This is a genomic window from Acinetobacter lwoffii, assembly GCF_024129435.1.
Taxonomy (GTDB): Bacteria; Pseudomonadota; Gammaproteobacteria; order Pseudomonadales; family Moraxellaceae; genus Acinetobacter; species Acinetobacter lwoffii_F.
The window spans coordinates 115,344-170,501 of sequence record NZ_JAMXXN010000006.1 but is presented as its reverse complement, the minus strand read 5'-3'; the positions used below and the strand labels follow the sequence as shown (position 1 = coordinate 170,501).

Here is a 55,158-nt window from a genome sequence, read left to right as displayed (position 1 = left end):
AGTTGTGGTGAATGGATAAATTACGCAGAATAACTTTCAACTTTTGCCAGTGTTGATCTGTCAGCATGGTACGAGGCATAGCGAATAGTAAAATTGGGTTTGGCGATTTGATTTTACTACTTCGCTATTTTTTTAAGCTAAAAGTGTCAACACACCCTAGTAAAGTTAAAAAAAATATATAATACAGCACAGATTTGTACCGATGCTTTAGCTGATCCATATCCAATTAAGCTCTATTTTGGTATTAAATTATTATAATGAAATCAGCACAAATCCCCTACAAAATCCTACATAAATATATACTTGTACTTAACAATAGAAAATTTATTAAAATTAATCATTTATTTAAGTTTACTTTAACTTAAAAGTACATCCAAATGATCAGCCCATTTCTGCAACCATTCCGCCCATTCTTTTTCATACGCATGTAAATTGTAAGTACCTTGTATTCCTTTTTTTGAATGCCCTAATACAGCTTCTGCAATTTCTGCAGGACAACTCAATCTAGATAAACCAGTACGTACAGTCCGTCTCAAGTCATGGGGACTCCAATCTTGAATTTCGGACAACCACAATTGTTCAGGCTGTAAGGCATATGAAAGTTTTTCAGGATGTCGCATTTGCCATTTATACACTGTAAGAACTTTTTGGGTAATTGCCTTACCTTTAATTCTTGATTCAAAAAGAAAGTCTGACTCGCGAGATAATGCTTTTATGTATTCTAGGCATTGTTTGGAAAGTTGGACATACCTATCCGTACCATTCTTGCTTCCTTTTAAATGCCAAGTACTTTTTTCAAAATCAATGTCCGCCCACTTTAACTCACAAACTTCTCCAGTACGGCATCCAGTCCATAACGTAATTCGAATAATATGCCTAAGTTTCTCTGAGAAACCTGATGTTGGAAGCCATTCCAATACTTTTTTAATTTCTTTATCTGATAGCACCCGGCTACCCTTTTTGTGTGTTAATTTCACCCTGCTTTGCTTTAAACTAGATTTAGCCAAAAGTGCCGGATTTGCAAAATCATCCTTAAATTTTTCTAATCCTATACAGTAGTCATAAGCCAGTGTTAATTCTGCCAATACCCGCCCAGCTTGAACATTTGCACCACGCTCAATAATCTCAGAAATCATATTTACGACATCTTTTCGCGTCACTTGATCAGCTGCTATATGCCCTAATACTCTAACCGCATCGCCGTATAGTGTTCTTCTAGCTTCATCTTGTCCTTTACGTTTTCTCGCTCCTGGAATCAACTTCTTACTGCCTGTTTTACTATCTAAAACATAACGGTCTTCAATGACATTTATTAAATATAAATCAATCAGTTCTTTGACTGTAAATTGGGTATTTATTTCATCTCGTTTTTCTTGCTCAATCTTTTTTTGTTCCTTCTGATCTTTTAGCTCCTGACTTGGGCAAATACCTGCTCTGCGTTTAATCTTCATCTTTTGAAGCTCTACTCTAGCTTCAGCCAATGACATATCTGGATAAGTACCAATTTTTACTTTCTTTAACGAGTTATCAATAGGACTTCTGAAGCGATAAGAAAATGAAGTCAGACCTGTTTTCCCCTTATTAACTCTTAACCCTTCATTTTCACCAATATCTACTAAGAAAGTTTCAGGTTTCATTTTTTCAATAGCTCGAGCAGTTAACGCTACTTTTTTTGTATAAGTAGGATCTTTTACAGTCATATAGTTTTTCTAACCTTTTCGCACTCGGTAATTTTGCTAAAATCACCCTCAGATTTTTCAGCATGCATATACTGATAGGATTTTAAATAAGATACACCAATAAAAGGCATACTAAAAGGTATACTTATTCACTGGATTCCTTAGGACTTGCTTGTTACCCCTAAGCAGCAACAGGAATGTAAGCAGATGATTATCATTGAAGAACTTATTATTTTTAAAGGTATTTTTATTAGATGAACATAGAAAATTCAAGTATTGATCTATCATCACTTACACCTATGATGCAGCAATACATGTCGGTGAAAATGCAACATCCGCATTCATTGATGTTCTATCGTATGGGTGATTTTTATGAACTGTTCTTTGAAGATGCACACAAGGCAGCCAAGATTTTAGGCATTACCCTGACCCATCGCGGTAAAGCCAATGGTCAGCCGATTCCTATGGCGGGCGTGCCTTATCATGCAGCCGAAGGTTATCTGGCACGTCTGGTCAAAAAAGGCGAAACCGTAGTGATCTGCGAGCAGATTGGTGAAGTCACTGGCAAAGGACCGGTTGAGCGTGGTGTAGTTCGAATTATTACGCCAGGTACCCTGACCGATGATGCCATGCTCGGTGCACATCAAAGCTCGAATCTGGTGGCTTTGTGTATTCAGCAGAATCAGATCGGCATTGCACTTCTTGATCTCAGCGCTGGCCTATTTAAAGTCCAGCAGCAGGATTATGATCTTAACCAGCTCATGATTGAACTGGCGCGTTTGATGCCAAGCGAAATTCTGCTGGATGAAAATATCACTGATCCGACATTGACCGAACAACTCAAACAACAGCTGGATATCTCGGTCACCAAACGTCCCGATGTCGATTTTAACCTGAACAATGCGCAAAAAACCTTATGCGACCAGTTTGCTGTCAGCACGCTTTCAGGTTTCGGCATTGATCATTTACCTTTGGCTAAAGCAGCGGCTGCGGCACTGATTCACTATGCAAAAGAAACCCAGAAAACTGCGTTACCGCATATCCGCACGATTCAGCTAGAACAAAGTTCAGATTTTATTGCTTTGGATCCGGTGACACGCCGTAATCTTGAACTGATTGAGCCTTTATTTGAACATGGGACATCCTTATTTCAACTGATCAATGACTGTCAGACTGCTATGGGTGGACGCTTGCTGAGTCGCACCCTGATGCAGCCTTTGCGTGACACTGCCTTGCTGGACGAACGTTTAGATGCCATCCAGGCCCTGCTACAAGGTTTCCACGAAGTGCCTGTACGTCTGGTTCTAAAAGAGATTAGCGATATTGAACGTGTGCTGAGCCGTATTGCGCTTGGCAGTGCCCGTCCACGTGATCTGGTACAACTGCGTCAGGCCTGTGCGCAAATTCCATTTTTACGCCATGCCCTGCAACCGATTGTCAGTCAGCAACAGTCCAAACTTTTAGTACAACTCAATGAAGAGCTAGGCGACTTCCATGGTCTGCATCAACGTCTGATGTCCGCCATTGTGGAAAACCCGCCCGTCCTGCTTCGTGATGGTAATGTCATTGCCGAAGGTTTTGACAGTGAACTCGATGAACTACGTCAGATTCGTGATCATGCCAGCCAGTTCCTGATTGATCTGGAAATTAAAGAGCGTGAACAAAGCGGAATTCCGGGACTGAAAATTGGCTACAACCGCGTCAGTGGCTATTATATTGAACTGACCCGCGCACAGGCCGAACAAGCACCCGAGCATTATATTCGCCGGCAAACCCTGAAAAATGCCGAACGCTACATCACCCCTGAACTGAAAGCATTTGAAGACAAAGTCTTATCTAGCGAATCGCGTGCTTTGGCCCGTGAGAAAATGCTGTTTGAAATGCTGCTGGATGAACTGCGTCAGGATATCGGCAATTTACAGATGATGAGCAGCGCCATAGCCCAGATTGATCTGATTGCGAATTTTGCCCATCAGGCGCGTTTACGCAACTGGTCGCGTCCAAAATTCAGTCCTGAAGTTGGTGTAAGTATCACTGCTGGTCGGCATCCGGTGGTAGAAGCCCTCAGTAAATCGGCCTTTACTCCGAACGATACGCGACTGGATTTTTCCCATCGCATGGCCATCATTACCGGCCCCAACATGGGTGGTAAATCCACCTTTATGCGCCAGACTGCATTGATCGTGTTGCTGGCTTATTGTGGTGCCTATGTTCCAGCGCAAGCTGCAACTTTAGGTCCGGTTGACCGTGTCTTTACCCGGATTGGTTCTGCCGATGATTTATCGACCGGCAAATCAACCTTTATGGTGGAAATGACCGAAACCTCGCAAATCCTGCATCATGCCACCAGCCAGTCTTTGGTACTCATGGATGAAGTTGGCCGTGGAACCAGTACCTATGATGGCTTGTCTTTGGCTTGGGCCTGTGTGCTGGATCTGACCAAACGCATTCAATGTTTATGTCTATTTGCTACCCATTATTTCGAACTGACTGAACTGGATAAGGAAAGTGGCATTAATAACTACCATGTCACGGCCAAAGAGCTGAATGGTAATCTGATTTTATTGCATAAGGTGCAACATGGCCCGGCCAGTCAAAGTCATGGCTTGCAAGTCGCGAAATTGGCAGGCATTCCGGCTGCGGTGATTAAAGAAGCGCAAAACCGCTTAAAGATTCTGGAAAAACAGCATCAGGCCAAGCCACTGAGCCCGCAGCATGATCTGTTTGCAATGCCTGAAGTTATGCAGCCTATAGAACGTATCATCGAAATTGAAAAAGAATCGCCTGCACTGGACTTACTCGAAGATATTGATGTAGATAGTTTAACTCCGCGTGAAGCCTTGCAGCAGTTATATGCGCTCAAAGACCTGATCAAACAGCCAAGTTAATTCTCGGTCCTAGACCTCATCTGGCATAGGGTCGATGTCCTGAACATACCGATGAATGCTGTAATTCATCGGTATGCGACCTTTTTTCAAATCTAACAGCCCTATATATAACAAATATCAATAAAAGGAATTGTTAGTTCCCCCTGTTTTTGCCTAAAATACAGCATTCGTAATTAGAACCATATTTTTTAGGTAGCTGTCGCCATGACCTTCGTTGTCACTGAAAATTGTATTAAATGTAAATATCAAGACTGTGTTGAAGTTTGCCCTGTAGACTGTTTCTATGAAGGTCCTAACTTCCTTGTGATTAACCCGGACGAATGTATCGACTGTGCGTTATGCGAACCTGAATGCCCGGCAAATGCAATTTTCTCTGAAGACGAATTACCAGAAGGTCAGGAAGTCTTTATTGAACTGAATGCTGACCTGTCACAAAAATGGCCAAATATCACACAAATTGGTGACCAGCCAGCAGACCGTGAAGAATGGAATGGCAAAGCAGACAAATTACAATACCTTGAAAAGTAATTAGTTTAAACTTTAAAAGATCAGCAAATGCTGATCTTTTTTATACTCAACGCACACATTTCATTGCAATATTCTCCAAATTTCTCCCTATATTTAGTCTAAAATAGCGCTATTTTGTAAATATCTGATTTCTATAAATGAAGAACTTGTTAAAGGGATTATTGAGTCTTTGTATAATTCCTCTTGTTTTTGTGGGCTGTACCACGACCACAAAACAACCTGGACAGGCCACCACACCTGCTGGAAAACGGATTTACATTCCACAAGAACGTGTTCAATACGATCGTAAAGCCCACCCGAAAACTGTGCCTTATGTGTATACTCACTGGGTATCGGCACTGGATAATTTGTCACGCGTGCGTGAATATGAGGTTTTTCTGGAACGTCATGGGGTTGGCAATATCATTCCGAGTTTCGAGTTAATGCGTACTGCACGTGATTGGGCCAAGTGTGGTCGTTCCCAATACATGATTCCAAGCCGTGAATTATGGGCCAATCAGATCCCAACTTTAAAAGTCTTTAAATATCTGGTTGCAGCCAATGTACTGACTGATTTTGAAGTCACATCAGTCTATCGTGACCTGCCTTTGAACCAGTGTGCCGGTGGTGCCAATTCTTCACGCCATCTTTACAACTCTGCGATCGATTTCCGGATTGGGCCTGAATATCCTCAGGCACAAGATTATAGCTATATTGAAAATACCAAGTTCAAATTGTGTCAGTTCTGGGTCCAGCATGGTCAAAGCCTAAATATGGGACTCGGCATGTATGCTTCTGGCCAAATCCACATCGATACCCAAGGTTATCGTACTTGGGGACCGAGTTTAGGCCGTAATTCTTCGATGTGTAATTACTAAGTCATGACAACCGCTCTACAAAGTTCATCCAGGACTTTTTAGAGCCTAAAAAATCAGCACCTATAGAACAATAAATTGCGCTCTGCCGCGAAAAGTTTAAAATGCACGCATCGCAATCGAGGTGCTAAGACTATGCAACAAATGTGGACAGACATTGATCACTACATTGATTCACATTTAATTCCTGAAGACCCCATTCTGAATCAAACTCTTGAGAATACCGCAGCGCACGGTTTTCCTGATCATCTGGCTGTAGCACCAAATCAAGGCATGTTGTTGCAGATGCTAATCCAGATGAACCAGTGTAAACGTGTACTGGAACTCGGCACATTTGCAGCATATAGCACCATGTGGCTGGCACGTGCCTTGCCTGATGATGGCTATATCCTGACGATTGAAGGACGTGATACCCATGCGGCAATGGGTCAGGAAAATATTGATCGCGCGCAGCTTAAACAGACCGTCGAACTGAAATGCGGCCGTGCAGCAGATGTGCTTAAAGCCCTGCCTGCAGATACGGAAGCTTTCGATTTCATCTTTATTGATGCAGATAAACAGAGTTACCCTGAATATCTGGAGCTCAGTTTAAACCTGTCGCACTCAGGTACACTTATTTTTCTGGACAATGTCATTCGTGCTGGCGAAATCATTAATCCGGACAATAATAAACCAAGTATTGAAGGCATTCGTGACATGTTTAAAGCGCTTCAAAATCATCCACGTATCTTGTCATGCACTGCTTTACAAACGGTTGGCAGCAAAGGACATGATGGTTTTGCACTCGCGATTGTGAAATAAAACAAGAAGAACAAAAATCACCCAATGACATATTTATTATAAATAACATTAACTTATAAATATTAACCACAGAGTTATCCACAATATATGAGGATAACTCTGGTCATTTTTAAATCAAGCTGTAACAATTTACGATTAGACTTCGCGCTTGGCTATTTTATGCAATCCTTACTTCGCAACCAGTAAAGGTACTTTGGAATTCCGGAAAATCGTGGTCGCAATACTGCCCAAAAAGAACTGGTGAATTTTACTGTGACTAAATGCACCCAACACGATCAGTTGAATCCCGAGTTCCTGTTGATAGGTCAAAATATTTTCTGCGACATCGCCATAGCGGTATTGTGGCACCACATCTAAACCGGCCTGATTTAAATATTGCAAAGGTTCATTTAGAATTTCAGCATGATCACCGATATATAACAGATGACATTGCAATAAGCGCAGCAGATCACTTTCCGCAATCCGTTTCATCATCTTGATACAGGTCGGTGAATATTCATAGGCGAAAATAAATCGTGTCGGCGGCTTAAACTGTTCTCCGACCGTCATCACGGTACAGTTTGCCCCACGAATAAAATTTTCCACATTGGTACCAATCGGTTTGTTTTTTTCAGCGGAGCGTTCACCGAGTAATCCAATCACTGCGATATCATCAGGCTGCAGGATCTGAAAGCTTTGTTCCAGAAAATCACCCTTTTCCTGAATATGGGTGGTTTGAATGCCGTGTTCTGCCAGAATCCGCTCCGAAATGTGTTGCAGCAGGTTATTGCTATAATCCAGCGCGATTTCACTTTGTTTTTGTTCAAGCTCAGCCAGTTCTTTCAGTAACATGGCATTACTTTCAAAGCCAATCACTCCGCTGATTTCCCCCAGATGATAACTGGCCGGGTAATAATCCAAAACCTGTAACAGGACCAGTTCACGGCCAGTCTGTTTGGCAATCCATGCCGCCGCGTCTGCCAGCGCGTTTATACATGGCGATGAGTCGATGCAGGCGATGACACGTTTCATGTTTAGCCTCTCTTCTATTTATGATAAAAATTTCTTAGTTATTTTTAACTTAGCATAAGCATTCAAAAATGTGCAGCGAAATCTGTAAGGCTTGACTTGAAATATGTTAACTTTTATGTGAACAAATATAGATCAATATATCGAACCATCTGCTGAGTCAGGCTGTTGCATCAAGCACTTGACTTCCAAAAGCTTATTCACGATAGCGAATGAATTGGGCCGGATTACCGGCGACAATCGCACGCTTCTCGACATCCTTGGTCACCATACTGTTCATTCCCACCACGGCCTGATCTGCGATTTTAATTCCGTCCTTGATACCGACATGCGCACCGAGCCACACATCCCGACCAATCTCGATGCCTTGCGAACGTACTGGCTGCTGATAAATCGGCTGCTCCAAATCCATGCCATGATCAAAGGCATAAAGATGACAATAAGCGGCGATGCGCACCTGATCATGCAGTTTAATCCCCACCCGGCCACCATCCAGAATACAGTGATGATTGATCGCCACTTCATTACCGATCTCTAGGGGGCCATGTAAGGTGCAATCTGCAGCAATAAAGCTATTATCACCAATAATGATTTTGCGTCCCGGCTCCGCGAAAATATGCGCAAGAGGTGAAATAAAACAGTTTTCACCAATCTCGATGGTTTCCATTTCCATCAAGTAAGCCTGATAGTCCTTTTGCCACGCTTCTGCCCAGCTACGATTTTTAGGCTTTAAAGACCAGTACAGCCAAGGCATATAATTCAGGCGATGTTTGTGCTGTTCACGATATTTCAGTAATGGATCTACGTCAGTCATCTGTCGCTTCTTCTATGATTTTGAGCTGTTCGCGGCCGCGGGTCACATCTTGAATTTTTAAGGCAAAAGATTGAATTTGATGTAACTGAAATAAGACACTGACCTGCACCCCTTCGGCTGTATATTCTTCCTGATAATCGATTTGTTGCTGATTCAATTCATATTGAAAGATGGCCCATTCATTGAATTGACAGGAAAATTGCACCTTTTTCTTTTCAATCAGTTCAATTTTTTCTGCCAACAACAAACATTGCCCAGCACAACCGCCATAGGCCCGTACCAAGCCCCCTGTTCCCAGCTTGATCCCGCCATACCAGCGATTGACCAATACCAGCACATTGGTCAGCTCATTGCCTTCAATGGTCGCCAGAATCGGACGTCCTGCAGTACCTGAAGGTTCACCATCATCATTAAAGCGTACCTGATGGCCAATTTTCCAGGCCCAGCATTGATGCGTGGTGCTTGGATCACGATAAGTTTCCAGAAAATCTTTGACGTCCTGCTCATTCTCAACAGGGGTGGCAAAGGCCTGAAAGCGGCTTTTTTTGATGTCTTCCTCAAAACTGACCAGGCTGGCAATGGTAAATGGCATAACTTCAGGCTTTAAACTCTCACTGCTGCAGTATACCCGCTTTGCACAGACAAATAAAAAGCCTCTCCACGGAGAGGCCTGATTTTGATCGATTGTTTTACTCAATTGCTTGGCAAATATTACCGTTCACGCAAGGCTTCTTTGGCTTTATTAAATGGCTTGATCAGATAATCCATCACGGTTTTTGAACCAGTACGAATATCCACGGTGGCCACCATCCCTGGAGTAATATTGAACTCCTGCCCGGCATTATTGCTGAGCTTGTCGCTATCGGTACGGATATACACCCGATAATAAAATTGATCCTGCTTGACTTCATCACGCAAGGTATCCGGTGAAATCATCGCAACTTTACCATTCAACCCACCATAGATCGAATAATCATAAGCTGTAATTTTAACCAATGCTTCCTGATCAGGGCGAATAAAGGCAATATCACGCGGCGAGATTCGTGCTTCAACCAGTAATTTTTCATCCAGTGGCACGATGGTCATCAACTTGCCATTTTGTGGAATCACGCCGCCCAGCGTCATCACATCAATCTCTTTGACGACACCGCGAACCGGTGATTTAAAAACAGTTCGGCTCAAAGTATCCGACTTGCCACGTACCACCTGTTGCTGGGTTTCTACATCAGTATTGGCTTTGGACAATTCTTCCCGCGCATTCACATAATATTGATTACGGATATCATTCATCTGATTACGCAGGTCATTGGCTTCACGTTTTAGACGCAACACTTCAACTTCACTGGCTGCCCCTTTGGCGACCAAGGGAGCGGTCATTTCCAGTTCTTGCTGCACCAGTAACAAAGCCTGTTCCAGGCCTGCAACGGATTCTTGTAAATTGGCTCGACGCGACTGATACAGGGCCGTTTCTTCTTTAACCAATTTGGGATATTTCAACACTTCTTCGGGGAAAACTAACGGTGCACCAGTGACTTCCGCACGTAAACGGGCTGAAGTGGCACGTGACGACACTAGCAAGGATTCTGATTCACCGACATTGGATTCAAAGCGGGTCGGATCAAGCTGGGCCAATACTTGCCCACGCTCGACAATTTCACCTTCTTTGACATTAAGTTTAGTCAAAATACCGCCATCCAGAGACTGAATCACCTGCTCTTTGGATGATGGAATTATTTTTCCAGTACCGGTAGATACTTCTTCCAATTTGAATAACCAGGCCCAGGTCAGTAATACCAGTAGGCCAATGCCGATAATCCAGATGATGACACTTGATTTGGGTAATGGCGGTTCCTGAAAGCTGACCTTGCTGGAACGTTTTAGTTGCTGTAGTTCACTCATGCACTTGCTCCCACAACCCGCTTATTACCACCCTGCGACTGATTCAGGATCTGATCCCGTGGTCCATCCATCACAATCTTGCCATCATTGACCACCAGAATACGGTCCACCAGTTCCAATACCGCACGGCGATGAGTCGCAACGATCATCGTACGATGGGTTAAATACCCTTTAAGATGATCAATCAACTGTTTTTCTGACACATCATCAATGGCAGCGGTCGGTTCATCCAGTAGCAAAATCTTTGGTTGACGAATCAACAACCGCGCCAATAACAAGGCTTGGCGCTGTCCACCAGAAAAGCCGACACCACCCTCTAAAATGATATGATCCAGCCCTTCTTTTTTCTCCTGTACAAATCCCAGTGCACCGGTAATTTGTAAGGCTTCCAGAATTTGCTGATCGGTGGCCAAAGGTGCACCCAAAGTCAGGTTTTCACGAATTGAACCATAAAATAACTGCGAGTTCTGATTTAGCAAACTCATATCACGCCGCACATCTGACGGATCAATCAGGGTCAGATCAATCCCATCCAGCTTGACCTTGCCCTGTAACGGTGTCTGCATCCCAGACAAGAGCTGCAACAAGGTCGATTTTCCTGCACCATTACGGCCCAGAATTGCAATTTTCTCCCCGGGCTTGATCTCTAGCTTGGGAATCATCAAACTCGGTTTCGGATCATCATCGCCATATTTGAACACCACACCGTTGAGCTCATAATGCCCATCCAGTGCCGGACGATGAATCAGGTGCGAATAATCCGGCTGGTCCACCGGTTTTTTCATGAGTTCATCCAAACTAGCCTTGGCGACTTTAGCCTGTTGCAAGCGACCCAGTACACCCGTAATTTGTGAAATTGGTGCCAGCATGCGTGAAGATAGAATCGAACAGGCCACCAGTGCGCCTGTGGTCATGTCACCCTCCATCACCGCAAAAGCCCCGACCAAGACTACAATTGCAAAGGTCAGTCCCTGAATTTTTTGGGTCCAGGCGGTCATCAAGCCGACAATTTTACGTTGCTGCATGCTGACATCGGCTGACACTTCATTCATATGATTCCACTGGTTCTGGAAACGCGTTTCAGCTCTTAACAGCTTGATGTCTTCAATTCCTTGTACAGCTTCTACCAGCAAGGCATTGCGGATGGCAGATTCGCGCATGCCCAACTGAGCCAGCTGTGCCAATTTTTTCTGCGCCAGAATTCCCGGAAGAATCATTAAGGGTACAACGAGTAGCATGACCCAGAACAGATTGCCACCGATCACCCAGAAGATCCCTAAGAACAGGAAGAAGAATGGCAGATCGGCAATTGCTGTGACTGTGGTTGAAGTCACCAGTTCGCGGACGCCTTCCAGCTCACGAATTTGTGAAATAAAGGTTCCTGTTGATTTGGAACGTTCGCTGTTTTTAATCCGTAATGAATGACCAAAAACCCGGTCAGAAATTTTTAAATCCGCACGTTTACCAATAATGTCTGACAGATAGATCCGCGAGACACGTAATACAAATTCAAAAATCGCAGCGATCAGCACGCCACCGGCCAACACCCATAACGTCGGAATAGATTGCGATGGAATGACACGGTCATAGACATTCATCGAGAAAACTATCGTGGCCAGTGCCAGAATATTGGCAATTAAAGACGCAAACATCACATCGATATAGCGCTTCCAGTCATTCAGGACAATCGACCAGAACCAGTTTTTCTCAAAGGGTTTGATATATTCATCCACCCGCGCATCTGGAACTGAAGATTCAGGACGCAGCACATAAAGATGCTTTATGCCAACCTCTAACTGTTCAATCGTGAAACTTTGAGATAAACCTTCATCACCACTGAGCTGTATGCTAACATTCCCTTGTGTGTCGATGCGTTCGATCACGCCTACATCACCACTATCGAATTCAACCAGTAAAGGTAAACGCCATGGATTCAGCAGGCTGCGGTCAAATTTATTTTTACGAACATTTAAACCCATCTGACGACTGACAATTTTGAGCATGTCATCGATATCATGATGCTGGTTCCAGTCCAGTTGCAGGCGTATCCGCTCCTCAGAAGGCTCGATCCGGTAATGCCGGGCAATATTTAAAACTGCCTGAAGCCAAGGTTGATAATTTATTATTGTAGTACTCATGGCTGAACTTCAAACCCCTGAATAGAAATACTGTTAAGCGCGTAAATATCCCGTGTACGGCCCGTGACCTAAATGTACTGTACGATCGCCGAGTAAATGTCATAGCGTGCCGATTCAATTTCCTGCGCGGCACTATGAATGGCTTGCTCTGCATTCAGCAAATCCACTACGGTTCGGGTACCCAATTTATATTGTTCTTGATACAGCTCTTTGGTGCGTACCGTGGTTGCGCGGCGCTGGGATAAAACCCCCATTTGCTTTTGTTTATTTTCAATCTGTTCTCGGATCAAGCGTACCTGATCCAGCACATCCAGATAGACCGTATTGACCTGTGCACGTGCAGCTTCTTCGGCATAACTGGCGGCACGAGTCTGTGAACGTGTTGCACCACCCTGATACAAATTACTGCTGGCTTCAATCATGATTGAATTATAAAAGCCGTCATCTTCATTATTATTCGGATTCCGCCCATTAACAGCCTGACTTAAACTGCCTTTGAGACTGATGGTCGGATAAGGAATATCCCATTCAATCGCAGATACATCAAATCCTAGCAAGGTACGCAAGCGTTGTTGATATTGTCTTAATTGGGTCTGCTGTACAATCAGATTCGATTGCGCTGCTTCCAGATTGGACTGGGCCTGAATTGGGTCGGCCTGACTGCTGATTCCGGCGCGGGCACGCAAATTGGCAATTTCTGCAATCCGTCCAATGCCCTGAATCTGCTGTTGGGCAATCTGGGTGATTTGCTGATAACGTTTGATATTCACTATTGCATCTGCTACTTCAAATGCAATCTGATCCAGACTAACCAGCACTCTTGCCTGTTCTTCTGCTAAACGGGCTTCTTCCACACTGACATTGGTTTTAATTTTGCCAAAGTCATACAGCATCTGGGTGGCATTCAAAGAAACCATTTGTCGTCCACGTTCACCGGAAGTGAGGTCATCTGTCCCGATACCCCCGAATAACTGCGGATAATAACCTGATCTCGCTACATCAATATTCGCAGCCTGCGCAGATAATGTCGAAATACTCTGAGTGATTTCAGGACGTCGTTGCACTGCCCGGTGTACGGCTTCCACCAGATTCATTGTCTTTGGAATGCCGGCTGTGCTTGTAGAACTTAAAGCTGGCTGTCCTGACTGTGGCCGGGTAATTTGCGGCAGCTCAGCTACTTTTGATGTATCTAATGAATAATGATCGAGCGAGGTAATATCAATGGTATGCGCTGACCGTGTCGGCTTGGGTGCAATCAGCTGACCCAAGCCATTTTTGAGATTGGCAAAATAATGGGGTGAGCTTTCTGCATGCACCAAAGATACAGATAAAGGCAAAAGAAGAAGTATCAATCTCTTTCTTTTTTGATCTGTTTTCCCCTGATTTTTTTTTAAAGTGTTCTACCCTAAATCGCATAATAATTAATGTGTCGTGTTTTAGCCTAACCATATATCAAATTCCTTTAAAAGAAATCTTTTTCACTTTGATTTGATCAAAAAAAACCCTGCATCCGACAACTGGCGTCTGATGCAGGGTTTTTATATAAAGCAGGATTATTTAAACAGTGAAATCATCACCCAGATAAACTTTTCTCACGGTCTCATTCGCCAGAATTTCTTCTGGTGTGCCTTCAGCAAGCAATGCGCCTTCACTGACAATATAAGCATGCTCACAAATCGCCAGCGTTTCACGCACGTTATGATCGGTAATCAGCACCCCAATTCCGCGATCTTTCAAGGTCGTAATAATATCCTTAATATCTCCAACCGAAATTGGATCGACACCAGCAAAAGGCTCATCGAGTAGCATAAATTTTGGGTCCGCCGCAAGTGCACGCGCAATCTCGGCACGACGTCGCTCCCCACCGGATACACTCATGCCCAAAGAATCTTTAATATGAGTGATTTTAAAGTCTGCCAATAGCTCCGCCAGACGTTGCTGACGTTGTGCCTTGGTCATATCTTTACGGGTTTCCAGAATCGCCATAATATTTTCTGAAATCGTCAGTTTTCGGAAAATCGAAGCTTCCTGCGGCAAATAACCAATTCCCTTACGTGCCCGTTCATGCATTGCAAGGTCGGAAAGATCCAGATCATCCAGATAAATTTCCCCCTTATCCATCCGCACCAGACCGACTACCATATAGAAACTGGTGGTTTTTCCGGCACCATTTGGTCCGAGCAACCCAACAATCTGGCCACTTTCCATGCTGAACGAAACATCTTTCACTACCCAGCGTTTATTATAGTTTTTCGCCAGATGTTTAATGGTGAGGGTTTGAACCTGCTGCGATTGCTCCATTAATCACGCGCTCCCGGGAAGGATGTTGAACTAGAGGGTGGAATCACGATTTGTACGCGGCCAGACGATGAACCGGTTTTGTTTGGTGTTCCGGTAGCTTCGATATCGCCTTTGTTCATGCTGTATTTTAAAGTCGCACCACGAATACTGGCACCGTCCTGTTGCAGGAAGGCATTACCTGACAAGGTAATAATCCCAGTTTCAGCATTATAGACAATTTTCTGCGCCTGACCTTTGGCAAGACCTTTGGCCGGATCCACTTTTTGCTGGAACTGTGCCGGGCTGCCTGTCGCCGTAATCAGGCTGATCTGGCGCTTATTGTTCAGATTAGCCACAATCGAATTGGCTTGCAGCTTCATGGTGCCCTGTTCAATGATGACGTTGCCCGAATACGTCGTCACACCCGTCCGCTCATTGAAAGTTGCCCGGTCAGCCAGCAAAGTGATTGGCTGGTTACGGTCAGATGGCAGTGCAAAAGCAGCGATTGAACCGAGTCCAACCACAGTCGCAAGCATCATACGCTTCAGGAAAGTGTGCATCATTTTGGCTTTAGGAGTTTGGTTCATACTTTCCTCGAACATTAAAGAATTCGTATTGACCATCATTAAGATTGGCTTTAAGACCCTTGCTGACAAATTCAGCCTGTGGAGATTCCACAATCACTGTCTTGTCTGTTTCAATTTCACGTGTTTTTGGAAAAGCGGTTAGTTCTTCAGTACGAAACTGCATTTTCCCATTTTGCATGATTTTGGTGGCGAGCACTTGTTGAGAGAGTACAACTTTTGTATTGTCATCATAACCATGCGCCATTTTGGCAAAGAAAGTTGCATCGACTTTGCCCTTGTCATAGGTCGATGCTCGCAGATTTTCCAGCTTTGAGGTTTCTAGCTGCAGGTTCTGCTCAAGTCGGTCCACTTGGGCACGAACCGACACCTGGCCTGCTTCATCCGTCTGGGTTAAGTTAATATTTTGAGCGGAATAGGTCATGCTGCGCGCAGAGTCTGCCTGTAGCTTGTTGCCCTTGCCACTGTAATAGTAATAACCACCACTTATTGCGGCAATAATCACAGCCGTAATATATAAAACTTTAGTATCCATAAGCGGTGTACTTAATCCAAAAGATATGACTTATTAATAAGGCGCACGAGTATATTTTTCAAGTAACTCTTGGTACATACCTTTGGACATTAACAGCATATCGCAGATTTCACGCACCGCACCACGTCCACCCTGCGCCTGAGTCACCAGATCGGCACGGCGGCGAACTTCGACATGGCCATTCGGCACGGTCACTTTCATGCCGGCAATGGCAAAAGCAGACAGATCAGGCCAGTCATCGCCCATGTACAGGCAATCTTCAGGATCAATGTTGAGCTGCGCACAGGCTTCACGAAGTGCTGTACCTTTGTCTTCACGGCCCTGATAGACCAGATCAACACCCAGATCCGACATCCGTTTTTGTACAATATTACTTTGACGTCCAGTAATAATAATTACCTTGATCCCTGCTTGCTGAACCAGTTTCATGCCCAGACCATCCCGAATATCAAAGGATTTGATCTCATCACCAGTATTGGTCAGCGTTACAAAGCCATCACTTAAAATACCATCTACATCAAGCACCAGTGCTGCAATATGACGTGCCTGCTCTAATAATACATAAGATGCCATTTATTAATTTACCCCAGCCTGAATCAGGTCATGCATACTAATCACGCCAATGACTTTATTGGCATCATCAACAACTACAAATTGATTAATTTTATGTTCATTCATACGTTCCAGTGCGACCACTGCACGTGCTTCCTGAGAAATGGTCAACGGATTTTTGGTCATCACGTCCTGAATAACCAGATTGACGTCAAAACCTTGCTGCTTGTCAATCAAGCGACGCAAGTCACCATCGGTAAAAATCCCCAGCAACATATCATTTTCATCGACGACTGTAGTTAAGCCCAGGCGCTTGTTGGAAATTTCGTACAATACTTTATTCATGGCAGTATCAGGCGAGACTTTAGGTAAATCGGCTCCAGTACGCATCAGATGTTTCACGTGCAATAACAGACGCTTACCTAGCGCACCTGCAGGATGTGAACGTGCAAAGTCATCCGAAGTAAAGCCGCGAGCATCCAGTAAAGCCACTGCTAAAGCATCACCTAAAGCCAATGTTGCCGTCGTTGACGATGTCGGCGCTAAACCGAGTGGACAAGCCTCCTGAATATTACCCAGCGTCAAAGCCACATCAGCATTTTGTGGCATTGGACCACGATCATCGCCACTGATGGTAATCAAAGGAATTTCCAGATGTTTGATGAGTGGCATCAGCATCATGATTTCATCACTCTTGCCCGAGTTTGAAATTGCAATCAGCACATCACCAGCCACCAGCATCCCTAAGTCACCATGACCGGCTTCACCTGGATGCATAAAAAATGAGGGAGTTCCGGTCGAAGCAAAGGTCGCCGCCATTTTACGGCCAATATGACCTGACTTGCCCATTCCGGTAATCACCAGACGGCCAGTACACTGTAAAATAATTTCACATGCCCGGCTAAAACGGTCATCAATCTGTGTTGCTAAAATCTGTAGTGCATTTTCTTCGATGCGCAGTGTTTCAAGTGCGACTTTCTGGAAATCTAGTTGATTCGCTGTTTTTTGTGAATTCAAAGCCTGTTTACCTACGCTAAGGACAGAGAAAAACTCTGGTTTGATGGGCATAATTTTCGCAATTTTAGCATAGCTATGCAATTGTAAGCTTTCTAAATGTAGAAGATTCGACGGATTTTTAATATATTCAGATTGTATTCAACTTGCACAATCTGGTATCTCCATCTCTACATTCGCTCCATTTTTAAAACTATAGAATGTGCTTATTTTTATTTTTTAGGGGAACACGCTTACGCTATCCAAAATAGGTTTGGTTCAAATCAGACCAGACTCATTCAAATATAATTCAATCATACTGGCAAACACTGCCTCTGAAAATGTAAGCTCAATATCGCCATTTCACTTCCTAAACCTCTTCTTCCTAAATCACTCTTGTCGCCTAACTCCCCTAAATAACTGAGGCTTTTTACGCTTTTATCTTTATGAATAATTATGCTTAGGTTAAGATGATTCATCCTTTTATTTGAAGTCTTTTGAACAGCTATGCAACCATTTGTTCTATATAACTCAGAGCAACGCAAAAAAGTAGAATTCGTACCTCGTGTTGAAGGTCAGATTGACCTGTATGTCTGTGGAATGACGGTTTATGACTACTGTCATATTGGACATGCACGTACAGTGGTTGCATTTGACTATATTATCCGCTTCCTGCGTAGCCAAGGCTGGAAAGTCAAATATGTGCGTAATATTACGGATATTGACGACAAAATTATTAAACGTGCCAATGAAAATGGCGAAAGTATCTCAGAATTAACAGGTCGCTTTATTGATGCGATGAATGAAGACTTTTCCAAACTGGGCTGTCTTGCGCCTGATGCAGCACCTAAAGCGACAGATTACATTGATCAAATGCAAGCAATGATCGGCAATCTGGTCGACAAAGGTACGGCTTATCCTTCCAATAATGGCGATGTCTACTTTGAGGTCGAGAAGTTTGCCAAATATGGTCGTCTGTCTGGCCGTAAACTAGAAGATATGCAGGCCGGCGCGTCTGAACGTGTCGATGTTGAAGTCGAAAAGAAACACCCGTTTGACTTTGTACTGTGGAAACATGCCAAAGAAAATGAGCCATCATGGGCTTCCCCTTGGGGTAATGGCCGTCCAGGCTGGCATATTGAATGTTCAGCAATGTCGACCTGCTGCCTAGGCAATCATTTCGATATTCATGGCGGTGGTGCTGATTTAACCTTCCCGCACCATGAAAATGAAATTGCACAATCTGAAGCATCTACTGGCGAACAGTATGTCAATTACTGGATGCATGCCGGATTCATCAATGTCGACGGCGAGAAAATGTCGAAGTCTTTAGGCAATTTCTTCACCATTCGCGACGTGATTGAAAAATTCCATCCGGAAGTGGTGCGTTACTTTATTATCTCTTCCCATTATCGTAGCCCGGTGAACTATTCGGATGTTGCCTTAAAAGAAGCGAAAAATACTTTGTCTCGTTTCTACCACTCATTTAAAACCTATCAGGCGGTTTATGGTGATCATCTGGTTGAAACTCTGGATGAGGCTTTGGTTGAACGTTTTAATGCCGCTATGCGTGACGATTTCAATACGCCTGAAGCGATTGCGGTATTGTTCGAAATCAATAAAGAACTGAACCGTGCTGTGAAAGAAGAACATACGGAACAGGCAGCGATCTACTACGCAACTTTACGTCACCTGACCAATATTCTCGGTCTGGTACAGCAAGATGTAGATGAGTTCCTCAAATCTGACATTGGTCAGGAAGCATTGGGACTATCGCCTGAACAAATTGAAGATTTGATTCAACAGCGTCAGGATGCCAAGAAAGCCAAAGAGTTCGCACGTGCAGACGAAATCCGTCAATCTTTACTGGATCAAGGAGTTGTTCTTGAGGATACCCGTCAAGGTACAGTTTGGCGTCGTGCTGATTAATTAATCAAATAGATTTATAGAGAGTTGACACTGCTGTGGAATTCTCTATAATTCACCTCATTGCGGGAATAGCTCAGTTGGTAGAGCATAACCTTGCCAAGGTTGGGGTCGGGAGTTCGAGTCTCCTTTCCCGCTCCAGAATACAAAAAACCCTTATCTTTCGATAAGGGTTTTTTTATTGTATTTAAAAAAATTTCATTGATAAAAAGCATACCTCAAATCACTTATTCATCCTCTTTTACCCTGACAATTTTTTTGGGTTATTCATGACAAAGTGCTATTGTGGATAAACTTTAAAACTTTCAATCCCTTTCATAACGATATCGTTTCATGACTTACAAATTGAATGCTCGTCATCTAATTCTAGATCTTTTATATGCCTCTAAAAACTCTACCCTGTCTATTAAGCGGATATTAACGGCTGCTGAATTATTAGGTATATCTGACAATGGTATCCGTGTCGCTGTGGCCCGATTAAATCAGGAAAATGTCATTCAAGCTGTGGAACGCGGCGTATATCAATTGCTAGAGAAAAAGTTCGATACTTCTTTTATCAGCTTAAACAAACATCCTGATATGCAAACGGCGACCACATGGAATGAAAAATATGTGCTGGTTTATACTGGTGCTTTGGGACGTGTAGACCGTACGGCATTATCCAAAAGAGAAAAAGCGCTACGTTATTATGGTTTTCAGGAACTAGAGCAAAATGTTTTTATTCGTCCAGATAATTTAACGCTAAGCCTAAGTCCATTAAAAACAGCTGTAATCCGATTTGGATTAGATTCTGACGCACGTTTTTTCCAAGTCAGTCAACTTGAAAGTGAAATCGAAGTACGTGATTTATGGGATATCGAAGAGCTACATCAGACCTATCATGCAGTACAGCATGATATCAATGACTGGTTTGAAAATTACCAAAATCTGACTTTAGCAGAGGCTGCAAAAAGTGCCTTTTATCTAGGTAAATCTGCCCTGTTTAGTTTACGTGCTGATCCTTTGCTTCCTGCAGAATGGATAGACACCGATGCCCGACAACAATTTGAGCTCGCAGTCCGCAAAATAGAAAAACAGGGTCAACTTTTATGGCAACATTATTTTAAAGACCAAGGGGTCTAATTTATTTCTATTTTATACACAAAAATAAATTGACTGTAATATTTCATCCAAATATATTGAATACAGCAATAAGAACTAAATATAGGCAGAAGAATGAACAGCAAGGTCAGTGTCACAGAACTTTTTAGTCGTGATGAAATTAAAGAACTCACCACGACCTCAGACTTGCACGGTGCCTGGGCAGTAGGTTCGACATGGACCGTAATTGTCATGACCTTTGGCACGGTAGCCTATAGCTGGGAATATTTACCTACGTGGGGGAAAGTCCTGATGTGCGCGCTGGCATTGGCCATTCTTGCTGGACGCCAGCTTGCCATGGCTATTTTGATGCATGATGCCTCGCACCATAGTCTTTTTAAAACCAAATGGTTGAACACTCATTTGACTGACTGGCTCTGTGCACGCCCGATCTGGAATGATGTCGGCAAGTATCGTCCCTATCATCTGAAACATCATGCTAAAACCTCGCAGCCAGATGATCCTGACTTGGGGTTGGTAAAAAATTTTCCCATTACTCAAAGCTCACTATTCAGGAAATTCTTTCGTGATCTGAATGGGCAATCTGGACTTAAGTTCCTTGCAGGTCGAGTATTAATGGATCTTGAATTACTGGAATGGAGTGTTTCCAACGACCCCAAGCCAATTCCGCGTGGTGATCGCAGCAATCTAGAGTTAGCGAAAAACTTGCTGAAAAATAGTTCCGGTATGCTCATCTCAAATGCAGCAATTTTTTCTGCACTGTGGGCCAGCGGACATCCTAAACTATATTTATTATGGCCTCTTGCCTATATCACTCCATTCCCCTTGTTCATCCGCATCCGCGCCATGGCTGAGCATGCGGGCCTAGAAACCAGTCATTCTGCCCTGAGCAATACCCGAACTACTCGTGCAGGCTGGCTGGCACGTGCTTTGGTTGCCCCGATTCATGTGAACTATCATATTGAACATCATTTGATGGCCTCTGTTCCGCATCAAAAGCTGGGGAGAATGCACCAGATGTTAAGGGAGCGTGAGTATGTCGATGCTCCGCCAAGTTATCTGGATGTGATTCGTTCACTTTTAAAAAAATAATCAACTTTCCCCACGCTTAGATTATTCCACTTCAATGCTGATGGGTTTCAGCATGTGAATGCGGATGTGAGGATTGTCCCCGATGTTCCGGCGGGCAATCTTCCGCTTCAATCTGCAAGGTCATCTCGGTAATATGATGCTCATGGTGAAGCATCTCAAAGGTCTGATGCCGCAGTTTCTGATAATCCACATTCGGTGCAACCAGATGCACGGTCAGCATGACTTTTTTGGAAGTAATCGCCCAGACTTTGAGCTGATGAATATCCTGGACCCCATCAAGCGCCAAAAGATCGTGACGTAATTTTTCAATATCAATTTCCTCCGGCACACCTTCAAGCAGAATATTGATGCTCTGTTTCAGCAAAATCCAGGTCCTTGGCAATACCCAAAATCCGATTAATACTGCAATGAGTGTATCTATCCACATCCAGCCGGTGAAATAAATCACTAGTGCTCCAATAATCACGCCTACAGATCCCAGTGCATCACTGAGCACTTCCAGATAAGCACCTTTGACATTGAGACTTTCCTGACTACTAGACACCAGAATTTTCATGGAAATCAGATTAATGATCAGCCCCAAAACAGCAACAATCATCATGCCAAGGCTTTGAATTTCTGGTGGATGACTCAAACGCTGATAAGCTTCAAACAAGATATAAATCGCAACCACAAACAGCATTAAGGCGTTAAACAAAGCAGCCAAAATCTCAAAGCGCTGATAACCAAATGTCCGTTTATTGTCTGCCGGTTTTTGTCCAATTTTGATAGCGACTAAAGCGATAGCCAGTGCAGCAGCATCGGTAAACATATGCGCAGCATCAGAAAGTAAGGCCAAACTTTGAGTTAGAAAACCAGCAATCACTTCCACAATTAAAAAAGTGGTGGTTAATCCCAGCGCTATTGATAATTTTCTGGCATTTTTTGCAGTCACGGTGACATGACTATGCTCATGATGATGTGAATTTCCCACCGGCCACTCCTTCCTTCTTATTCAACGAGGACTGTATCCTCAGCATCTTTCAAGTCTTGTTCTGATTCATATTACGCTTGAATTTTATCTATTTAAGTAGGTTTTTTATGAACTGTTTTATCAGTCGACATTAGATTAAAGTTTTAGCTTTTTCATGCTCTGCCAGCCAAGCCTGTACCGAAGCCCGCTTAAAATTACGCTCGACATATTCTATTATTTTCACAGGAAGTTTCACCTGATGACTCAGCAGACGATGCAACATAAAGGCCAGATCAAAGTCTGCAATTGACCAGTGTTCAGTTAACCATATATCCTCCAGCATATGTTCTGCCACATTTAACAATCGCTGAATTTCTTCAGTTATCGGAGCTGTAAGAGGTGTAGATATTTTTGGTGGATGAAATACCGAATCGGAAGGCATTTGCTGGCGGATTTGCATAAAATCGGTTTTGACCAAGGCTTGTATAGCGCGGCATTTGGCTCTGGCCTGAATTTCCTTAGGATATAAGGCCGGATAACTTGGAGCCGGAAAGGTATCTTCCAAGTATTCAGTGATTGCCCATGATTCAAACAGGCTAAAGTTATCTACTATTAAACACGGAACTTTAGCACTTGGACAAATAGCCTGATAAGCCGCAGATTTCTGTTGCTGCTGATCTAAATCAATCACGATTTCCTGAAAATCTAAACCCTTTTCTTTTAAGGCAACATAAACCGACATGGCATAGGGGCTGATTCTGTTTTTATCGACATATAAACGTATATTTTGCATATCCTTGATCCTGATGGTCTTGTTGTTTTTATTCAGTACGGCAGTCTTACTCTACTCTCTTTCCTACACAAAAGAAAAAATGAACTGCTTAATGTAGTGATCACACGGAAATTTTTAGAAACTTTCTGATAGCGCAGCGATGCTCATTATTTTCTATTTTGCACAGGATCGGTAGATAAAGCCTTTTATTTTGCTTTTGATTCACGTTAAATTAAATCATTCTCTTGATATCAAAAAACTATGCTGAACTTAGCCCACCTCCCCGATACCGTTTATGCCATTCAACATCTCGCTTTTGAAGACTTAGGCGCTTGGGAAGATATTTTTTATCAGCTCGGCTTACGTGTGCGTTATTTCGAAGCCGGTATCGATGATCTCACTAAGGCTTTTGAACATCCCGGATTAACAGTCATTCTCGGTGGCCCGATTGCAGTCTATGAAACTGAGGATTATCCTTTTTTACAACAGGAAATAGACTTACTTAAAGTTCGCCTGCAAAAGAATTTACCGACATTAGGCATCTGTTTAGGTGCGCAATTAATTGCTGCTGCATTGGATGCTGAAGTCTATCCAGGAGATGTAAAGGAAATTGACTGGTCTAAACTCAGTCTTGCTTCTATTGAAAATAATCCACTAAAAGCTCTGGATGATATTGACGTCCTGCATTGGCATGGTGATACCTTTGACCTACCTGAACAGGCTGAATTGCTGGCCAGCTCTGATCTTTATCCAAATCAGGCCTTTCGGGTAGGACAGAACATTCTGGCACTACAATTCCATGCTGAAGTGGCCAGTGAAAGTTTAGAGAAATGGCTGATTGGACATACCTGTGAGTTACGCAAAGCCCAGATCAATATTCCCGCCTTACGGGCGGATCATCAAAGCTATGCGCCCGCGCTTGAACAGGCAGCCAGTTCGGTATTGATGCATTATTTAGAAAACCTGCAACTTAAATAACCGTAATAAAAAAGCACCCTGCTGGGTGCTTTTTTAATTTGTCATTCTTACTTTTTCGGAGCAGGTACAGAAGCCTCAGTAGTAATGTTCACTGTAATTTTATCGCCCACATTTGGAACATAACCGCCTACCCCAAAGGCTGAACGGTTAAATGAAGTGGTTGCATTAAAACCAATCGTTTGTAATTTGGTCATTGGGTGCACACCTTGTTTGTTTAAAACCGCATCCAGTACCACAGGTTTAGTGACATCTTTCACGGTTAAGTTACCGGTGATTTTGTATTTGTTTTTGCCTAGAGCCTGAACTTTAGTACTTTTAAAAGTGATATTCGGATATTTGGCAGCATCAAAAAATTCTGCTGTCTTAATATGGTCATCCAGTGCTTTCACATTCGTATTAATGCTTGCAACCGGGATATTCACATTGACCGAGGAATTCACAGGTTTTGCATTATCAACATTAATGGTACCCTGGATGTCACTGAAGTTTGCAGATGGTGTAGAGAAACCAAAGTGGCTCCAAGAGAAAACAGTTGCTGAATGAGTCGGGTCAATCGTATAGGCCACTGGTTTTGCCATAGAAACTGTTGCTACAGATGCGACCGCCAAGCCTAATGCTAATGTTTTGAAATTCATGTTTTTATCTCACGTTTTGGATGTTATTAAGTGTATAGAATCTGGAACCGTTTACAGCCCTAAAGATAAAACGTTTTGTTGCAGTGATGAAACGATAAAATTGTAAGTTATTTTTTTTAATTTTTTAGCTTTAATCCATACGGTACTGGATGAATCCAGTTTTCTTGGCGACTTTGTTATACAACGCTTGTGCCTGATGATTTGATTCCTGAGTCAGCCAGTAAACCCGGTCGCAATTACGCTGCTGTGCAATCTGATAGACATGTTGAATCAACTTACGCGCCACACCCTTTCCCCGATAGCCAGGATGGGTAAATAGATCCTGCAAATAGGCATAAGGTCTTACTGTCCAGCTACTATTATGTTCGATAACATGCACAATCCCCACGACCTTTCCATCCATCAGCGCTGCAAAACCGTACATTGAATCTAATTCATAATTGGTTAATTTATCCCAGGTATTTTCACTTACCTCTTCAGAAATTTGCGTCTGATAAAAGCGTTGATAGTCTTGCCATAAAAATAGCCATTCTGCCTGTGATATTTGCTCTAAAGATTTGATCTGGATCTGGGGCTGTATATTCATGTTTAACCGCTTCTTTGGCTTATTTCTTTAATTTAAGTCATTTCGATAGTAGTCGCTGAATTTTTATAGCGGCCTAAACTTAGCTTTATCTCATCTGGTGCTCATAAGCAACCTGTCAGATGAAAATCATCCGGCATAAAAAAAGCCCCAATCAGGGACTTTTCATGCTTTATGTTTAAAGTTTTTCAACCAGAATACGATCAACCTGTTTTAGGCCAGTCGTCTTTTCATGATTTTTACGACGCACTTTAATGACCTTTTCTTCGGCTAATTCTTGCAGCATTAAATCAACTGCAACCATCGCTTCAAGAGCTAACTCCTGTCCGATCCACTTGAGTTCGCCTGCATCCATTAAAATAATTTCATCGTTAATTTGTTCATACAAGCTCATGTTCATCTCACTCTTTCATTTCGACTATGGGAGAACTTTCTAACGATTGCCACATGAAAACAACGCTAAAAAGCGAAAAAATAAAAGACGCCCCAAAAATGGAGCGTCTTTTAAAAAACTGCTTAATCAGTTGATTATGCAGTAATCTCTTTTATAGCTGCTACAACTGCTTCAGTAGTAATACCGAAGAACTGGAACAGATCTTTTGCAGGTGCAGATTCGCCATACGTTGTCATACCGATTACGCGACCATCAAGACCCACAAATTTCCACCAGTAATCAACATGTGCAGCCTCAACAGCAACACGTGCACGAATATTTGATGGAAGAACCGCTTCACGATAAGCTGCATCTTGCTTCATGAATTCTTCAGCACATGGCATAGACACGACACGCACGCCTTCAAGCTGTGCATAAGCTTCCATTGCCAGAGATACTTCAGAACCAGTTGCAATGATGATGGCTTTCAATTCGCCTTTTTCTTCAGCCAATACATAGCCACCTTTCGCAGCGTTCTCAATTTGAGCTTGAGTACGGGTTTGGAATGGCAAGTTCTGACGAGAGAAGATCAATGCGGTTGGACCTTCAGCACGCGTTAATGCAGATTTCCAAGAAATTGCTGCTTCAACGGTGTCACATGGGCGCCATGTATTTAGGTTTGGTGTACCACGAAGGGATGCGATCTGCTCAACAGGTTGATGCGTTGGGCCATCTTCACCCAGACCAATTGAGTCATGCGTATACACATGGATCACGCGCTGTTTCATTAATGCAGACATACGTACCGCATTACGTGCATATTCCATAAACATCAGGAATGTTGCTACATAAGGGATGAACCCGCCATGCAGTGCAACACCATTCGCGATTGCAGTCATACCGAATTCACGTACGCCATAGTGTACGTAGTTACCTGCCGGATTGTCCTGTACGCCTTGCGCGCCTTTCCAAAGGGTCAGGTTAGAACCTGCAAGATCCGCAGAACCACCTAGAACTTCTGGCAATAATGGAACAAGTGCTTGCAATGCATTTTGGCTGGCTTTACGCGTTGCAATTGTTTCAGCTTTGGCATTCACTTCTGCAATATAGGCATCCGCTTTTGCAACGAAGTCAGCCGGTAATTCACCAGATAAACGACGTTTAAATTCAGCGGCTTCAGTTGGATATTTTGCAGCATAAGCAGCAAATGTTTCGTTCCAAGCTGCTTCTGATTCAGCACCTTTAGCTTTCGCATCCCAAGCTGCGTAAACATCTTCAGGAATTACAAATGCTTCATCAGTCCAGCCTAGTGCTTCACGAGTCAAGACGATTTCGTCATGACCGAGTGGTGCACCATGACTGTCTTCTTTACCTTGCTTGTTTGGTGAACCTAGACCAATCACAGTTTTACAAATAATGATGGTTGGTTTAGCAGTTTCAGCTTTAGCTTCTAAAGTTGCCTGACGGATTGCATCTGCATCGTGGCCATCAACTTTAATCACTTGCCAGCCGTACGCCAGGAAGCGTTGTTCTGTATTGTCAGAGAACCAGCCTTCCACTTCGCCATCAATCGAGATGCCATTGTCGTCATAGTAAGCAATCAATTTGCCCAGACCCAATGTTCCTGCCAAAGAACATGCTTCGTGAGAAACACCTTCCATCAAACAGCCATCGCCAAGGAAGCAGTAAGTGAAGTGATCTACAACTTGGATATCGTCTTTGTTAAATTGTGCAGCTAGGGTTTTTTCAGCCAGTGCAAAACCAACAGCATTCGCGATGCCTTGACCTAAAGGACCAGTCGTCGTTTCAATTCCTGGCGCATAGCCCAATTCCGGGTGACCAGGTGTTTTAGAATGAAGTTGACGGAATGCTTTTAGATCTTCAATCGAAAGATCGTAGCCCGTTAAATGAAGAAGCGCATATTGAAGCATAGAGCCATGGCCATTTGACAATACAAAACGGTCACGGTTTGCCCAATTCGGGTTGGTCGGGTTGTGGTTCATGAATTCACGCCAAACCACATCAGCGATATCTGCCATCCCCATTGGAGCACCTGGATGTCCTGAGTTTGCTTTTTGCACAGCATCCATTGCCAATACACGAATTGCGTTTGCAATACGACGTTCATTAAGCGGGGTTGTCATAAATCAGAGTCCAAAATATTCAGAAATAGGAAATGATGAAAAGACTTTCAAAACTGCTGTCTATTGTCTTAAAAAAACAGCGAGGGGTAAAGACTAACCAACAATATTTATCAGTTTATTGAGTGTCTCTTGCCTTATCGTACAATTATTCCACATTTCTTCTTCGGCTTTGATTCGCTCTACTGGTTTACAGATTGAATTATCCTGCATTTCAAAAGCGACTGATTTCCCGCGAATGGCCATATCGACTCCCTGCTCTCGTATCTTGAACTCTATCCGGCAAGCGGCATTAATAATGACTTTTTCGATATATTGACCATGCCCACCAATCTGGCGTCCGGCATCACAGTGCTGATCCGAAGCAATAAACTGGGTTCGATATGCTCCAGCCTGTTCAAACACTTCGGCCAATTGATTACGCACGACATAAGCTTGATAACTCATAAAAGCCATCGTCACTAAAATCGCGATAATGATGAGCACGATCAGCACTTCAATCAGGGTAAATGCCTTTTGATACATGATTTCTGATCTCCTTACAGTCTTGCTCCAAGAAGTCCATAGCAAAAGATGTCGCCATTCCTAACCAGCTAATGTGGAAGACTTAGCGCTAATATGAACCGAACATCAACAAGACATTTGGTCGCAAGGCGCACAGCCTGAATCTGCTTTATTGATGTAATGATCACTTGCTTAAGTAAATTTTGAATTTTGAGCTTTGTATTTTTTCTATCGTCTATTTTTTTAAGATTTAATCGGAAATCTAAGCATTTAATTTTCTGACAGTCTGACGGATTAAAATATTGTTGCTTCATATTCCCCAATCAATAATGCTGTCTAAATAGACATATCAATTTTTTTAATTCTATTAATCAATTAAAAACACAATAATTTGAAACAATTTCGACCAATTTTGTCGTGTTAAGCTAGTCCTAGAGCGCAACTCGATGTAACATATCGGGTCTTTAAAATTAACTGTGATAGGACTATGCGCGAGTACGCTGTATTTACTTCGGAATCTGTAAGCGAAGGCCATCCAGATAAAATGGCTGACCAAATCAGTGACGCTATTTTGGATGCAATCTTAAAAGAAGACCCATATGCACGGGTTGCTTGTGAAACGCTTGTAAAAACAGGTGCGGTTGTACTTGCCGGTGAAATCACAACGACAGCAAATGTTGATTTTGAGGCAATTGTACGTCATACCGTAAACGGAATTGGTTATCACCATTCTGATCTTGGTTTTGATGGTTCAACCTGTGCCGTGATCAACATGATTGGTAAACAGTCACCTGAAATTGCTCAAGGTGTCGACCGCCAGAAACCTGAAGATCAGGGTGCCGGCGACCAAGGTTTAATGTTCGGTTACGCCAGCCGCGAGACTGATGTATTAATGCCTGCGCCGATTTCATATGCGCATCGCTTGATGGAAAAGCAGGCTGAATTACGCCGTAATGGCACCTTGCCATGGTTACGCCCAGATGCAAAAAGCCAGGTAACGTTTGCTTATGAAAATGGCGTACCAGTTCGTTTAGATGCAGTCGTTCTTTCGACTCAACATGATTCTGAAATCACTCAAGCGAACCTGAAAGAAGCTGTGATTGAAGAGATTGTGAAGAAAATCATTCCTGCTGACATGTTCCATGCGGACACCAAATTCCACATCAACCCAACGGGTATGTTTGTGATCGGTGGTCCTGTGGGTGACTGTGGTTTGACTGGCCGTAAAATTATCGTAGATACCTACGGCGGTATGGCACGTCACGGCGGTGGTGCTTTCTCTGGTAAAGATCCATCTAAAGTTGACCGCTCTGCTGCGTATGCAGGTCGTTATGTGGCGAAAAACATCGTTGCTGCTGGCTTGGCTGACAAGTGTGAGATTCAGGTGTCTTACGCGATTGGTGTTGCTGAGCCAACTTCAATTTCAATCAATACCTTCAATACTGCAAAAGTCTCTGAAGAATTGATTATTGCACTGGTTCGTGAACATTTCGACTTACGTCCATATGGCATTACCCGTATGCTTGACCTGATCCAGCCGATGTATAAGCAAACTGCTGCTTATGGTCACTTCGGTCGTGAAGGTTCAGATACTGCATTTACCTGGGAAAAAACTGACAAAGTGGAAGCGCTTAAAGCGTCTGCTGGTCTATAAGTTTTTCTTAAAAAAAGCCTGCATCATGCGGGCTTTTTTTATGTCTTTCATTTCTTCATCTTTAGAATTATCTCTAGGTCGTGATGACAAATATTTAAATGCCAAGCTTCATACTATAACCTGCCTATCGAATGATACTATTAAGACTTCCCTCTCTGTGAATATCACTATTCCATGAAACTTAAAACAACTTCCGACTGAGCCATTACAGTATAAGTATCGAAAAAAGTTACAGTTAATCAACAAATGTTGATCTATTTGCTAGCATAAATCTAAATAAATGGCTGCTAAATTAGATTGCAGCTCTACAACAACAAAAGGATATTACTCGATGAATAAATTACTAATTGCTTTAGGTTTGGCGACCACTGTTGCCTTAGTCGGCTGTAGTAAAGAAGAAGCGCCTGAAACCGGCGCAACCACAGGTGAGCATTTAAAAAATGCAGCCAATCAAGCCGGTCATGATATGGAAGATGCCAGCCGTGAGGCTGCGGTAGAAACCGAACGAGCAATGGATAATGCCGCAGAAAATACTGCTCAGGCAGCGGACGAAGCAGCTGCTGCAACGTCTAGAGCAGCAGATGCCACTGCGGAAGCAGCACGTAAAGCAACTGCAGCAACTGCAGCGGCAGTTGAAGAAGGTGCCGGAGAAGTTCGGGAAAAAGCTGAAAACTGATTTTAGCATTCAGTTTGATGTTTAAAAGCCTGCGATTGCAGGCTTTTTTATCAGAGATGATTTTAAATATCGAATGATCTAAATTGAAATTGCATTATTTGTTGATGGGATCAATTTTTTATCTAAGTGAGTGGATAAAATCAGATAAACTGATAAAACTTATCAAGTATTAGAATGACTTAATTGTGATTCAATCGGCAAAACGGGCTGCATTTAAACTGAAATTCAGTAGAATACCAGCCTTTATTTTTAAAATTTAATCTCCCATGTCAGTCATTGTTGCTGCTTCCCAACGGTCGAATATTTCGGTCTGGGCAGCTTTTATTTTGCTTATCATAGGTACAATCGGTGCCTATCAAATCGTAGGCTTAAATCAGGCCCTATTATTTTTGGTTGGTGGTGCACTGGGCATGACCCTGTACCATGCTTCATTTGGTTTTACTTCGAGCTGGCGTGTCTTTATCAAGGAACGTCGCGGCCGTGGTTTACGTGCGCAGATGATTATGCTGGCGCTGGCAGTTTTACTGTTCTTCCCCGCTTTAGGTGCAGGTGAATTGTTCGGCAACCCAGTCAAAGGCAATGTTAACCCTGTTTCCATGTCAGTCATGATTGGTGCCTTTATTTTCGGTATCGGTATGCAGCTCGGTGGCGGTTGTGCATCAGGTACCCTGTATACCGTAGGTGGCGGTAGTGCACGTATGCTGGTGACGCTCTTGTTCTTCTGTATCGGGTCTGTGATTGCGACCTCCCACCTTGACTGGTGGTTTGCCCTGCCACATCTTGAGCCTATTTCACTGGTAGAAAGTTTAGGCGTTCTCCCTGGATTGCTGTTGAGCTTTATCGTTTTTGCCATCATTGCTGCAGCAACAGTTTATTTCGAAAAGAAACGTCACGGTAGTCTCGAAATTGAGCCACGCAGTGAATATCAGGGCTGGAAGCGCTTTGTTCGTGGTCCATGGCCTCTGATTTGGGGCGGCATTATTCTGACCTTACTCAACTTTGCCACTTTGGCACTGGCAGGTCGTCCTTGGGGCGTGACTTCTGCACTGGCAGTTTGGGGTGCCAAAGGTGCTACGCTTGTGGGTGTTGATGTAGCTTCTTGGGATTATTGGCAAAAAGCAGGCAATGCTAAAGCACTGGCAGAATCATTATGGTTTGATATTACCTCAATGATGAACTTCGGTATCATGCTGGGTGCTTTGTTGGCAGCAAGTTTGGCAGGTAAATTTGCGCCGAATTTCAATATTCCAAAACGTTCACTGATTGCTGCTGTTGTAGGTGGCATAATGCTGGGCTACGGCGCACGCTTAGCTTATGGGTGTAATATCGGCGCATATTTCAGTGGGATTGCCTCTGGTAGTCTGCATGGCTGGTTGTGGCTGGTGTTTGCCTTTATCGGCAATGGCATTGGGGTAAAACTTCGTCCAATCTTCTTCCCGGATGAGAAACCGCAGCCTGAAAAACTAACCGGTTGCTAATGCTTAAAATCAAAAAAGCCCATCTGTGATGGGCTTTTTTCTGGCTTTAGGATTTACAGCGCAGCTTTTAAATTACAGCCATAACCCATGGTCTGCTGAACCTGACGATAAGTCGTATAACGATCCAGAATAAAGGTATAAAAATGATCAGCATCAGAGAAATTAGCTTTTAAATTTTCATTCTTGGCATTGGGCAATTTAATGTCATCGACCAGTTTCAGATTGTAATGTCCCAAACGGTACATATCGGAAAAATAACTATTCATCATATTGCAATAGGCGATTTTACTGGGTTTTAATGCAGTACTGCTGACAAGATGCTGGTTCAAGCTTTGCAGATTATTGACATCTAAAGGAAACTGGTGCGCGAAAGCAATGCTTTCGACTTTCTTAAATTTCTGAAAGTCTTGGGCTAACTGGACATTGAGTGCATCAAAACGTTGCTGCAGTTCCTCTGCAGTCTGAACCTGATATTTGACTGGATCTACGACCGGTTTTTGTGGTTGTTCCGAACATGCAGTTAATCCAGTGAGCAGCGCTAATGACGTTAGCCATACCTTCATGTTTATACACTCAATTTAAATATACCAACACTTATTATGCCTGAAAGCAGTTTGATGTACTGTTTAAAGTATTTTCTCATTCATATAACGCCAGTAGCGCTTTGGCACATATTGAATATGCAATTTCATGTTCTTGCGCGCCTGAATATTCACACTGTTGAAATAATCTTTCCAGAGCTGATCATATAGCAGCTCTTGATCATCCAGTTCAATACTGAATGACTGACTATGACCAATCCGGATTTGTGGATCAATTATTTCAGCGTTCATCTCGACCTGATGCATCTGCCTTAAATCATAATAAATACCGTAATTACGCTGCTCGTCATAAATCAGCCAGCTTTGATCCTGATAACGCTCCTGAAAATGTCGGGAAATAATCGGCAAGACATTAAAATCCGGTCTGACCAGACTCAGAAACAAACCATCTTTGGCTTTTTTAAAGCGTACAAAAGCCTCCATACGATGCTTTTCCCGCCCCACTTGCTTGGCACATTGCGACATGCCGATCACCGCAGTATGACCATAATCTTTATCGACTGGACGCTGGTTTTGAAAGACATAGACTGCAAAATCAAAAAGAGTCTGGAACGCTGCTTCCTGCTCTGACAAAAACGTATAGTAAAAAGCACGCAAACTGCTGGAAGATACTTTCTGCTTTAATCCCTGCCACACCCGCTGCCCATGCTGATCATTAGAGGCCACATGGATAAATTCATCAAATAAACCTGTTTGTGCTTGAGGATTGGCCGTCACTATCACGTTAAATTCTTTAAACTCGAAAGCACGAAATACACAACTGAGCAGACCAGTCATGCTGCCATCAAAACAGTAACTTGCCACTAGAAACCCAATCCTAATTGAGGTGAAAGTTGCTGCTGATATTTGGATTGTCCTGACATCAAAATTTGCTGGCGAATCTGATGGGACTGCTGATCTTTCTTAAATTTCGGTGTATCTGCACAGCGGATAAAATGCTGCGCCCGGTTATAAGCCACGCCCATGCGTTTTAGCTGGTCAATATGAATCTGTCCAAAACGGCGGGCCTGTACAATTTTCTGGGCAGAACGTACACCTATACCGGGTACCCGTAGAATCATTTTATAGTCGGCACGGTTAATATCGACTGGAAAGGCTTCAGGATGACGCAAGGCCCAACTGAGTTTGGGATCAATATCCAGCTCCAGATTCGGATGCTGCTCATCGACAATTTCATCAGCAGCAAAGCCATAAAAACGCATTAGCCAGTCGGATTGATACAGACGATTTTCTCTTAATAATGGTGGTGCTGAGCCGATGGCGGGTAAGGCTTTCTCTTCAGGGTTAATCGGAATATAACCAGAGAAATACACCCGTTTCAGCTTGAATTCCTTATAATGCCGATCAGCCATCAAAATAATGTCCTGATCGGTTTCACTATGCGCGCCCACCACCATCTGTGTGGTTTGTCCGGCAGGTACAAATTTTGGAACGGACTTGATCAGCTTGCGTTCATCTTTGAGCTGGATCAACCGGTCACGCACAATGCCTAAGTCTTTTTGTACTTCAGCATGGGTTTTCTCAGGCGCAAATTTTTGCAGTCCCGCTTCCGTCGGCATTTCCAGATTAATACTCATACGATCGACATACAGTCCAGCTTCGGTAATGATCTCCTGTGATGCACCCGGAATAGTTTTCAGATGGATATAGCCATTAAAGTTTTCTTCGAGTCTAAGTTTTTTGACCACCTGCAGCATCCGTTCCATGGTGTGATCGGCCGATTTAAAAATCCCCGAACTGAGAAACAAACCCTCAATATAATTACGCCGATAAAAGTTCATGGTCAGATCGACGACTTCCTGCACGGTAAATGCTGCACGCTGGACATCATTGGAACGGCGCGAAACACAATAGGAACAGTCAAAAATACAGACATTAGAGAACAGAATTTTCAGCAAGGAAACACAGCGGCCATCTTCGGTATAACTATGACAGATGCCATTCCCGGTATTGCCCACACCCTTGTCTTTATTTTTACGGTTGCTACCGCTGGATGAGCACGACACATCATACTTGGCAGCATCGGCTAAAATTTGCAGTTTTTCACGGATACGATCAGACATGAGCTCAGAGAATATGTGACCAAAAGGCTATTATAAAGTGTTCAATTCTAGGCTAATAAAAGTTCTATCTTTTTGGCGACGTAGCGTGTCGCAAGAAATGTAAATAACACGTAACCCATGCTGCAGTATTTCAAAATAAAATAACCAATATGATTTGCTTAATTTTGTGCTCAAAGGCAAAGTAAAAGCATAACAAGGAGCAAATCTATGTCTTTATTAGAAAATCTCGGAATTAAACACCCTATTTTCTTGGCACCGATGGCAGGTGTCTCTACACCTGAGCTTGCTGCCGAAGTGTCCAATCAGGGCGGCTTGGGTTCACTGGGTCTGGGGGCCAGCAGTATCGAGGCTGCACAAGAACAGATTTTAAAGACCCAGGAACTGACAGATTGCCCTTTTCAGGTTAATTTTTTCTGTCATGAGAGTGTACCTGTAGATGAGGCTGTAGCGCAGGCATGGATTGCACAATTTAAAGATAAATTTGCCGAATATGGCGCTCAGGCACCGGATCATTTGGAATGCATTTATCCGAGTTTTAAAGACAATGATAACTTCCTGAATCTGGTATTAGAAACCAAACCGCGAGCAGTCAGCTTTCATTTTGGGATTCCGCATCCGCATCAGATTCAAGCCTTAAAACAGGCCGGGATTCTGACCATGGTGTCTGCCACCAATTTTGCCGAAGCTAAAGCTATTGAAGCAGCCGGAATTGATATCATTATTGCGCAGGGTATTGAGGCTGGTGGCCATCGCGGGATTTTTAGCACCAAGTTTGATGCTTCAGTCAAAACCTCCAATCTGGTGAAGCTGATCAAACAGCATTCTTCCTTGCCGATTGTAGCGGCAGGCGGGATTATGACGGGTGAGCAAGCGCGTCAAATGATGGATTTCGGTGCAGATGCCGTGCAACTTGGGACTGCATTTGTGCAGTGTAAATCTTCTAATGCCAATGATGCCTATCGTAAAGCCTTATTTTCCAAGCCACTCACTCAGGTGAGTGCCAGTATTTCCGGTCGTCCTGCACGTGGCATTATTAACCACTGGCATATTGAGGTGGATACACCCGATCGGCTGGATGTTCCCGCTTATCCATATACTTATGATCTGGCCAAGCAATTACATGCTGCTGCTGCCAAACATGGGGATCAAGGGTATGGCGCATTCTGGGCAGGTTCAAATATGGCGCAGATTCGTGAAATGGAAGCTTCCGATTTGATTAACCAGCTCGTACTGGAAATGAAGCATCTTTAATCATTGAATCATAAGAAAACCTCTCACATGGAGAGGTTTTTAGTTTATTTAGAATTAGCGTGTGACACGATGCCAGGCATCTTTAACTGCAAATTTAGCTTCTTCCCAATTGAGGCGGGACTCACCTTTTAACTGTTCCCACTTGGTACGCAGTTCAGGTTCGGCACGATCAAAATCCGTATCATGCTCATACATCGGACGGTTTTCATAACCGACCCGATAAGCACCGCGATAATCACGATCATAATCTAGATCGCCATATGTGCTACGCGTTTCATTGAAATACGGGCGATTATGATACTCATCTCTCCAGTAATTATCTTCTGCACTCAAATGATCTGGATGTCGATAGTTATCTGCCTCAGGAAAGTTCTCTGGGTGCTGGTAATTATCTGCCTGTTTCTCATGATCAGGTGTCGCAATGTCATTACCTGCAATACCGCCAACAACACCACCGATAATACCACCCACCACTGCACCTGGAGGGCCACCTACCAGACCTGCAACTGCGCCTACCGCAGCTCCACCCAAAGTACCGGCACTGGTCGCAGCCAGATTATCTTCACCTTCATTCATGTCTGGAACACGAGGATTATCTTTCACGGGTGTATTCAAATCTGGACGTGCATTAGTATCAGTCGGATTGATATTCAGGCCTTCACTGCGTTCTTGTGGCAATTCCGTTGACGTTTTATGGCTAAACTCTGTGACTGGACGATTGGTATTTGTCATTACAGATCTCCCTCAATGATGACGATAAACAAGATGGATCACATCTGGTTTATATCTGGATAGGTTCATCTTTATATCTGGATAGGTTCATCTTTATATCTGGATAGGTTCATCTTTATATCTGGATAGGTTCATCATAGAGGAAGCTTGAGTAAGCAATGTCCAAGTCCTGTCCAGTTTAAGTGAACAAACTGTGCTGCTATGTATTAGACAGGCTGAAGTGTAAACAAAATGCAAAAATCAGCCTGCTCAAGATAAAAAAGGTAGGGATTTCATGCAAAAAATATTACATGATTCGCTGAATTTTGCCCGTCATTACTTGGTTTCCAGTAAATTCACCTGCTCGACCTGTACATCAGTCATGGTTAAACCATGTTCTAGCAGTGCATTAAAATAATCTTCTACCACACGATACTGGTCAGCGGTATTTTCTACCTGATACATGCTTTGACGAAACTCGTTACTGGAACGCAGTCCTTTGGTGTACCAGGCAATATGTTTACGGGAAATTCGGCAGCCGGAATACTCGCCGTAAAATTCGTATAATTCTGTCAAATGTCCCAGCAGTACATCTTTAACTTCTGTAATACTTGGTGCGTCAAGATGTTGACCAGTTTTTAAATAATGGGCAATTTCACGAAAAATCCAGGGGCGACCTTGTGCTGCACGACCAATCATAATTGCGTCTGCACCGGTATAATCCAGCACGTATTTGGCTTTTTCCGGACTGTCGATATCACCGTTGGCAATCACAGGAATCTTCAACATTTCCTTTACGTCTTTGATTAAAGAATAACGCGCGGTATTCAGGTACATATCTTCACGGGTACGGCCATGTAAAGCTAGCGCTGCAATTCCGGCTTGTTCAGCACGTTTAGCGACACGCATAATATTTTCCTGACCGTTCAAATAACCCAGACGGGTTTTTAAGGTCACTGGCACATCAACTGCAGCCACAACTGCATCCAGAATACGCGCAACTAGATCTTCATCCTGCAATAAAGCAGAACCGGCGAGTCGGTTACAGACCTTTTTGGCTGGGCAGCCCATATTAATATCAACAATTTGCGCACCATTGGCCACCTGATAACGTGCCGCTTCAGCCAGATCATGGGGATCTGAACCAGCAATCTGCGCTGAAATCGGTGCCAGCTCTCCATCAAAATTGGCACGATATAAGCTCTTTTTACTCATGCGCAAAGTTTTGTCAGATGTCATCATTTCACTGACCGCATGGCCTGCACCAAAGTATTTGCACAAGGTTCTAAACGGACGATCGGTCACACCTGCCATGGGGGCCACCCAAAGCTTCCTATCTATTGATCTTCCAAACAATTCTTCAATTACATTGTTTTTGCTCAAAATCTTTAACCTCGTTTAACTTCGTTTAGTCGCTTCGTATTGACTTTTAGTGTCCTTTGATTGCACCCTACTTGCACCCCAATATTTTAATGGTGCAAATTCATGGGAACAGTCACTAAGCGACAAACAAAAGACGGCACAACCCGGTATAGAGCTCAAGTCCGTGTACAACGTCAAGGCTACCCTGAATTCAAACAATCAAAAACCTTCAGCAAAAAATCATTAGCTGAGGACTGGATCAAACGCACGGAAGCAGAAATCGAATTGCACCCTGAAAAAATGTTGAATCCGGCGGTGCAAATAAAGCACAAAACGCTCAGGGAGTTCATTTTTCAGTATTTGGAAGAAGCAGACAGCTTTGCCAGGACAAAAACAGGAGCACTACAGCACATCGCTAGTTTAGATATTTCTGAGAAGAATATCTATTCTTTAACACGACAAGACTTTTCTGATTATGCAATTATGCGAAGAAAAGGCGATCCAGTTAAAGGAACTGACGGTGTTGCACCTGCCACCATCTTAAAGGACTTAAGCCATATCAAGGCTGTTATCGTTCATGCAGAGTTTGTATGGGGCGAACCCTTAGAGACTGTGCTAATCGAATTTGAAAAAGCCATGATTGGTTTACAGAAGTCTCGCATCGTGACCAGATCCAAACAGCGTGACCGCTTGCCTACGGCGGAAGAACTTCAAATGCTGACCAACTATTTCTATAAAAGCTGGAAACGGGTCAAGAACTCAACGCCGATGCATCTGATTATGTGGTTTGCACTCTACACTGCCCGCCGTGAAGATGAGCTGTGTTCATTGCGCCTGGATGATTACGATGATCTGAATAGTCAGTGGTTAGTCAGAGATGCTAAAAATCCGAATGGATCCTTGGGTAATCATAAGTATGCTCACATGGAACCAAGAGCCATCAATATGATTGATGAGTTTATGAAGCCAGAAGTCCGGGATCGAATGCTTGCCTTGGGATATGACAAGAATATTTTAATTCCAGTGAATACCCGTACCGTGTCTACATACTTTACCCGGGCGTGTAATGCATGTGGTATTAGTGATTTAAGATTCCATGATTTACGCCATGAGGCTGCAACACGTTATGCAGAAGATGGCTTTACCATTCCCCAGTTGCAGACTATTACCCTTCATGAGTCATGGAATACCTTGAAGCGATATGTGAATCTTAAAAAACGTGGCATTCGATTGGAATTTGAGGAAGCAATCCGTGTTGCAGAAGATAACTATAATAGTTATTACAAGGAATGGAGTAAGAAACAGCGCTACATGGCATTGGTTGATAAGAGTGATGCTTTTGAAGATGAGGGCGTAATTAATGTTGAATTTGATTTCATCAAAAAACATTTAGATCTGTTTATTGAGATCCATCAGAACAATAAATATTTTAAACGTCTGCATGTGAATAAGTTGAATAGTAATAATCCATTCGCCTGGGATAATTCTAATAGTCGATTTGTGGCTCATGATATTCAATTAGCTTGGGAAGACTGGTTTACTGAGAATGGAAAGGTAGATTGGGATGAATTACCGGAAGGAAGTACGCATTTTGGAATTAGGGATCTTACCCTGGTGAAGAAACTTAAAACTCGTACTTATGTGTGGGAAGCATCTATTCAAGGCTGGATAGATAGTTTTGGACAGTATTTGATTGATGATAAGCATGTCGAGAAATAAAAATGATGCAGGATTGGGCTGATATTGTGGATGGGTGGAAGGAATGAATAGTACTAAGAGCATTGTTGTAAATACAATTGCTATTGCATTTGTAGCCACATTATTTGTGCTTGCTTTTACTTGGATTATTATTGATTACAAAGGCTCGCCCGACTCATTGAAAGATGCTTGGGGTATTACAGGGAGTTTTTTCGGTGGGATTACAACCTTGCTGGCGGCCTATATTGCCTCAAGACTGTTTAATGATTGGAAAGAACAAGAGAGAATGGTGTTCATAAGAAATACTGCTTATGATTCATCTAATTTAATGGTTCAAATTATGCAATTGATGCAACAATATCCCAAAAATAATATTTCTGAGATAAAGGTTTTACACTCCCAAATTATTACTAATCTCTCTTTTTTGAATAGGCAAATTCGGGACAATGAAGTAAAAATAATAAATGAAAATTTCTCTACTTTTGTAAGGAAATTTTTTGATATTTTACTTTTAGAGCATGATAATCTCCCTGTTAAGCTAGATATAAAATTATTAATCTCTGATCATATTAAGCAATTTCATCCAGAGCTTAATTACATTATGGATCTGGTTGATATTGATAAAGTCTACGAGAAGACGAGAAAATCTAAATAACTTTTACGTATATCCCTATCCTCACATTCGTCGTAATCGAATGAGCTGTGCAGCCCTCACTTGAGGGCCTTCACAATTGCACCATGACGTGCCTTACAATCGTTATATTTAGCAACCACATCGATAGACCAGACCAAAGCAACCTTACCCTGCCCTGATTCCAGTTTTTGCAAATCAGGACAAGGCTCAAGGAGGTTTGCTGGCACCACTGGCGATAAGTGAGTTGAGTTGCTGCAGGCCATCATCATCAAAGCAATGGTTGAGATACACAGGACGATCAATGATCTTTTGCACTTCACGTGTAACTGCTTCGACCTGCATACGCTGCTTTGATTTTGTTGATTCATAATCCGCACTCATCTGGTTAATTTGATTTTGTTTTTCAGTTAAAGCTTTGAGATGCTTCTGTTCAATTTCTTGAATTTTGGCTGTGCATTGCTCACTGGCTTTGCGTAGCTTCCCGCTTAAGTGGTTGGTATAGGCAATTTGCCCGACCCATAAAACAAAAAAGACCGCAATTGCGATCCAGTGTTTATATTGCCATAATAGATTTAGAGTCATTTTAAAAATAACTCCATTTCAATTTTCCTGCGATTCACCAGACCTTGCAGGCGTTTGCCACGAGCATTTACCCATAAGCCAAATTGATCAGCTGCCGCCTTATAATTTTTCTCATTCAGCCTTTTGACCAAAGTAGATTCTTCAAATGCGGTAGGTCCAATGTTATAGGCCAATGAAACCAAGGCATCAAACTGATTCTGATTGAGTGGAACTTTGACCGTATTATTTACAGTCTGCTCAAATGATTTCAGATCGTTCTGCATATAAGCTTTGGCTTGATCCAGTGTGCAGGTATCCCCTTTTTTGACACGAATACCATTTGGGTATTTTGTGGTGCCGAAACCAATAGTCCATACACCTACGCCATCATCATAGGCTTTCAGTCGCAGACCTTCAAAATTGCAGATCAAATCGACTCCACTTGGACTCACATGCATTTCATCTGTGGCGATACCCAACACATCGTTCAGGTCATCATAAGCAGTTGCAATCAACTTATCGGCAGCATCAACCTGCTTCTGGGTGAGTTTACCGCCACTGATCTTTCGCAGGAAATCAAATATGTGTTTCATTATGGGCTACCCTTAACTTTAGGCTGTGCAATCTTACGGCCAATGTACGCCAATGCAGGCAATACAACTGAAAGCAAAATAGCATGGTATTCAGTCGGAATGAGCTGTGTATTAATGCCCTCTTGAATTAAAACAGGAAGCACACCCAATAAAAAAGCTCCGATAATTGGGAGCTTTACAGATAAATATTTCCAGACATTTTCGGGGATGAATTTCATTTTTCCTCTCTCATATTTCGTTCATAAAGTTTGTTGCGGATTTCTTCAACTGTTCTTAAAAGTTGGTCGGATTGTTTTTCAAGAACTTGGATGGATTGGCTGTTGGTCATGGCTTGAGTGTTTACCGTGTCTGTTTTGCTCGTCTGCGTATTCCAGGCAACAACAAACAAGCCAGCTAAGAAAATGCCACCAAAGCGTACAAGGCTTGTGGTGTTATCAATCTTTGTTTTGCTTTCATGTAGCACCCTGATCTGCATATCCATCTCTTTAAACTTCGGATCGATCTCATTTCGGACCTGCTTAATCTCGCTTTTAAAGTTTGACTTGGCTCGATCCAGATCATCTTGCAGATTGTCCCGAGTCTGAGTTAAGTCATTCCGGGTCTGCTGATGCTCTTTATTGAGCTGCTCTAACTGCATATTCATGCGATCAAGCTTCTGGGGCATTTCAGCTAACTTATCCATACTTTTTCCAAGATCATTAATCTTGTCTGAGATGGCAAGAAGCTGCCCTGCTGTTGCTACTGGTGGGTCAGATGAATAGTCATTTGACATTGCGCCCCCTAAATTTTGGTAATAAAAAAGCACCCGAAGGTGCTGTTGTTTGGTTAAGTTTAGACTTCTATTTCTGAATGGGACCCACTTGGCGCAGGTCGCAAAATAACTTGATTTGAGATGAATACTTTGGCACCCAGGTTATAAGTTGTACCAGATGTGCATAGCACTGGACCAGAACCACCATCAATCTGCACCCGATACTCTGGATGCTTCACCGAGGTGATGGTACCGATGTATTCAGCATGGGTCGGATTAAGCAACTTACGCAGTTCAAATAAAGGATTATTCACGACTGATACGCTCCACGGTAATGGTTTCATTAACCTTGTTATGTGAGAAACTGCCTGAAACTGAATCAATCACACCCCACCACTGGCCATTAAATGCAATCGATTTACCTGGTAGCATCTCGCCAATTTCCGAACTCACCGGAATATCCGAGAAAGTGTGCAACTCCTGAATGTTGGCTTTGACCAGCTCATTTTTGCCATAACTGGCACCCGATACCACGTTAAACAATGGCCCCGTAACTGTTTCAAGCGGCACATCACCGGAGGTACCACGCTGCTGTACTTTCAGACTTTCACCACTTCGACTATTCACTACGGTGATGGCATTGAAGTCAGCAATATATTCATCGTTTTGTTTGATGTTCTGCTGCATAACCAAGCTTTCAGATAACAAAATATCGTAGTCATCAACTGTCATCGCATCCCAGTAGCCTTTCTGGTAGCGAGGCAAAATGGTCAAAGTATTACCTGCTTTCTGGCTATAGATAAAGCCGCCGCCTGCATCAACAACCTGCTTTATTGCATCGATCGGTGCTAGTTCTGCATAACTCAGGCTTTCAGTAGGTACAATCCAACCCAATTCATCAATCAATCTCCAATCTAAGTTGGTACTGCTATTTGCCCGATCCAGTTCAGCCTGAACCAATTGAACAGAGGTGCGCTCATTGTCCTGAATAAATGAACGCGTTGGCCCGTATTTACTCGAATTCAAAGCAGTAACGCTTCGACCCGGATAAGTGTAAAGAACACTGGCAAAGCGTCGGGTTTCCTCTGGATCTTCAAGCAAAATATGATGCTCAAATCCATTGATCATAACTTTGAGAACCACAGGCTGACCATTGATTGGTTGCAACTTCTCTTTTTCAGTATGTGCCACGGTAATTGAGTAGGTCCAGCACCACTGTGATCGGCTGGTACTGTAAGTCCCATCAATCACCTTAATCTTCTCGCCGGTATCTAATCGCTCGGCTGTTAATGTATTCACGATATACCACCAGTTTCTGTTCGGCAGTGCTGGAATACAGTCATCTGCACCAAAATTTAAAACAACGTTGTGTGAATCAACCTCATGACACAGACAGATAAAATTTAGATCACCAGTGCCCTCATATTTAGGTATTTCCGGCTTTGGCCAAGGCTGAACCGGATGCTTGCGATAATGGATCGCTTTGGCTTTATCCCAAGGCAAATCTGACTTGGTAACAATCTCCAGGCTTTTATCCCACTCAAATGAAAAACGATGCTCAAAGACTCGGGCTACTTCATGTGAATAAGTAAAAGTCTTACGCCTGCGGATCATTTCTTGCCAAACCGTTTCCCTGTTGTGGCGCAGCTTGATGGTTTCTTCATGCAGGTAGCGCTGATGAATAAAGCGTTTATCACCTTCTTCCCAAATTACATACGCATCGGAACTTAAACCGGTGGCTTGCTCATGTAGCGACCTAACCGCACGATTTAATGATCCAGCCTGCTCATACCGAATATTTTCCTGATTCGAAATTACTAGACCTTGCTCATAAAAAAGAGCCTCATTTGAGACTCTTAATATAGGCTTGGCCCATGGGATTTCTGTGGTGCTCAAGGCTGCTATCGCTTTCTGATATCGCATGTCAAAACCATAAGACACACCCACCAGATGGTTGATATCGAATACCGCTATAACCTCAAATTGAAATTCAGTATCCAAAACCGTATCAATCGTGCACAGGTTTTCACTAAATACCGCTTCGACTTCAAAACTAAAACTGGTGTCTAAAGCCGTATCGATCTGACCAATAACATTAGTATTTTCTTTAAAGACCGCAACAACTTCAAAGCTGAATTCAGTGTCGAGTACCGTATCTATAACTGCAGTATTTGCACCACTGTCGGCATACACTGCGGTGACTTCAAATGAGAATTCAGCATCGAGCACAGTATCGATTACAGCTGTAACATCATCACCAAAATTTAGATTGGTTGAGCCATCGGCCAGATGCTCAAAATTCAGAATGATGTTATGACTGTCAGTATTATCAGGCTTAAAGTTTAAGTTTAGGTTGTGAGCATCAACGGTGCCGAGCTTATTTTTAAAATCCACATGAGCACCTTTTTAAATTAAGGTCTGAGTTTTATTGAGGTGACTGACAGTGTGCCGCCAAGTGCTAGATTGGTATTAGCCAGCGCAATATCTGTACCTACTGTCAGATCGGCAGCGACCTCACCAGCACCATTATAAATACGCGCCCACGTTGCAGTGCCTGCTTTAATGACAGTGCCTGTATCGGTCGGATGAAACTCCACATAAGTAGCAGTGGTTTCTTTGATACATGGCTCAGGAAATGTGAGTGTCACCAAAGCATTATTCGAATCTGCTGCAATACTAGGACTGGCAGGCTGTACACCATCATAAAAAATAACGGTAGCACTTTGACTGCCGCTATCCATAAAATTGGCGAAGGCTTGAATCATGGCAAGCCGAGCATTGACTGATGTTTTACTCATTTGGCAATTACCTTATCCTGAATAACAGCGTTGTATTGGTTGTTTGGGTCAAAAGCCACCACAAAGCACTCAAGCCCTACCGCAATATTGCGGAACAAGTAAGAGCCGTCGGCTTTTGACTTGGTTTCCCAGAGTAATTGCCGATTGTCTCGGCGGAATACACAAACAGGTACCGGTGAGTAATTGGCACCCAATTCTTTCGTTTCACCTCTAATCCGACCGCTACCTTGATCAGCAGATACTGCAAAACTAAGCAAGCGCAATGGTAAAGCAGTGACATAGCCTAATTCTTGCAAGCGTTCGGGATTCGGCTGATAACCGCCAAAAAATCGTCGCATGACTTTAATGTTAGACAATTTTGACCTCCTCCACCCCAGCAACCAAATAAGTTGCATGAACAATAGACGAAGTAAGTGCCCAAGGTATGTGACGTATCATTAAATTATCTAAGGTATCAGCTACAGCAATAGGGTTGACTGCACTTTCAATCGCGGGTTTTTTGCCAGATGTTGTGTAATTTAAAAACCACACCGGAGCCGAGATGTACCCTATCGGCTGCCAAGATTCGTATTCAAAAATCTGAATTGGCTCAGCCGGGATTGTATTAAAATTTTCAATATGCGAAGGTAATTGATTGCTCACAACATAATAATAAAACATATAGTTCCTATCCCGCTGATTGCAAAGCACTCTTGTTTTACCAAGATAACCGACAAATATATTGGCATCTGAAAAAGCAACAGACGAGTTGCTTGCTGATGAGTTATAGCACCACAACATCGGATACTGTAGATCAGCATCGGTCTGGATTATTGAGGCAGGCAAAATTGCATTAAAGTATTTTTGGTCAGCTTGGTTATATCGATTTCCCATGATCGCAACATGGTATTTAGAACCCACGATCATACCCCGACCATAGTTAGAAAAGCCTTGCTCATAGGTGTAATTGATATTTGATGAACTGCCTGATGGCGAGAATTCCCATTTTGGACATACAGACCGAAGTGATTTGATGCTTCGTGTAGACTCAATAGAGCTTGGATCTGTAATTATGCCCGCAATAAGATCAGCAGATTTACCAATACATACCGCAATACAGTTTCGATCACCAGTAGTGACCTGAAAGCATAAACGTAAGAACAGGTCAGATTCATCTAATGCCTTAAACTTATAAATATAAATTGGTGCGGCTTCATAAACCAAATCCCAACCAAGCGGTGCAACTTTTGTGGAAAATCCAGCCGCTATAGCCGATGGTGCATCATCAAGCGTAAATGTCACCGTATTAGTGGTGACGGAGTCTACCCAAAATTCACCGTTATTAATCGATGCGAGTACGCCCGCATCAATTTTTAAAACACGATCTTGAGCGTAACCATGCGCACCGCCATAAGTAAACGTAACCTGATTGCCTGCAACAGCGACACTCGATACTGTCTGCACGTTATAACCAAGTGATAGTATCTTTTTAAAACGATCTGGGAATAAATTCATTGAGCCTGAACTAAAATCGAGACCAGCATCAGAATAATCAAATAATTTTGTTTGTGTTTGCTTCATTGCCATTTTTTATTCACCCATAAAAAAGACCGCATAAAGCGGTCATATTCGATTTAAATTTTAAACAACGCGGTCAATATCGCCACGCAGCATGATCTGGAACTGGTCTGACAGTACCGCTGGTTCCGATTGCTTTACAGTACGAATTACCCAGACCGGGAAATTTGCAGCCACGGTATTAAATCGCAGGACGTTACCATTGGCCCAGCCTGCTCCCCAGCCTTCTTTTTTGATGATGAAATATGGAACACTAGTGACTGGATTGAGTGGTGCATAATCTGCAATTATTGAGCCCGCAAGAGTTAAGCGACCTGTGTATTCACCCACACAATAGAATGTTTCATTACCTGTAAAGACAATTGCCCAGCGTTCCTGAATTGCGCCCTTGTTGGTGGTCAAGATTGGGTAGAGTGAATCATTGAAATTTGCCGAAATCCCTGTACCAGTCGGCTCATCATTCCAGACACTATTCCAAGCCTGCTGCACAAACTTGTGTGTGTAACGCGCCTGCATATCACCAATGACCAGCGCAGACCCGACAATGGTATCCACCGCATCATAGTTATGGGTTAAAGGCTTGGTGAAAGTCAGCTGACCATTAATCTGTACATCACGGATCAGGCCCATATCCTGATAGCGGTATTTCACTGTCAGTGGTGCAACCAGATTACCCAGCAAGAAGTCACCACCCAGAGTTACACGACCATAGTCATAATCAACTGTGTACAAATCAAAAGCTACTTTCCTGCCGTTGCTGTCTTCAAGTTCAGCCCATGAAATGCGCTGATCATTTAGATCATAGGTAGTACCCGCAATCGCACTTGGTAATTCTTGAGACTTGCTTGAACTGACGATTCCAATGCCACCAACACGGAAGATTGGCACCCGGCCATCAATCGGTAAACGAGTCGCAGACAATCCCAAGATTTCCGAATCCAGTGGAATATAGGTGTAAGCCACAGCGTTATAACGCACTGATGAAGCATCCACCCAGACCGGGACATTGATATAAGCGTCTAAGCCTTCCTGATATTCCAGTAATGGGTCATACCAGTCGTTTGCCTCAATATCCGCACGGTTGGCTTCGGTGATTTTGGTTTTGGTGTAGAAGTAAATCGTCACAAAACCATTTTCCCAATTGACCTGACCATGCGCCCGGCTAGTTTCAATCACCCCATTTTCATCAGCGGTTAGTGTGAGCTGGCCGAATTCAATTGATGCTAAAACCACAGTTAATGATTGTGGCCGGATCGGCATGATTGGGGTTCTAAAGCTAATCTTGTTGACCGGCAACAGGTCGGTGGTAGTGGTTAAGGATTCCAGAGTAATCGTGTTATCTGCATTTGGGGTCCATGAGTCGATTTCAACAATACCGGTACCATACTGGATCACACCAGACTGAATCCCGCTGTTATTCGCCGGATTTACATTGCGATACAGCAAGCCAGTGCGATCTAGATAAGTGTCCGCACCAACTTTGAATCGGGCTGAGCCTGTCAAAATCTGCTCATCAAAGCCAGAGGATAAATCCAGCTTTAACTTGTTGGCCGTTACGGTATGAGTTGCTGAGTTCGAGCCAGATGTATCGCGGTATTTCACTTGAACATCAACAGCATTAAGGGCTTTTAATTCAACCTGCTGACCTTGAATGTCTGACGTTTGTGGAGAATAAAAAGACATATTTCCTCGCTAGGCAGCCGCATAGGTAGCCATAGGTGTAAAGGTTTGCACAAATCTGCTCGCTGTACTTTTTGGTGTGACTTCAACAGCGCCAGTGGCATAGATAATGGTGCCTTGCACTTGACCGCGGCTATTCACTAGATTACCCATAGTTGCATTCACCGGCACATCTGTCAGAGTTACAGACCCTGTAATCCCCTCACTGCTTTGAAGTGGAATTTTTAACTCAACACTATTTGGCTGAATTGCTGGTCCGGTGCCAATGGTAAAGGTCAGCTTTTGATTTGCAGGCGTAACATCCATCTTGGTTTGTTCAAGTGAGGATCCATAGTTATAGATCACGGAGAAAGCTGTTCCTTTTTGAGGCAACTTGTTTGGAATGATCTTGCCAATACCGGTTGCATAGTTGATTTCACCTGTAGCATCACCAGTAAACTTACCCTGCGCATTAGAGGTTGCCGTTTTCTCTTCACCTTCAAGCATCCAGTTAATAGTTATGCCCGGCAACACACCTGGTCGTCCTAAATCAAAATCAAACGCAGCTTTTTCAACAGTTAAATTCGAGCGCACAAAAGTGACAATCGGTGTACCCCAGTTCAGCAGGATCGGTGTGTCTACATCTGGTAGCGCCCCAGTCGTTAATAACCATGAGCCAGTTTCATAGTTGATCATGCCCGAACCAAAAGATGGACTCGCAGCCTTTAACTGGCCTGATCCATCATCTTTAAGCTCATAGAACTTACCTTGTGACATATAAGAAATCGAAAGTGCGCCTGGTGCTGGAATTGGAATTAATGCCCCTGTCCAGCTAGTACCCTGATTATTTTGAGTCACTGGAATTGCATGGCTCTGATAATACTGATTCGGTGCAGCGGCTGGCTTGAATGCAATATTCAGACTCATGGTTCCAGCTGGTGCTGCTGCAGTCCACTGAATTAATCCACGTTGATAATCAATCGTGCCAACTTGTGTGCCTTGCGTGTTCTTAAGCAGGCCACCCTGATCATTAATCTGCTGGCCTTGCAAGCTAAAAGACAGACTTGATGGAATCACTGCTGAACCGATGTACAGATTCTGACTGACACCAATCACCATATTCGGGTAATTAACCGTGATCGTGCCTTCATTACCTGCCACAAGCACCACGCTTTCACCCGCAGCGTTCACATCAATGATCGGTGTTTCAGTCTGGGCAGATGGGATGAGTTGAGCAAAGATGCTTTTGGCATTTACGGTAAATTCGCCAACATTGGCATCAGAAGCCAGTGCTGTAGATGAGTAATACAGACCGGTATCAGCAACAATGGTGTCGCGAATGATGGTTTTGGATTTTTCACCGTTGTACCACTGCCGCGCTGTAAGCCCGACAAAATCAACTTCTAAGGCATCATTTAAGGAATATGTAGCAACCTTGTATTCGATTTCCTCTTTATCAATCACCATCTTGGCAATGCGTGTATCAACTTTAGTGATACGAACATACTGCTCGCGTTCTAAAGCCTTCCCTTCATCAGAAATCAATACAATGGTATCACCTACCGATGCCTCAACCTCCTGTGGCCACATCACGACCTGCAGCGATGACATACCTTGCCAGTGTGTATCAAGTGGTGTGCCGGCAATCTGCCCGCCTTTGGCTAGGTAGTTTTCCACCCGGTTCTGAGCCGACTGACGCTCATCTGTCCAGTTCTTTGTGCTGAATAGCAGTGCTGATACGTTTGGATCTTTCGGCAATTCAGATACAAAGACCGTTGCACCCATCAATAAATCGGTGTCTTCAGTGGTGACTGCTGGAAAGACTTTGCGCATGGATACATCACCCATGGTTCGATCCATTTCAGACACATCATTAAACAGGTTATTACTGATGCCATCCTGAACCACAACACCGGAATACTTACCACCGCCATCAGAGTTATCAGTCAAGCGTTCAGACTTGTAGATCACTAAATCCTTGGTTTCAATCGCCATCGTCTAACTCCGTAAAGCGCAAGGTCACATTAAAATAATCATCCAGTGATACCGCTGGAATTCCTTTCACCGGTGCAGCCTCTAAAGCCCCATCCTGGTGGTTAAATTTGACGGTGAATTGTCGGTTGTCATGAGGCTGCTCAAACTGCAGTTTGAAATTTTCTTCCTGCAGTTTCGACCACTCCAAAACAGTCCGCAGTTCACTTAGCTTGATCCAGCCCATTTGCGGATCTGCTGGTTGCAAAGTGATAGGCCGTCCAGACTTCTTTTTGCCTTCTTGAATATGTAAGGTGCCGTCCATGGCATAGGCCTGATTCTGTTCGATAGCTCTCCATGAGAATTCATCAGGCCATAAAAAACCGTCCTCTAATGGGACGGTTTCTGATGTTGTTAAGCGAATAAGTTTCATGTTGAACCCTTAAGTGTTCCTAATTGTTTGAGGATCTGAGTTAATGGATTTACTTGATCGGCATTAACCTGAGCATCCACATATTGTCCATTACCTGCCTCGATCCGAATTGTGGTCTTTGGAGTAGAGTCAATATCTCTAACAGACGGCGCTGAAGGAATAGACGGCGCATAGTCATTTAGGTTACTAGATCCGGTTGAAGCCACATTGATAGATCGAAGCAGCTCATTGATCTTGTTGGTTCCGTGCTGGGTAGTAATCCCTTTGGCAGCCGCATCGTCATACATCTGTCTCATGAGCGTATCCAGACCACCTACACCGCTATTGCCATAACTGGCCATCTTGGCATCACGATCCGCTTCCATGGCTTGTGACCAGATATTTCCAGCCAGCTTTTTGGCATCTTTATCGTCATAACCTTGAGATTTCAGCATAGAGATAACATCATTCTTGTTATAAGAATCATAGTTATCCAAACTGCCGAGTGCCTTGCTCTGCTGCTTCATAGCCTTGTCAAATTCACCTTTGGCCTTATTGACTGCATCCGCCCATTCCTCAGTAGAGGACTTAGCGCCGTCTATAGCTCTGGTGGCAGAATGAACGCTACCCTCGATACCCTTGACCCCATCCCGAACCCGATCCGTTGATTGGCGCATGCTGTGGAGTGAATCGTTGGCTTTATCACCAGCCTCTACGGAAGCTTTGCCAGTTTCATCAATCTGAACCTTGAGCTTTTGTGTAGCATCCGCAGCATTAAATGCAGCTATGACTCCTGCATCACCAGACAGTGCTACTGCTTGAGCTGCTTTTTTATGTGCCTGCTCGATACCTTCGGCTGTAGCTAGACCGCTATTTTTAATCGCGTTGTAGTCCATCACCGCTTGTTGTGCTGCAAGTCTTAATTGTTCCTTGGTTTTAATACCGAGGCGCTCAAAGGCTCTGCCTGTTTCATCCAATTCATCCGGCAATTCAGCATTAGCTTTACGGATAGCCATGATGCCGAGTTCGACTTGCTTGGTTGAGAATACCCCTTGCGCCTCAAACTCGCGCAGTTTGGCGTTAGCTGCATCAATTTCCGCTTGGTTTTCCGCAGCGCTTAACCATTTCAGCCATGCCTGATAAATGATATCCCCCGCTTGGTTCCCTGTAATGCCAAGCTCCTCAAGTTCACCACCAAGCTTGTCTATATCTTCCCCTGACTTGGTGAATTGCTCAGATACCTTATTAAGGGATTTATCCAGGTCTATACCGAACTTTTGAGCCAATTCTGAAGCTCGTGTATAAGCTGCTGCTGATCCGGTTGCTGTACGCTGATTTAATGCCAGTAGCTCAGTCTGTCTCTGGTTACGATTGGCCTGTAGCTCTTGCTCTTTAGCATCGATCTGTTTGATCTTGTCCTGAGCCTGTTTCAGCTCGTTTAAATCACCCGATGCTTTAGCCTGCTGTATCTTCTGTTCTAAGGCTGCACGTTCAATAGCGGCCTGTTTCTGGAAGGTTAAGTATTCCTGATCCGCCAATCTGAGATTTTCAGTTGCTACCTTAACCGCTTCGGTTTTTTGCTGTGCCTCTGTGAGCTTTTTCCCTGCTTCGTCTAACGCTGATACAGTGACGCTACCAGCTTCGTCCATTGCTACGGCGTAACCTTTTGCTGCCAGCTCTGCTTCGATCTGTTTAGACAACACGCCGTCATTGGCTGCTATGGCTGCTTGTGCGTAATCCTCTGCTGCTTTAATCCGCTTCTGTGCGCTGGCGCTTTCGTCTGCATCGATCTTGTCTAAAGTGGCTTTGGCGTTATCAGCTTTTTCCTGATTCTTTTGCTGTTCAGTTTTGGCTGCTTCATTGAGGCGCTGGATATATTTGGAGTTGAACTCCATAGCCTCTTTATCTGCTTCAGCATAATACTGTCTGGACTTCTCTTTCATTAAGTCAGCGGTATCAGCGAACTGCTTGCTTACATCGCCCCACGTGAGCGCTGCCATTACACTGTTGGCTGCTGCTGCCAAACCATAAAAAGCACCAGTAACCAGACTTAATCCGATCTTAATGCCAGATACACCATCTTCAACCATGCCGAAGACAATCGATAAGCCCTGCAATACTCTTGTCAGGAAGCTGACCTGTTCTCCGGCTGAAGTAGCATTACCAGTGAGTGACCCAAGCAATGACGTAAATGTTTTAAATGCGGTCCCTAATATGTCATCTACAGTCTTCCCTAACTCCCATGCACCAGATATAAGCTCTTTAAATAAGCTGTACAGGGAGCCTAAAGCACCTTTTAACGCCTCTGTTTCTGTTCCTAGTCCTGAGTATCGATCAGCAATAGACTCCACTGCACCAATGGCATCATCAAACAGAATGGTTAGCCATTCCATGTCACCGCCAAGTGTGAGCATAGCTTCAGATAATCGCGCTGATACCTGGTGCTTTTCATTCATGGCACCAATGACAGACGTTAAATTATTCTTCAGGGCCACCATTGCGTCGGCTGTAGAGTTAGCCATTGATCCGGCCAGCTCCTCGTTGCGATCCCTCGACTCAATGAGCGCCGTAGTCAATTCTTTGATTGAGACTTTACCACTGGCACCTAATTGTCTAATTTCTTCTTCTGTTCGTCCGGTGCTTTCGGCCATGTCCTTAACGACATTATCTGCACCTGTGATAATAGACATCCATGCATCTGCATCCACCGAGCCTTTAGCCATTGATTTTGCTAATGCGTCCTGCGCTGATGCTGCTTGGTCTGCTCTGGTGGCGTTATGGGTAAAGGATAGGGATAGACTCTCTGTAACTGTCAGGATTTGCTCTGTTGAGTAGCCTAACGACTTCATGGTTCCAGATGTAGCTAGATATACCTCCTGAGCTTCTTCAAGTGGCCGGAAGGTCTTATTAGCCAGCTCTAAAAGCCTGGCCTGAACCATGTTGTATTCTTCTGTGCTGCTGGTGGCGTTCTTGATCCGCTCACCCATCTGCTGAGTAGCGTCAGCGGTCTGCAATAGCTCTTTAACAGTGAGGCCAAGCCCTAACCCCGCCAAGCCTGCTGCAAGGGTGCCAATGGCTGCTTTAATAGTTCCAAATCCTTGCTTGGCCTTATCTGCTGCGCTGCCAGTCTCTTTAAGCTCTACATTGGCTTTATTTACGGCGCTATCAAATTCCTTAAACGCTACCTCTGCCTGTTCTACTTCGTTCTCTAACAGGTTTACTTTTTGCTGAGCAGCATCAATGTCATGCGGTGAAGCATTCGTTTTTGAGAAATCCTGAAGCGCCTGCTTTGCTGTCACCAGGTCAGCTTTCAGTAGATCGATAGCTTTTTCCGCTTTACTACCAAAGTCCTTGAAGTTATCAGCTGTTTCTTTAGCTCCATCCCCTGCACCTTTGATTGCTTCCGTTGCACTGTTTAGTGTAGCTTTCAGCTTATCAGCTAATTCCAAGGATTCTTTCGGCACAATTTTAGAAACAGCATCCGATGTCTTTTTAGCCTCACCCTCAAAGCTGGCTGTCCCCTGTTTAATTGCCTGCTGTAAATCACTAAAAGCCTTCTCTGCACTTTTAGCATTCTGTACTAACCCCTTGGAATCTCCATCCAGGATCAATTTGAAGGTTAAGTTTTTACCGGACATATAAACCTCTGAACTTTGCGCAATAAAAAACCCTGCTCAGGGGCAGGGTTATAAAAATTAGATGTTAAGCATTATGTGCAAAACTTTTCCCATACAGTTTGAAACTCACTAGATTCTATATTCTCCCCATCGATAGCAACTATCGCAGGACTTGCTATAAATCGTTTGAATCCAGTGTAACCACCAAAACTGTTTTTGCTATTTACTTCACCACACATACCGTTCTGATTACGTATTTGTGCACTTTCAGGATCTTTCAGGAAGTTCTTCAATGCAATTTCAGCATCCACCTGCATTGCAATAGCACGATCACGCGCCTCTCTCTCCTGATCACGCCGTTCTTTCTCAGCTGCTTTTGTAGCTTCACGCTCAGCAGTAGATTTTCTTTGCTCTTCAGCATGTGCTTTACGATCTGCTTCACGCGCCAATAGCTCAGGACTTGCTGTACCATTTTCTAAAGCTTTTTCTTCTGAAGCTTG

At 43.4% G+C, this 55,158-nt stretch carries 51 protein-coding genes, 1 tRNA gene and 2 pseudogenes (1 of these 54 cut by a window edge); 15 read left to right on the top strand and 39 right to left on the bottom strand.

The annotated features are described in order from the left end of the window. Both NI455_RS06300 and NI455_RS06295 read right to left on the bottom strand, forming a co-directional pair. Window positions 1-79 (bottom strand): annotated as a pseudogene (locus NI455_RS06300) (IS5/IS1182 family transposase); the annotation flags it as partial. Between the two features lie 277 nt (window positions 80-356). Then, the gene (locus NI455_RS06295; protein ID WP_253113103.1) at window positions 357-1,700 is read right to left on the bottom strand and encodes a tyrosine-type recombinase/integrase; all 1,344 of its coding nucleotides are present in this window, start codon (window positions 1,698-1,700) and stop codon (window positions 357-359) included. Window positions 1,701-1,933: 233 nt separating this feature from the next. Here NI455_RS06295 and mutS point away from each other — a divergent pair, with 233 nt between their 5' ends. From mutS to NI455_RS06275, 4 genes are all read left to right on the top strand, one after another. After that, a complete protein-coding gene (mutS, locus tag NI455_RS06290) occupies window positions 1,934-4,567 on the top strand; it encodes a DNA mismatch repair protein MutS (protein ID WP_253113100.1) in 2,634 nt (877 codons plus the stop codon). Between the two features lie 204 nt (window positions 4,568-4,771). Continuing rightward, the gene (gene fdxA, locus NI455_RS06285) at window positions 4,772-5,095 is read left to right on the top strand and encodes a ferredoxin FdxA (protein ID WP_004279936.1); all 324 of its coding nucleotides are present in this window, start codon (window positions 4,772-4,774) and stop codon (window positions 5,093-5,095) included. Window positions 5,096-5,232: 137 nt separating this feature from the next. After that, window positions 5,233-5,952, top strand: coding sequence for a D-Ala-D-Ala carboxypeptidase family metallohydrolase (locus NI455_RS06280; protein ID WP_004279938.1), 720 nt, complete (start codon window positions 5,233-5,235; stop codon window positions 5,950-5,952). Window positions 5,953-6,084: 132 nt separating this feature from the next. Beyond that, on the top strand, window positions 6,085-6,750 hold the full coding sequence (locus NI455_RS06275; RefSeq protein WP_004279940.1) for an O-methyltransferase: 666 nt from the start codon (window positions 6,085-6,087) through the stop codon (window positions 6,748-6,750). A 168-nt stretch (window positions 6,751-6,918) separates the two neighbouring features. On the opposite strand, the gene NI455_RS06270 is transcribed toward NI455_RS06275, so the two are convergent. The 11 genes and pseudogenes from NI455_RS06270 to NI455_RS06220 all read right to left on the bottom strand — a co-directional run bounded on the left by NI455_RS06270 (window position 6,919) and on the right by NI455_RS06220 (window position 17,628). Then, window positions 6,919-7,761, bottom strand: coding sequence for a universal stress protein (locus tag NI455_RS06270; RefSeq protein WP_004279943.1), 843 nt, complete (start codon window positions 7,759-7,761; stop codon window positions 6,919-6,921). Window positions 7,762-7,954: 193 nt separating this feature from the next. Beyond that, on the bottom strand, window positions 7,955-8,572 hold the full coding sequence (locus NI455_RS06265) for a DapH/DapD/GlmU-related protein (protein ID WP_253113097.1): 618 nt from the start codon (window positions 8,570-8,572) through the stop codon (window positions 7,955-7,957). Beyond that, on the bottom strand, window positions 8,565-9,164 hold the full coding sequence (locus NI455_RS06260; RefSeq protein ID WP_253113094.1) for an IMPACT family protein: 600 nt from the start codon (window positions 9,162-9,164) through the stop codon (window positions 8,565-8,567). Before NI455_RS06260 ends, NI455_RS06265 begins: the two co-directional genes overlap by 8 nt. Window positions 9,165-9,283: 119 nt before the next feature. Continuing rightward, a complete protein-coding gene (locus tag NI455_RS06255; RefSeq protein WP_247144197.1) occupies window positions 9,284-10,471 on the bottom strand; it encodes a beta-barrel domain-containing protein in 1,188 nt (395 codons plus the stop codon). Further along, window positions 10,468-12,609: a type I secretion system permease/ATPase gene (locus NI455_RS06250; protein ID WP_253113091.1), complete on the bottom strand. Its 2,142-nt coding sequence runs from the start codon at window positions 12,607-12,609 to the stop codon at window positions 10,468-10,470. Before NI455_RS06250 ends, NI455_RS06255 begins: the two co-directional genes overlap by 4 nt. Next, a pseudogene (locus tag NI455_RS06245) lies at window positions 12,606-13,961 on the bottom strand (TolC family protein). The gene NI455_RS06250 and the pseudogene NI455_RS06245 overlap by 4 nt, the downstream one beginning before the upstream one ends. Window positions 13,962-14,166: 205 nt before the next feature. After that, window positions 14,167-14,910, bottom strand: a complete 744-nt coding sequence (gene lptB / locus NI455_RS06240; protein ID WP_005104345.1) for an LPS export ABC transporter ATP-binding protein — start codon at window positions 14,908-14,910, stop codon at window positions 14,167-14,169. Beyond that, window positions 14,910-15,476: a lipopolysaccharide transport periplasmic protein LptA gene (gene lptA / locus NI455_RS06235; RefSeq protein WP_253113088.1), complete on the bottom strand. Its 567-nt coding sequence runs from the start codon at window positions 15,474-15,476 to the stop codon at window positions 14,910-14,912. Before lptA ends, lptB begins: the two co-directional genes overlap by 1 nt. Next, window positions 15,460-16,008: an LPS export ABC transporter periplasmic protein LptC gene (gene lptC / locus NI455_RS06230; protein WP_253113085.1), complete on the bottom strand. Its 549-nt coding sequence runs from the start codon at window positions 16,006-16,008 to the stop codon at window positions 15,460-15,462. Before lptC ends, lptA begins: the two co-directional genes overlap by 17 nt. Window positions 16,009-16,041: 33 nt before the next feature. Continuing rightward, window positions 16,042-16,581, bottom strand: a complete 540-nt coding sequence (locus NI455_RS06225; RefSeq protein WP_253113082.1) for a KdsC family phosphatase — start codon at window positions 16,579-16,581, stop codon at window positions 16,042-16,044. 3 nt (window positions 16,582-16,584) lie between these two features. Continuing rightward, on the bottom strand, window positions 16,585-17,628 hold the full coding sequence (locus tag NI455_RS06220) for a KpsF/GutQ family sugar-phosphate isomerase (protein ID WP_253113078.1): 1,044 nt from the start codon (window positions 17,626-17,628) through the stop codon (window positions 16,585-16,587). 432 nt (window positions 17,629-18,060) lie between these two features. Between NI455_RS06220 and cysS the strand changes: the two genes are divergently transcribed. The 4 genes from cysS (at window position 18,061) to NI455_RS06200 (ending at window position 21,672) form a co-directional block, all read left to right on the top strand. Further along, the gene (cysS, locus tag NI455_RS06215) at window positions 18,061-19,482 is read left to right on the top strand and encodes a cysteine--tRNA ligase (RefSeq protein ID WP_253113074.1); all 1,422 of its coding nucleotides are present in this window, start codon (window positions 18,061-18,063) and stop codon (window positions 19,480-19,482) included. Between the two features lie 62 nt (window positions 19,483-19,544). Next, a tRNA-Gly gene (locus NI455_RS06210) sits at window positions 19,545-19,620 on the top strand. Window positions 19,621-19,812: 192 nt separating this feature from the next. After that, window positions 19,813-20,601, top strand: a complete 789-nt coding sequence (locus NI455_RS06205; protein WP_253113071.1) for a hypothetical protein — start codon at window positions 19,813-19,815, stop codon at window positions 20,599-20,601. A gap of 93 nt (window positions 20,602-20,694) precedes the next feature. After that, a complete protein-coding gene (locus tag NI455_RS06200; RefSeq protein ID WP_253113068.1) occupies window positions 20,695-21,672 on the top strand; it encodes a fatty acid desaturase family protein in 978 nt (325 codons plus the stop codon). A gap of 31 nt (window positions 21,673-21,703) precedes the next feature. Here the strand turns inward: NI455_RS06200 and NI455_RS06195 are convergent, their stop codons facing one another. Next, complete coding sequence (locus NI455_RS06195; protein ID WP_004279963.1) at window positions 21,704-22,645, bottom strand: cation diffusion facilitator family transporter; 942 nt, start codon at window positions 22,643-22,645, stop codon at window positions 21,704-21,706. Window positions 22,646-22,775: 130 nt separating this feature from the next. Next, window positions 22,776-23,417 carry a glutathione transferase gene (gene yfcF, locus NI455_RS06190; protein WP_253113066.1) on the bottom strand — a complete coding sequence of 214 codons (642 nt, stop codon included), beginning with the start codon at window positions 23,415-23,417 and terminating at the stop codon, window positions 22,776-22,778. Window positions 23,418-23,657: 240 nt separating this feature from the next. Here yfcF and NI455_RS06185 point away from each other — a divergent pair, with 240 nt between their 5' ends. Next, window positions 23,658-24,374: a glutamine amidotransferase gene (locus NI455_RS06185; protein WP_219309591.1), complete on the top strand. Its 717-nt coding sequence runs from the start codon at window positions 23,658-23,660 to the stop codon at window positions 24,372-24,374. A gap of 47 nt (window positions 24,375-24,421) precedes the next feature. Here NI455_RS06185 and NI455_RS06180 read toward each other — a convergent pair whose 3' ends face one another. From NI455_RS06180 to NI455_RS06160, 5 genes are all read right to left on the bottom strand, one after another. Beyond that, complete coding sequence (locus tag NI455_RS06180) at window positions 24,422-25,009, bottom strand: YceI family protein (protein ID WP_219309593.1); 588 nt, start codon at window positions 25,007-25,009, stop codon at window positions 24,422-24,424. Between the two features lie 130 nt (window positions 25,010-25,139). Continuing rightward, entirely contained in the window at window positions 25,140-25,595 is a 456-nt protein-coding gene (locus NI455_RS06175; protein WP_253113065.1) for a GNAT family N-acetyltransferase, read from the bottom strand. A 175-nt stretch (window positions 25,596-25,770) separates the two neighbouring features. Beyond that, the gene (locus NI455_RS06170) at window positions 25,771-25,986 is read right to left on the bottom strand and encodes a hypothetical protein (RefSeq protein ID WP_005246695.1); all 216 of its coding nucleotides are present in this window, start codon (window positions 25,984-25,986) and stop codon (window positions 25,771-25,773) included. Between the two features lie 134 nt (window positions 25,987-26,120). Then, a complete protein-coding gene (gene tkt / locus NI455_RS06165; RefSeq protein ID WP_253113062.1) occupies window positions 26,121-28,109 on the bottom strand; it encodes a transketolase in 1,989 nt (662 codons plus the stop codon). Window positions 28,110-28,202: 93 nt separating this feature from the next. Next, a complete protein-coding gene (locus NI455_RS06160) occupies window positions 28,203-28,631 on the bottom strand; it encodes a prepilin-type N-terminal cleavage/methylation domain-containing protein (RefSeq protein ID WP_253113060.1) in 429 nt (142 codons plus the stop codon). Between the two features lie 466 nt (window positions 28,632-29,097). Here NI455_RS06160 and metK point away from each other — a divergent pair, with 466 nt between their 5' ends. The 3 genes from metK to NI455_RS06145 all read left to right on the top strand — a co-directional run bounded on the left by metK (window position 29,098) and on the right by NI455_RS06145 (window position 32,418). Further along, window positions 29,098-30,264: a methionine adenosyltransferase gene (metK, locus tag NI455_RS06155; protein WP_004279972.1), complete on the top strand. Its 1,167-nt coding sequence runs from the start codon at window positions 29,098-29,100 to the stop codon at window positions 30,262-30,264. A gap of 331 nt (window positions 30,265-30,595) precedes the next feature. Beyond that, window positions 30,596-30,940 (top strand): hypothetical protein, encoded by a 345-nt coding sequence (locus tag NI455_RS06150; RefSeq protein WP_253113058.1) that lies wholly within the window; start codon window positions 30,596-30,598, stop codon window positions 30,938-30,940. A gap of 266 nt (window positions 30,941-31,206) precedes the next feature. After that, the gene (locus tag NI455_RS06145; protein WP_005107247.1) at window positions 31,207-32,418 is read left to right on the top strand and encodes a YeeE/YedE family protein; all 1,212 of its coding nucleotides are present in this window, start codon (window positions 31,207-31,209) and stop codon (window positions 32,416-32,418) included. 53 nt (window positions 32,419-32,471) lie between these two features. Here NI455_RS06145 and NI455_RS06140 read toward each other — a convergent pair whose 3' ends face one another. From NI455_RS06140 to NI455_RS06130, 3 genes are all read right to left on the bottom strand, one after another. Then, on the bottom strand, window positions 32,472-32,981 hold the full coding sequence (locus NI455_RS06140) for a hypothetical protein (RefSeq protein ID WP_253113057.1): 510 nt from the start codon (window positions 32,979-32,981) through the stop codon (window positions 32,472-32,474). A 63-nt stretch (window positions 32,982-33,044) separates the two neighbouring features. Then, window positions 33,045-33,824 (bottom strand): TIGR03915 family putative DNA repair protein, encoded by a 780-nt coding sequence (locus NI455_RS06135; RefSeq protein WP_253113055.1) that lies wholly within the window; start codon window positions 33,822-33,824, stop codon window positions 33,045-33,047. Beyond that, window positions 33,824-35,083: a putative DNA modification/repair radical SAM protein gene (locus NI455_RS06130; protein ID WP_253113053.1), complete on the bottom strand. Its 1,260-nt coding sequence runs from the start codon at window positions 35,081-35,083 to the stop codon at window positions 33,824-33,826. Before NI455_RS06130 ends, NI455_RS06135 begins: the two co-directional genes overlap by 1 nt. A gap of 207 nt (window positions 35,084-35,290) precedes the next feature. On the opposite strand from NI455_RS06130, the gene NI455_RS06125 reads away from it, so the two are divergent. After that, complete coding sequence (locus NI455_RS06125; RefSeq protein WP_253113050.1) at window positions 35,291-36,334, top strand: NAD(P)H-dependent flavin oxidoreductase; 1,044 nt, start codon at window positions 35,291-35,293, stop codon at window positions 36,332-36,334. Window positions 36,335-36,388: 54 nt separating this feature from the next. Here NI455_RS06125 and NI455_RS06120 read toward each other — a convergent pair whose 3' ends face one another. After that, on the bottom strand, window positions 36,389-37,066 hold the full coding sequence (locus NI455_RS06120; protein WP_253113048.1) for a hypothetical protein: 678 nt from the start codon (window positions 37,064-37,066) through the stop codon (window positions 36,389-36,391). Between the two features lie 315 nt (window positions 37,067-37,381). Beyond that, window positions 37,382-38,401, bottom strand: a complete 1,020-nt coding sequence (dusB, locus tag NI455_RS06115; protein WP_265596861.1) for a tRNA dihydrouridine synthase DusB — start codon at window positions 38,399-38,401, stop codon at window positions 37,382-37,384. 129 nt (window positions 38,402-38,530) lie between these two features. Between dusB and NI455_RS06110 the strand changes: the two genes are divergently transcribed. Together NI455_RS06110 and NI455_RS06105 are read left to right on the top strand one after the other, a co-directional pair. After that, window positions 38,531-40,126, top strand: coding sequence for a tyrosine-type recombinase/integrase (locus NI455_RS06110; protein WP_074382893.1), 1,596 nt, complete (start codon window positions 38,531-38,533; stop codon window positions 40,124-40,126). A gap of 43 nt (window positions 40,127-40,169) precedes the next feature. Beyond that, window positions 40,170-40,760, top strand: a complete 591-nt coding sequence (locus NI455_RS06105; RefSeq protein WP_253113046.1) for a hypothetical protein — start codon at window positions 40,170-40,172, stop codon at window positions 40,758-40,760. Window positions 40,761-40,946: 186 nt separating this feature from the next. Here NI455_RS06105 and NI455_RS06095 read toward each other — a convergent pair whose 3' ends face one another. The 14 genes from NI455_RS06095 to NI455_RS06030 form a co-directional block, all read right to left on the bottom strand. After that, window positions 40,947-41,321 carry a hypothetical protein gene (locus NI455_RS06095; protein ID WP_253113045.1) on the bottom strand — a complete coding sequence of 125 codons (375 nt, stop codon included), beginning with the start codon at window positions 41,319-41,321 and terminating at the stop codon, window positions 40,947-40,949. Next, the gene (locus NI455_RS06090) at window positions 41,318-41,893 is read right to left on the bottom strand and encodes a lysozyme (RefSeq protein WP_253113043.1); all 576 of its coding nucleotides are present in this window, start codon (window positions 41,891-41,893) and stop codon (window positions 41,318-41,320) included. Before NI455_RS06090 ends, NI455_RS06095 begins: the two co-directional genes overlap by 4 nt. Beyond that, window positions 41,893-42,111: a hypothetical protein gene (locus tag NI455_RS06085; RefSeq protein ID WP_063454338.1), complete on the bottom strand. Its 219-nt coding sequence runs from the start codon at window positions 42,109-42,111 to the stop codon at window positions 41,893-41,895. The genes NI455_RS06090 and NI455_RS06085 overlap by 1 nt, the downstream gene beginning before the upstream one ends. Next, a complete protein-coding gene (locus NI455_RS06080) occupies window positions 42,108-42,665 on the bottom strand; it encodes a DUF1664 domain-containing protein (protein ID WP_253113041.1) in 558 nt (185 codons plus the stop codon). The genes NI455_RS06085 and NI455_RS06080 overlap by 4 nt, the downstream gene beginning before the upstream one ends. Window positions 42,666-42,724: 59 nt before the next feature. Beyond that, the gene (locus NI455_RS06075) at window positions 42,725-42,958 is read right to left on the bottom strand and encodes a hypothetical protein (protein ID WP_253113040.1); all 234 of its coding nucleotides are present in this window, start codon (window positions 42,956-42,958) and stop codon (window positions 42,725-42,727) included. Continuing rightward, window positions 42,951-45,038, bottom strand: coding sequence for a hypothetical protein (locus NI455_RS06070; RefSeq protein WP_253113038.1), 2,088 nt, complete (start codon window positions 45,036-45,038; stop codon window positions 42,951-42,953). The genes NI455_RS06075 and NI455_RS06070 overlap by 8 nt, the downstream gene beginning before the upstream one ends. A gap of 17 nt (window positions 45,039-45,055) precedes the next feature. Next, window positions 45,056-45,442: a hypothetical protein gene (locus NI455_RS06065; protein WP_253113036.1), complete on the bottom strand. Its 387-nt coding sequence runs from the start codon at window positions 45,440-45,442 to the stop codon at window positions 45,056-45,058. Continuing rightward, a complete protein-coding gene (locus NI455_RS06060; protein ID WP_253113034.1) occupies window positions 45,439-45,780 on the bottom strand; it encodes a carboxypeptidase regulatory-like domain-containing protein in 342 nt (113 codons plus the stop codon). The genes NI455_RS06065 and NI455_RS06060 overlap by 4 nt, the downstream gene beginning before the upstream one ends. Before the next feature lie 10 nt (window positions 45,781-45,790). After that, a complete protein-coding gene (locus NI455_RS06055) occupies window positions 45,791-47,008 on the bottom strand; it encodes a hypothetical protein (RefSeq protein WP_253113032.1) in 1,218 nt (405 codons plus the stop codon). A gap of 54 nt (window positions 47,009-47,062) precedes the next feature. Next, the gene (locus NI455_RS06050; RefSeq protein WP_253113030.1) at window positions 47,063-48,682 is read right to left on the bottom strand and encodes a hypothetical protein; all 1,620 of its coding nucleotides are present in this window, start codon (window positions 48,680-48,682) and stop codon (window positions 47,063-47,065) included. 9 nt (window positions 48,683-48,691) lie between these two features. After that, window positions 48,692-50,653 carry a hypothetical protein gene (locus NI455_RS06045; protein ID WP_253113027.1) on the bottom strand — a complete coding sequence of 654 codons (1,962 nt, stop codon included), beginning with the start codon at window positions 50,651-50,653 and terminating at the stop codon, window positions 48,692-48,694. Then, window positions 50,643-51,062 carry a hypothetical protein gene (locus tag NI455_RS06040; RefSeq protein ID WP_253113024.1) on the bottom strand — a complete coding sequence of 140 codons (420 nt, stop codon included), beginning with the start codon at window positions 51,060-51,062 and terminating at the stop codon, window positions 50,643-50,645. Before NI455_RS06040 ends, NI455_RS06045 begins: the two co-directional genes overlap by 11 nt. Then, entirely contained in the window at window positions 51,059-54,679 is a 3,621-nt protein-coding gene (locus NI455_RS06035; RefSeq protein WP_253113021.1) for a tape measure protein, read from the bottom strand. Before NI455_RS06035 ends, NI455_RS06040 begins: the two co-directional genes overlap by 4 nt. A 71-nt stretch (window positions 54,680-54,750) precedes the next feature. Then, a protein-coding gene (locus NI455_RS06030) for a DMT family transporter (RefSeq protein ID WP_228733309.1) crosses the window boundary here: on the bottom strand, window positions 54,751-55,158 show its 3' portion. Its footprint extends 231 nt past the window's final position; the window shows 408 of its 639 coding nt (coding positions 232-639); its start codon lies beyond the right edge, outside the window — the gene reads right to left on this strand; its stop codon occupies window positions 54,751-54,753.

Bases quoted from the DNA above. Each gene is read 5' to 3' on its own strand.
- NI455_RS06040 (WP_253113024.1), bottom strand. From the start codon at position 51,062: ATGAAACTTATTCGCTTAACAACATCAGAAACCGTCCCATTAGAGGAC.
- NI455_RS06220 (WP_253113078.1), bottom strand. From the start codon at position 17,628: ATGCCCATCAAACCAGAGTTTTTCTCTGTCCTTAGCGTAGGTAAACAG.
- NI455_RS06150 (WP_253113058.1), top strand. From the start codon at position 30,596: ATGAATAAATTACTAATTGCTTTAGGTTTGGCGACCACTGTTGCCTTA.
- NI455_RS06265 (WP_253113097.1), bottom strand. From the start codon at position 8,572: ATGACTGACGTAGATCCATTACTGAAATATCGTGAACAGCACAAACAT.
- NI455_RS06035 (WP_253113021.1), bottom strand. From the start codon at position 54,679: ATGTCCGGTAAAAACTTAACCTTCAAATTGATCCTGGATGGAGATTCC.
- NI455_RS06125 (WP_253113050.1), top strand. From the start codon at position 35,291: ATGTCTTTATTAGAAAATCTCGGAATTAAACACCCTATTTTCTTGGCA.
- tkt (WP_253113062.1), bottom strand. From the start codon at position 28,109: ATGACAACCCCGCTTAATGAACGTCGTATTGCAAACGCAATTCGTGTA.
- NI455_RS06255 (WP_247144197.1), bottom strand. From the start codon at position 10,471: ATGAGTGAACTACAGCAACTAAAACGTTCCAGCAAGGTCAGCTTTCAG.
- NI455_RS06060 (WP_253113034.1), bottom strand. From the start codon at position 45,780: ATGCGACGATTTTTTGGCGGTTATCAGCCGAATCCCGAACGCTTGCAA.
- NI455_RS06250 (WP_253113091.1), bottom strand. From the start codon at position 12,609: ATGAGTACTACAATAATAAATTATCAACCTTGGCTTCAGGCAGTTTTA.
- NI455_RS06055 (WP_253113032.1), bottom strand. From the start codon at position 47,008: ATGGCAATGAAGCAAACACAAACAAAATTATTTGATTATTCTGATGCT.
- NI455_RS06205 (WP_253113071.1), top strand. From the start codon at position 19,813: ATGACTTACAAATTGAATGCTCGTCATCTAATTCTAGATCTTTTATAT.
- NI455_RS06145 (WP_005107247.1), top strand. From the start codon at position 31,207: ATGTCAGTCATTGTTGCTGCTTCCCAACGGTCGAATATTTCGGTCTGG.
- NI455_RS06200 (WP_253113068.1), top strand. From the start codon at position 20,695: ATGAACAGCAAGGTCAGTGTCACAGAACTTTTTAGTCGTGATGAAATT.
- NI455_RS06050 (WP_253113030.1), bottom strand. From the start codon at position 48,682: ATGTCTTTTTATTCTCCACAAACGTCAGACATTCAAGGTCAGCAGGTT.
- lptA (WP_253113088.1), bottom strand. From the start codon at position 15,476: ATGAACCAAACTCCTAAAGCCAAAATGATGCACACTTTCCTGAAGCGT.
- NI455_RS06105 (WP_253113046.1), top strand. From the start codon at position 40,170: ATGAATAGTACTAAGAGCATTGTTGTAAATACAATTGCTATTGCATTT.
- NI455_RS06260 (WP_253113094.1), bottom strand. From the start codon at position 9,164: ATGCCATTTACCATTGCCAGCCTGGTCAGTTTTGAGGAAGACATCAAA.
- NI455_RS06295 (WP_253113103.1), bottom strand. From the start codon at position 1,700: ATGACTGTAAAAGATCCTACTTATACAAAAAAAGTAGCGTTAACTGCT.
- NI455_RS06140 (WP_253113057.1), bottom strand. From the start codon at position 32,981: ATGAAGGTATGGCTAACGTCATTAGCGCTGCTCACTGGATTAACTGCA.
- yfcF (WP_253113066.1), bottom strand. From the start codon at position 23,417: ATGCAAAATATACGTTTATATGTCGATAAAAACAGAATCAGCCCCTAT.
- NI455_RS06225 (WP_253113082.1), bottom strand. From the start codon at position 16,581: ATGGCATCTTATGTATTATTAGAGCAGGCACGTCATATTGCAGCACTG.
- NI455_RS06095 (WP_253113045.1), bottom strand. From the start codon at position 41,321: ATGACTCTAAATCTATTATGGCAATATAAACACTGGATCGCAATTGCG.
- NI455_RS06280 (WP_004279938.1), top strand. From the start codon at position 5,233: ATGAAGAACTTGTTAAAGGGATTATTGAGTCTTTGTATAATTCCTCTT.
- NI455_RS06080 (WP_253113041.1), bottom strand. From the start codon at position 42,665: ATGTCAAATGACTATTCATCTGACCCACCAGTAGCAACAGCAGGGCAG.
- lptB (WP_005104345.1), bottom strand. From the start codon at position 14,910: ATGGAGCAATCGCAGCAGGTTCAAACCCTCACCATTAAACATCTGGCG.
- NI455_RS06085 (WP_063454338.1), bottom strand. From the start codon at position 42,111: ATGAAATTCATCCCCGAAAATGTCTGGAAATATTTATCTGTAAAGCTC.
- NI455_RS06275 (WP_004279940.1), top strand. From the start codon at position 6,085: ATGCAACAAATGTGGACAGACATTGATCACTACATTGATTCACATTTA.
- NI455_RS06090 (WP_253113043.1), bottom strand. From the start codon at position 41,893: ATGAAACACATATTTGATTTCCTGCGAAAGATCAGTGGCGGTAAACTC.
- lptC (WP_253113085.1), bottom strand. From the start codon at position 16,008: ATGGATACTAAAGTTTTATATATTACGGCTGTGATTATTGCCGCAATA.
- NI455_RS06045 (WP_253113027.1), bottom strand. From the start codon at position 50,653: ATGGCGATTGAAACCAAGGATTTAGTGATCTACAAGTCTGAACGCTTG.
- NI455_RS06130 (WP_253113053.1), bottom strand. From the start codon at position 35,083: ATGTCTGATCGTATCCGTGAAAAACTGCAAATTTTAGCCGATGCTGCC.
- NI455_RS06180 (WP_219309593.1), bottom strand. From the start codon at position 25,009: ATGAATTTCAAAACATTAGCATTAGGCTTGGCGGTCGCATCTGTAGCA.
- fdxA (WP_004279936.1), top strand. From the start codon at position 4,772: ATGACCTTCGTTGTCACTGAAAATTGTATTAAATGTAAATATCAAGAC.
- NI455_RS06170 (WP_005246695.1), bottom strand. From the start codon at position 25,986: ATGAGCTTGTATGAACAAATTAACGATGAAATTATTTTAATGGATGCA.
- NI455_RS06185 (WP_219309591.1), top strand. From the start codon at position 23,658: ATGCTGAACTTAGCCCACCTCCCCGATACCGTTTATGCCATTCAACAT.
- NI455_RS06065 (WP_253113036.1), bottom strand. From the start codon at position 45,442: ATGAGTAAAACATCAGTCAATGCTCGGCTTGCCATGATTCAAGCCTTC.
- cysS (WP_253113074.1), top strand. From the start codon at position 18,061: ATGCAACCATTTGTTCTATATAACTCAGAGCAACGCAAAAAAGTAGAA.
- metK (WP_004279972.1), top strand. From the start codon at position 29,098: ATGCGCGAGTACGCTGTATTTACTTCGGAATCTGTAAGCGAAGGCCAT.
- mutS (WP_253113100.1), top strand. From the start codon at position 1,934: ATGAACATAGAAAATTCAAGTATTGATCTATCATCACTTACACCTATG.
- NI455_RS06270 (WP_004279943.1), bottom strand. From the start codon at position 7,761: ATGAAACGTGTCATCGCCTGCATCGACTCATCGCCATGTATAAACGCG.
- NI455_RS06160 (WP_253113060.1), bottom strand. From the start codon at position 28,631: ATGTATCAAAAGGCATTTACCCTGATTGAAGTGCTGATCGTGCTCATC.
- NI455_RS06110 (WP_074382893.1), top strand. From the start codon at position 38,531: ATGGGAACAGTCACTAAGCGACAAACAAAAGACGGCACAACCCGGTAT.
- NI455_RS06120 (WP_253113048.1), bottom strand. From the start codon at position 37,066: ATGACAAATACCAATCGTCCAGTCACAGAGTTTAGCCATAAAACGTCA.
- NI455_RS06175 (WP_253113065.1), bottom strand. From the start codon at position 25,595: ATGAATATACAGCCCCAGATCCAGATCAAATCTTTAGAGCAAATATCA.